The sequence below is a fragment of the Streptomyces sp. NPDC057963 genome, from assembly GCF_042887155.1.
GTDB lineage: Bacteria > Actinomycetota > Actinomycetes > Streptomycetales > Streptomycetaceae > Streptomyces.
Genome location: NZ_JBHVPX010000016.1, coordinates 1 through 56,684, shown reverse-complemented (window position 1 = coordinate 56,684; position 56,684 = coordinate 1). Strand labels below are relative to the sequence as shown.

Sequence of the window (56,684 nt, the reverse complement as noted above, 5' to 3'; positions counted from 1 at the left end):
CAGCCGGACGGTCGCACCGGACGCCTCGACGACATCGGCCTTCTTGACGTCGGTGACGGCCACGGCGAGTTTGCCCGTGGCCGGTTCGAACCATGAGCCGGCGTATGAAGGCCCGGCGGCCTGTCGCGCCTTGCCCTGTACCGAGGCTGCCGACTTCTCCGCGGCGAGACGGGCCCTGGCCTGGCTTTCCGTCAGGCCGAGATCCCTCCGCATGGCGGAGAGCAGACCGGACGAAGCCGGAGCTTCGGCGGAATCGGCGCGGGAGGCAATGGACGGCGAGTCCACGGCGGGCACGGAGGCGGAGGCCGAGGCGAGGCCTGCGGTCGCCCACGCTCCGACGACCAGGGCGGCTGCCAGGCTCGCGCGTAAGGCTGTCATGCGTCTCAAGGGAACGGCCTTTCTGTTGTTCCGACATCGTGGGGAGGAACAGCAGGCATCCGAGAGGTCTCACCTGAGAGCGCTCTCAGAGTGTGCCGCAACGGACTGTAGCCCAGCATGTCGGTCAGGTCCATGCCAATGAAGTCGGGAGCGCTGTCCAGGAGTACGGACCCGACCTGAGGCGGCCTCGAAGCCGACGTGGCCGCGCGGAAACCGTCCTCTCGTCAAGTTTTCGCGTATGAGCCCGACGCTCCGACTGCCTCCGCGGCGCAGATGGAAATGCAGCTCTCCCTCAGGAGCCTCACCCATGACGGCTCCCGCCGACAGCTCTCCTTCGTGGCCCGGACTGTGCCACGGCTTTCCGAGAACCCCGCACACGCGCCCCTCGGCAACGAGACGTGGCGCAGGTCCCCCTTTTCCGGAACGATGCCGCCCGGCAGGAACCACCCGGTGGCCTTCGAGCCCACCCTGGAGCAGTTCGCCAACGCCTGTCGGGGGCAAGCCCGGATTCGACGACGAGGACGAAGCAGTGGTCCGGGCCTGGCACCGGGCGCGGCGCGCCGCGCTGGGGGCCCGCGCTCGCTGCCGTCGCGAACGGCCGGTGGAGCGGACATCCGGTCTTACGCGGCAGTGCGCTGACGATCACGTGGTTCGGGTAAGCAGCTCGTGATCGGCGATCCGGGCTTCCTCGTCACGCCTCAAGGCCGAGGCGTGGAAGGCCCCGGACGACAGGGCTCTTCGGCTCGATCGCGCGGAGCACCGCGGCCGTCGTCGGCGCCTCCCTCCGGATCGGCGCGGACACAATGGAGACGGAGGGCATCTGGACGTACGGCCGGGTTCCCGGGCGCCGCTTGTTGCCGCCCTGGACGGCTCGGGCGTGCTCGGCAGCACCGTACAACTCCAAGTCGGATGACGGCACGTACAGCGTGTTGCCCGGCGGCCGGAGCCACTGGTGGAGTCCGGGCGTTCGGCGGTCACCGGACGCGATACTGCTGCCCTCCGACATCTGCACGCGGCCCCCGGGACCCCAGGTCCTTCCGCCCGGCTCAGGCCTTGCGCCCGGCGCAGCGGCCCGGTTCAGCCCGCCTGACCGATCGCGCTGCGGAGCATGGCGACCGTCGTTGCCGCTGCCGCGCGCTCAGCGCCGTCCTCCGTGGCACGCACCCGCTCCTCCAGGAGCACTGCGGCGGCCTGGAGAACTCCCACCCGGACCGGAACGCTCTGCATCGCCGTCAGCACGGCCGCCGCCTGTTCAGCCGGGGTTGCGGTGCTGGCCTGCGGAATGAGCGTGGTGATTCCGCGCCCGAGCGCACGGTCACGAGGCGGCTGAGCCGCGGCTGTGGTCACCCGAGAAGTCTGCCGCACCGGACTCGGGTAGTCACTCAGCGACCTGGCCTCGGCTCTGCGGGCTCCTCCCGGACGTGGGCGTGGACGCGCTTCAACAGCGCAGCCAGCTGCGCCCGCTCGGTGCGGGACAGAGGGGCGAGCAGCTCCGTCTGCACGGCCAGCGCCTCGCGCTGCAGCTCCGTCAGCATCGCGCGGCCCGCCGAGGTGGGCGTGACAGTCACCCGCCTGCGGTCCGTCATGTCGCGGGCACGGTCCACGAGGCCGGCCGCCGCGAGATCGTCCAGGATCTTGACCAGGTCGCTCCGGTCGATCCCCAGCCGTGACGCCAGCTCCCGCTGCACATGCGGGCCGAAATCGACCAGCGCCGACAGCACCGCCATGTGCCAGAGCTTCAGATCGCGCTCGGCCAGGCGCGCCGCCAGGCGGCTGCGCGCAGCCTTGCCGGTCTTGGACAGCAGATAGGTCGTGAGTCCCAGGAGGCTGGGCGGGGTCTCGCTCATCGACGATATCTTAGGCTGCAACCAATAATGGGTGTTCACCTACTAATCCGATCGGAGCACGTCATGGATGCCCTGCACCCCCGCCTGCTGGTCGACAGATTCGCCGAATGCTTCCGTTTCTACGACGCGGTGCTGCCCGCTCTGATCGGGGCCACCCGGGCCAGTGGCAGCGAGTCCGGCCCGTACGCCCACTGGGACGTGGATGGCCACGGGGTACTGGTGCTCTTCGACCGCGATGCGATGGCGACCGTCATCGGGACGGCAGACCTGCCCGTCGAGGCGCCACCCGCCCAGGATCGTTCGATGTTCGTCTGCCGGGTCCCCGATGTCGACTCCGGGCTGGCGCACTGCCTCCGGCACGGCGCTTCAGCCGTCGCCGGCGCGCGCGACCGGCCGGAGTGGGGCCCCACGCTCCGCACCGCCCATGTGCGCGACCCCGAGGGCCACCTCATCGAGTTGCAGTCGTACTGAGCGAAGGGTGCGGGACCTGCCCGTGCCCGGCACGGGGCACGGGGCACGGGCACGGCTCCCACGAGCCACGAACAGGCGCCTCGGCCCTCCGCAGCACGTGCCGTTCAGCGCATGTCGAAGACCAGACGGCCCGGCACCTTGCCCTTCAGCACCTCGCCGATGGACGCGTTGATGTCGTCAAGGTCCCTGCTCTCACGGATCACGCGTGTACGGCCGAGCCGGTGCAGGCGGAACACCTCGGCGAGATCCTCACGGGTGCCGACGATGGAGCCGACGATCTTCGTGCCGTTCAGCACCGTGTCGAAGACGGGCAGTTCCAGCTTGCCCTCGGCCGGCAGCGCCACCAGAACGAGCGTGCCGCCCCGGCGCAGCGCGCCATAAGCGGCGCTGAACGACTCGTTGCTCACGGCCAGTGAGACGGCCGCGTCCGCTCCGCCGAGCCGATGCGTCTCTTCGGCCACGTCCTGGACCCGGGCGTCGATGACATGGTCGGCCCCCAACTCACGGGCAAGCGCCAGCTTCTCGTCGGTGACGTCGACGGCGATCGTCTCGGCACCGAAGATCCGCGCGTACTGCAGGGCAAGGTGACCCAGGCCACCGATGCCGGAGACGAGCGCGCGCGTGCCCGGGCGGGCGCCGGAGAGCTTCACGGCCTTGTACGTGGTGACGCCCGCGCAGGTCAGCGGTGCCGCGTCCAGCGGGTCGATGCCGTCGGGGACCGGCACCACGTACGTTCCGTGCGCGAGCGCGTACTCGGCATGGCTGCCGTCCACCGAGTAGCCGCTGTTCTGCTGTTTCAGGCAGAGTGTCTCCCACCCGGAGACGCAGTGGTCGCACTGCCCGCATGCCTCTCCGAGCCAGGGGATGGCCACCCGGTCCCCCGCCGAGAGGTGGGTGACCTGCGCGCCGGCCGCTTCGACGATGCCGATGCCCTCGTGCCCCGGCACGAACGGCGGGGTGGGCTTGACCGGCCAGTCGCCCCGCGCGGCGTGGATGTCGGTGTGGCACAGCCCGGAAGTCTCCATCCGTACGAGGACCTGGTGTCCGGCCGGTCTCGGGACCGGCCTGTCCTCGACCACCAGCTGCTCGGTGAAGCTGCGCACAACAGCGGCCTTCATGGGTACTCCTCCGCTTCGATCGGGCACGTCCGGCTGATCGGCCACCGTGCGACAGCACAGGTGACAGAAGCCTCGGAACAGCCTATTTCGCATGGCCCGATTTCGCTTCTTCGTATGCCTGGAGCACTACCCGAAGTCCCCCGCGCCCCGCGCCCAGCGTCCCCCCGTGCCCTGTGCCCGATCGTCGGCCTCACAGCCCGCGCGTGCGGCTACCCGCCGGCCCAGTCACGCATGGCGGTCCGCGAGGAGAAAGCGGCCACGTCCTTGTCGAGCGGCTGGTCGGTGTACTGATGAATGCGCCAGGAAGCCTTGATCCTGGGCTTCCCCGCAGTCACGTAATCGGCTATCCACAAGCCGTCCCCGGCGTACGACGTGGTGTCGTAATGCAGCCAGAAGTACCGGTTGCAGTACAGCAGGACTCTGTGATGGGGCCTCAGGCGCTTGACCTCACGGATGAAGCGGTCCTTTTCGGCGTTGCTCGCCCGGGTGCCCTCGCCATTCTCCTCCCAGTCCACCGCGAGCAGATCGCCCGCCTTCTCCGGAGCCTTGCTCAGGAAGTACTCCGCCTGGGCCGCGATGTCGCCCGGCCAGAGAAAGTGGTAGAAGCCGACGACGCACTCCGCGTCCCTGGCACGTTTGACCTGCGAGGTCAGATGCGGATTGACGTAGGAACGGCCTTCGGTGGCCTTGATGAGGACGAAGTCCAATCCGTCCGTGTCGAAGGACGACTGATACGCGCTGACGTCGACGCCGTGCAGCATGAGCACCGCCTCCAAGTGGGCTGGGAAATTCCGGTTCTCTCCCTGTTCGTGCCCGCAGTCGCTGCGTCCCATCCTTCCGGTGAACGAGCGAATCGTTTTGCCATTTCCCGGAATAGGGAACGGCAGCGGGTAGTTGGTGAAGCGGCGAGACCACATCACGTACCGCAGGCACCATCGGAGGTCGGATCCATGAAGATCGGCATCATCGGAGCGGGCAATATCGGCGGTAACCTCACCCGGCGTCTCACCGCGCTGGGACACGACGTCTCCGTCGCCAACTCGCGCGGTCCGCAGACGCTCACCGCGCTCGCCGAGGAGACCGGAGCCACCCCGGTCGCGGCCTCCGAGGCCGCTCGGGGAGCCCAGGTCGTTGTCGTCACCGTCCCGCTCAAGGCCGTCCCCCAGCTGCCCTCCGGTTTCCTCGGCGGCGCTGTGGAGGGGGCCGTGGTCATCGACACGGGCAATTACTACCCGCAGCAGCGCGACGGCCGCATCGCCGCGATCGAGGACGGTCTGCCGGAGAGCCGGTGGACCGAGCAGCAGATCGGCCACCCCGTGATCAAGGCGTTCAACGGGACGTATGCGCAGGACATCCTCGACAACGGCCGCCCGACGGGCAGCCCCGCCCGTCAGGCGCTGCCGGTGGCCGGTGACGACCCGGCGGCCAAGCAGGTCGTGCGCGACCTGATCGACGAGTTGGGCTTCGACACTGTGGACGCCGGTGGCCTCGACGAATCCTGGCGCCAGCAGCCCGGCACGCCCGTCTACGGTCACCAGGGCGATGCCGACGCCGTCGCCAAGGCGCTCGCCGAGGCGTCCCCGGAGCGCACGGCGGAGTGGCGCGCCTGACGGGCCGGGGCGCCGACGACCGGCAGGTTGACCCTCGTGACGGTGGGCTTCGCAGGTAGGCACCGGACCGTCAGGAAGGCGCCCGGTCCGGTGCGTGTGTCCGTCGGCTCCGCGTGGCCGGCAATCCGGTGCGGGCAACTGATCGCCGGGTCCCGCCGCCCGCGAACCTCGTGCGCCGGGGTCGGTGCCGTGACGGACCGACTCCCATGCGAGTCTCTCGACGCGGGCGGCGTCGAGACGGGTGGGGATCGCGCCGGGCGCGCCGTTGCCGAGGGGCAGCCCGAGCGGCGTGTGTTCTCAGCGGCGAGGGCGGGGAAGGGCGCAGGGACCCCGGTCGGGTCGCCCTCCCGCCTGCCGTCCGAGCGGGGGCACCGGCCCGGACGGGGCCGGCCATCTCCTCATAAGCGGGGATCACAGCGGTCCGGCGGGGTGCCCCTCCCCCGGCGGCCGCGGCGCGCAGCGCGCCTACGCCCGGCCGGGCCCCGACTCTCGTGGGCGGTGCTGACCTATGTGGAACCGCTGCGCACCGTGCTCGCGCGGGGCACCGGGGCGTACAACGTCCTGGTGCGGGGCTTCACCCGGATCGTGCGCGAACCCGCTGCCGCCGCCCGTGCGGTGCCCGAAGACCGGTTCGGTGTCATTGATCGTCGTCCGGGCGGGCCGGAAGACTGTCCATGAACGAACTGACGGAGAAGACGGCCCGGCCCGGCCCGGGCGGGCCGTAGCCGGGGGGTGAGCTGAGCCCGTACTCCTCCATGGTCGCGCGGTAGGCGTCCAGCAGGCGGATGTGGTACTCCAGTGGCGCCCCGTCCGGGTTGGTCTTTCCGAGGGGAGTGGTGGGCTCCGGGCACCAGGTGGTGAAGCGCGGCGTGATGCCGTGCGACATGAAGAACCGCAGGCCTTCGGTGGTCGATTCGATGGCCTCGTTCACCGTGGTGAAGCCGAAGGGTTCGGCCATCTCGACGCCCGCGACGAAGTTGGGGATGACATTGCGGGGGCCGAAGACCTCGGCGGAGTCCAGAATGCGTCGGTGCCACTCGTCGCGGCCCACGTAGCGCTCCTTGCCGGGGCAGTAGAGCTCGAACAGCCGGCGGTCCCACACCTCGTAGTTGGGGTGGTAGATCTGGACACCGTAGTCGTGGAAGCGCTGCACATCGGCCTTGGGGAGGGCCTGGGCGACGACCTTGCCGATCCAGCGGCCGGGGAACCGTTCCTCAATGGCCTTCGCATACTGCCCGTAGAAGTCCGCCTCGTCGCGGCCGCCGATGTGGGACGTGATGGCGCCCCCGGTGAGTGTGTAGGCGGTGGACGTCTTCGCGGTGTCGTACTTGTCGATGATGGCCAGTGCCTCCAAGACCTCCTCGACCGGCTTCACACCGGTGTACGGACGTCCCGCCGCCTTGTGCTGGCGCCAGTTGTGGTTGATGTCGCAGTACTGGCACTCCTCCTTCGCCCCGAAGTACTGGCAGACCCGGAAGACCGTCAGATAGACGAGGTAGCCCCACTGGATGGTGGGCGCGACCTCCATCACGGACTTCCCGTTCTCAAGGGTGTGCCGGTAGTAGTCCGGCATCGGCGGCAGGCCGACGTCGGAGATCCGCCGACCGTCGAGGTACAGCCCGAGCACGCCGCCGTTGTCGGCCGCGACGCGGTACGGCGACGCCGGGTTGACCCGTACCGACACCACTGTCCTGCGCAGCTCGTACGGACCGCCGGTGAGCACGATCTCCTCCGGCGGGCGGCGCAGCGCGGCCGCGCCGAGCTCGGGGAGGGTTCCGTGGTCGAACGAGAAGATGAAGTACGACTTCGGTTTGACATCGCCGCCCTCGTTGTCGCTGAGGGCGGACTCGTCGAACGCCACGCCGCCGCGCAGGAGGTCTTCCTTGATGACGGCTTCCCGGGGCACGTGCGGGAATTGCTCCATGAGCCGCTCGATCAGGCGGGTGCGGCTCCCGTCGGCACCACTTCGATCGGTGCGGCTGCGGTCGGTACTGCTCGGCATGTGCGCGACTCCTCGGTCCGGTCGTCGAAGGCGTTCCGGGTACGCCACACTGTGCAACGAACCACGGGCGTCCGCGGTGCCCGGCCGCGAGGGCCGAGTCACCGGGTGCGGTACGGGTGCCCTCCGAGCCGCCAGTGGCATGGTCCGAGCGGCGAATTCACCGGTCCCAGTGAGCGGGGCGGCTGAGCGAGGGCGGGAGTTTCGTCGCCGCGTCGCCCCTCGCCGCGTTGAGCTGTGCCTGGGTGACGAAGAGACTTCCGGTGAGGTCGGCGCCGGACAGTTCGGCGTCACGGAAGTCGGCGCCGATCAGATCGGCCAGCCGCAGATCGGCACCCGTGAGGTCCGCCGCGATGAGGTAGGCGCCTCGCAGGTCGGCACCTCGCAGATCAGCGCCCTTGAGCCTGGCCCCGATGAGGTCGGCGCCTCGGTGGTCGCGCTTCTTCCTGCGGGGCACCGTCGCGCGTACGACTTCGCTGGTGCGGAGCAGGAGGGCGGCGACGTCGCCGCGGTGGGCGGCCACGTCCAGGTCCGTGAACGCGTCCGCCGGGAGGTGGGTGAGGCGTTCCGTCTCGTCGAGGGCGCTGCGTATCTCGCCCTGGAGGGAGCGCGCCGCCTCCAGGGACAGCGCTTCCGTGAGGTACCAGAGGAGTTCGTGGAGCTGCCTCACGACCGGGAACACCTGGAACATCTGCTGGGCGGTCTGCGGGGCCCGGCGCCAGTCCTGCCCGCCGAAGGTATCGCGGGAGACCTTCTGGCCGGCCCCGAAGCAGTCGTAGACGGTGCAGCCGGGGAAGCCCTGGGTCCGCAATTCGGTGTGGATGCCGCAGCGGAAGTCCTCCTGCAGATTGCGGCAGGGCTTCCCGGCGTCCTTGTCGATCGCGAAGTCCGCGGACCGGGTCAGCGTCAGGGCCACACAGCACAGCCCGAAACAGCTGGCGCAGTCGGCGCGCAGGGCGGCACGGTCGGTGCCGGGGCGTGGGGCGTTGTCGGGCACAGTGCGTGGATCCTCTGGGATATGGAGCTTTCGGACGGTCGACCCTATCGGGATCCGCCGTCCATGCACACAGATTTGATGATCATCATGGAATGGCTATCGCCCCGGAGTCCCTTTCGGTCGAGGACATGGACCGGATCATTCGCATCGACACCGCGGAGCGGCCGGCCGTCCTCCAGCCGGGTGTCGTCAACGACGATCTGCGGGCGGCCTGCGCGGAGCACGGGCTCCGGTACCCGCCGGATCCGGCGAGCTCGCCCTGGTCGACGATCGGTGGGAACGTCGCGACCGACGCGGGTGGGATGTGCTGCGTCAAGTACGGCGTGACACGCGACTACGTGCTCGGTCTGGAGGTGGTCAACATCGCCCATGCCGGGGACGGCAACCTGCATCCGCCGATCATCACCCCGCCCGGTGACGAAGCCGCGCCTGCGCGTTCCCGGTCGGCGTTCGAGGACATCCTCGACAGCGCCCTCGCGCTCGGGGGGACCGTGACGGGCGAGCACGAGGTCGGGCCGCTGAAGATGCGCGGCATGAACAAGGAGCCGGGTTCCGCGGTACTGAGCATGCATCACGCGGAGGAGGCTGCACTAAACCCGTACGGCATTCTCAATCCGGGCAAGGTGCTCGGCGGGACCGGTGCACCGTCGACCGACGAGAAGGGCGCCCCGCCCGCGTAGCGGAGCCGACGGCTGCGGTGTCGGCGGCGTCGGCTTGCGGGGGCCCACGCCCCGCGCCGGAGCCGTTGTCAGTGGGGCGACGCACACTGGCAGTACGCCAAGGGTCAAGGGGCAGGAGGGACGCTGATGGGCATCGAGCACGAGACCGGTTTCGAACCCGCCACCGGGGACGGCCCGCCGGCACCGGACGGGGACCGGGCCGCTTCGGTACGGACGGCGTTCGAGGGCATGATGCAGATCCGGCGGCTGACGAACACCGGGCACACGGCCCCGGAGGGCGTACCCGCGCAGTGGGAGACGCTCCGGCCGATACGGGCCGTCGCTCTGGCCCTGGAGGCATCGGGCCTGGCCGCCTCGGCCGTTGACGGGTCGGGCGTGCGTACGGCGACCGGGTATCGCCTGGTGCGCGGCGAGGCTCCGGGCAGCGTGAGGGTCGAGTGGCTTGGTCCGCCGGGCAGTGGAGCCGCGCATGCAGAGGAGGCCGAACTGGGCCGGTGCGCCGCCGCGCTGCGGGAGTTGGGCTGGACGGCGTTGCTGTACCGCGGGCCGCGGCGCCGAAGATTCCTGGAGGTCGAACCGCCACCCGGTGTCCGACGGCCGAACGGCGGCTAGCCGGCGGCCCCGGGCCGCCGCGGGAGGCCATTGTCAGACCCATGGGGGATGCTGGTGGGTCCGATACCTCTGACCGGGAGATGCTGAGATGCGCAATGACGAACTCGCCGCGGCCCAGGCGTATGTCCGACTGCTGGAGGCCACTCGGGCCGCACTGGCGGAGCCTGACGAAGGCCCCTTGTATGTGCCCTTGCTCGCCTCTCCGATCGCGGAGGCGGATGTGGCGCTGGAGCGCGCGGGGCTCTGCGGCAATGAGTCCCGGTTCTTCGATCTCGTGTGCTCGCTTCAGCCGAGCATGTCCGGCAGCGGTCGCTGACCGGATCCGTTGAACGGCACCGTACGGTCGCTCGAACAGACCGCCGAAGAGGGCCGTGCGGTCGCCGAACGGGTTCGGCAGACGGCACTGCGGCCGTTGAACGGCACCGCGCGTCCGCGGCGCGCTCCATCCCCGGGCGGACGGGGCGCGCCCGTCAGGCCGTGGAGCCGCGCCGTCGGTCCACGGGCAGGCGGCTTGACAGGCGTTGCCGTCTCACGCCGCCGCTCTTCACCTCGCCGCCCCGATGCGCCACCAAGCTCTCCACGAATCGGGGGCCCGGGGCCTGCCCCGAGGCCACTCGCCGCCTGTCCGTCCGCACTGAATCGCCTGTACCGCGTCGCCCTCCCCTCTCTGACGTGCCCTCCCCACCACGGTGAATTGATTCAAACGGAAAGGGAACCCAGCTCGTCGCTTGACTGGGAGCTTGTGGCAAATCTAGCGTGAGACTTGGATGAATCGATTCACAATCCATCCGAACGGTCACCGGTCGCCGGATGACTCCGCTTGTGAGGTGTTCATGTCTGATGTGTCGGCCGTCAAGGCAGCCCTGAAGTCCCAGGTGATCGAGACACCGTCGTGGGGGTACGGGAACTCGGGGACTCGGTTCAAAGTGTTCGCGCAGTCGGGTGTCCCGCGCGACCCGTTCGAAAAGCTGGAGGACGCGGCCCAGGTGAACGCCTTCACGGGTGTGGCGCCGAAGGTGTCGTTGCACATCCCGTGGGACAAGGTCGAGGACTACTCCGTGCTCACCCGGCATGCCACGGATCTCGGGCTGCGGATCGGCGCGATCAACTCCAATGTCTTCCAGGACGACGACTTCAAGCTGGGGTCGGTCACCCATCCCGACCCGAAGGTGCGCCGCAAGGCGACCGACCACCTGCTGGAGTGCGTCGACATCATGGACCGAACGGGGTCCTCCGATCTCAAGCTCTGGTTCTCGGACGGCACGAACTACCCCGGGCAGGACGACATCGCGGCCCGCCAGGAGCGACTCGCCGAGGCGCTGGCCGAGGTGTACGGGCGCCTGGGTGACGACCAGCGGATGCTGCTGGAGTACAAGCTGTTCGAGCCCGCCTTCTACACGACGGATGTGCCGGACTGGGGCACGGCGTACGCGCACTGCCTCAACCTCGGCCCGAAGGCCCAGGTGGTCGTGGACACCGGGCACCACGCGCCGGGCACCAACATCGAGTTCATCGTGGCGTTTCTGCTGCGTGCCGGAAGGCTGGGCGCGTTCGACTTCAACTCCCGGTTCTACGCCGACGACGACCTGATGGTCGGTGCCGCCGATCCGTTCCAGCTGTTCCGAATCATGCACGAAGTGGTCAAGAACGGTGGTCTGAAGTCCGAGACGAACGTCAACTTCATGCTCGACCAGTGCCACAACATCGAGGCGAAGATCCCCGCAGTGATCCGGTCGGTCGCCAATGTGCAGGAAGCGACCGCCAAGGCGCTGCTGATCGACACGGCTGCGCTGGGCGCCGCGCAGCAGACCGGCGATGTGCTCGCCGCGAACGGTGTCCTGATGGACGCGTACAACACCGACGTCCGTCCGCTGCTCGCCGAGGTGCGTGAGGAACTCGGCCTGGCCAAGGATCCGTTCGCCGCATATCTGGCCTCGGGCAATCAGGAGCGGATCGCCGCCGCCCGGGTCGGCGGCGAGCAGGCCGGCTGGGGCGCCTGAATCTCCCCCTGCCTCGCTCACCCATACACCCGTCCGACCGTTTCGGCCCGGCCCCGCCCCGACCCCGAAGGAATCTCATGACGTCCGCGACGCACGCCGAAGTCGCCGCTCTCCTGGAGCGCTCCCACCGGATCGGCTCCGACGCCCGCAACACCAACTACGCAGGTGGCAACACATCGGTGAAGGCCACCGGCACCGACCCGGTCACGGGTGCCGGGACCGAGCTGCTGTGGGTCAAGGGGTCCGGTGGTGATCTGGGCACCCTGACCGAGGCCGGACTCGCGGTGCTGCGCCTGGACCGGGTACGCGCGCTCAAGAACGTGTACCCCGGGGCGGAACGTGAGGACGAGATGGTGCCCGCGTTCGACTACTGCCTGCACGGCAAGGGCGGCGCCGCCCCCTCCATCGACACGGCCATGCACGCACTGGTCGAGGCCGCGCACGTCGATCATCTGCACCCGGACTCGGGGATCGCGCTGGCCTGCTCCGACGACGGGGAGAAGCTCACGGCGGAGTGTTTCGGCGACAAGGTGGCCTGGGTTGGCTGGCGCCGGCCCGGGTTCCAGCTCGGTCTGGACATCGCCGCGGTCAAGGAGGCAAACCCGCAGGCTGTCGGTGTGATCCTCGGCGGTCACGGCATCACGGCATGGGGCCAGACGTCCGGGGAGTGCGAGGACAACGCACTCTGGATGATCCGCACGGCCGAGGCGTTTCTCCAGGAGCGGGGCAAGGCAGAGCCGTTCGGCCCCGTGTGGGCGGGCCGCGAGGCCCTTGCCGAGGACCGGCGCCTGGAGCGCGCCGCCGCGCTCGCCCCGGTGATCCGCGGCCTGGCCTCCACCGACCGCCCGCAGGTGGGTCACTTCACCGGCACGGAGCCCGTGCTGGACTTCCTCGCCCGTGCCGAGCATCCGCGGCTCGCCTCGCTCGGCACCTCGTGCCCGGACCACTTCCTCCGTACGAAGGTCAGGCCGCTGGTCCTCGACCTGCCCGCAGACGCGCCGCTGGACGAGGCCCAGGCCCGTCTGAAGGAGCTGCACGAGGAGTACCGGGAGGCATATCGCGCGTACTACGAGCGTCACGCCACGCCCGACTCCCCCGCGATGCGCGGCGCGGATCCCGCGATCGTGCTGGTGCCCGGGGTCGGCATGTTCTCCTTCGGCAAGGACAAGCAGACCGCCCGGGTCGCCGGGGAGTTCTACCTCAACGCCGTCAATGTGATGCGTGGCGCCGAGGCGGTCTCCTCGTACGCGCCGATCGAGGAGTCCGAGAAGTTCCGGATCGAGTACTGGGAGCTGGAGGAGGCCAAGCTGCGCCGGATGCCGAAGCCCAAGCCGCTGGCCACCCGGGTGGCGCTGGTCACGGGCGCGGGGTCCGGTATCGGCAAGGCCATCGCGCACCGGCTGGTCGCCGAGGGGGCGTGTGTCGCCGTCGCGGACCTGGACGCGGAGAGCGCCGCCGCGGTGGCGCGCGATCTCGGCGGGCCCGACAAGGCTGTCGCGGTGACGGTCGATGTGACCAGCGAGGAGCAGATCGCCGGAGCGTTCAAGGCCGCCGTGCTGGCGTTCGGCGGTGTGGACCTCGTCGTGAACAATGCGGGGATCTCGATCTCCAAACCGCTTCTCGAAACCACGGCCGGGGACTGGGACCTCCAGCACGACATCATGGCGCGCGGCTCGTTCCTGGTCTCGCGTGAGGCCGCGCGGGTGATGCGGGCGCAGAACCTCGGCGGCGACATCGTCTACATCACGTCGAAGAACGCCGTGTTCGCCGGCCCGAACAATATCGCCTACTCCGCGACCAAGGCCGATCAGGCTCACCAGGTGCGGCTGTTGGCGGCGGAGTTGGGCGAGTACGGGATCCGGGTGAACGGCATCAATCCCGACGGCGTGGTGCGGGGTTCGGGCATCTTCGCAGCCGGCTGGGGTGCCCAGCGTGCGGCGACGTACGGCATCGAGGAGGAGAAGCTCGGTGAGTTCTACGCCCAGCGGACGCTTCTGAAGCGCGAGGTGCTCCCGGAGCACGTCGCGAACGCCGTCTTCGCGCTGACCGGCGGGGATCTGACGCACACAACCGGACTTCACATTCCCGTCGACGCCGGTGTGGCGGCGGCGTTCCTTCGATGACCACCGTCCCGGCGGTGGTCCGCGTACCGGCGATGGTCCGCATGCGTGCGCCGCGCCGCGTCCCCACGACGCCCGGCGTCCCCGCGACGAACCGGATGGGACGTCCATGTCTGTGACAGCACACAACGAGGCGGTCTTCGCGGCCGTGGACCTCGGTGCCACCAGCGGTCGGGTGATCACCGGTCGGGCCGGACCGGGGAAGCTGGTGCTGACCGAGGCACACCGTTTCCCCAACACCCCGGTCCGGCTGCCGGACGGGCTGCGGTGGAACGTGCCGGCCCTCTACCAGGGGATGCTGGACGGTCTGCGGACGGCTGCGCGCAGCGGCCCGGTCGCCTCGATCGGCGTCGACACCTGGGCGGTCGACTACGGCCTGCTCGATGCCGACGGGGCGCTGCTCGGGCTGCCGTTCCACTACCGCGACGGCCGCAACGGCAAGGCGGCCGAGGAGGTGCTGGCCGCATGCGGGGCGAAGGAGCTGTACGCGGTCGGCGGATTGCAGCACCTGGCGTTCAACACGGTGTTCCAGCTTGCCGCACACCGTGCGAGTGCCCAGTGGGGGACGGCACGAACGATGCTGCTGATCCCTGATCTGCTGGTGCACTGGCTGACCGGCACGGTGGGTGCGGAGATCACCAATGCTTCGACGACCGGCCTCTTCGACGCGTCTGCCGGTACCTGGTCCGACACGCTGATCGGCCGGCTGGGGCTGGAGCGTTCCTGGTTCCCGCCGTTGCGTGAGCCGGGCGACCCGGCGGGGACGCTGTTGCCGCATGTGGCCGAGTACACCGGCCTCGCGGCCGGTACACGGGTGACGACCGTCGCCTCGCACGACACGGCGTCGGCGGTCGCCGCGGTCCCCGCAACCGAGCCCGGATTCGCCTATGTGTCCTGTGGCACCTGGTCATTGGCGGGGCTGGAATTGGCGGCTCCGGTGCTGACGGAGGAGTCCCGGGCGGCAAACTTCAGCAATGAGCGCGGGGTGGACGGGACCGTCCGCTTTCTGCGCAACATCATGGGGTTGTGGCTTCTGGAGGAGTGCCGCCGTGCCTGGGATCGCGACAGTACGGCTCCGAATCTGCCCGGACTGCTCGCGGAGGCGGCCAGGGCCCGGCCGTTCACCGCGGTGATCGACCCCGACGACGAGGCGTTCCTCGCACCGGGTGACATGCCCTCACGCATCGACGCCCACCTCGTACGGACCGGACAGGCGCCTCCCGGGAGTCCCGGCGGGTATGTGCGGTGTGTGCTGGAGAGTCTGACGCTGGCGCATCGCAGAACGCTGCGACAGGCCGCCCGGCTGGCGGGGCGGGAACCGGCCCGGATCCATCTCGTCGGCGGCGGTTCGCGCAACGAGCTGTTGTGCCAGTGGACCGCGGATGCCACCGGGCTGCCTGTCACAGCCGGTCCGGCCGAGGCGACCGCGCTCGGCAACGTCCTGCTGCAGGCACGCGCCCATGGCCTGGTGGGCGATCTCCTGGACATGCGACGACTCGTCGCGCGGACTCAGGAACTGCGCCAGTACACCCCGCAGGGAGATCAACGTGCCTGGGACCGGGCCGCCGCGAGGCTGGGGACGGACTGAAACCTGGGCGCCTCGGCACGGAGGCCGGTCCCCGTCCGGGGCTCGGCCCTCCGATGGATGACGAAGGAAGGAAGCTCATGACTGATGTCTCTCCTGCCGTGCTCGACGGCGTGCTCGCCCGCACGACACGCCGCCGTACCCGCGTCGGCCTGGTCTCCGGTGGACTGGGAGCGTACTGGCCGCAGTTCCCCGGGCTCCTCGACCAACTGCGGGAATCGGCGCGCTTCGTGATCGGACGGTTCGAGGAGCTGGACTGCGAGGTCGTCGACGCCGGCTTCATCTCCGACCCTCAGGAGGCAGCAAGGGCCGCGGAACAGCTGCGCAGGGCCGACTGCGACATCGTCGTCACGTTCCTGACGACGTATCTCACGGCGTCGATGGTCCTGCCGATCGCCCAGCGAACCCACACCCCGGTGCTGGTCATCGACCTCCAGCCGACCGAGGCGATGGACCATCCGAACACCGGAACGGGCCAGTGGCTGGCGTACTGCGGACAGTGCCCGCTGCCGGAGGTCGCCAATGTGTTCCGGCGCTGCGGCGTCCCCTTCCGCTCCGTCACCGGCCATCTGCACGACGAGAACGCCTGGAACCGGATCCGCCGGTGGCTCTCCGCCGCCCGGGTACGCGGGGCGCTGCGGCACGGCCGGCACGGACTGATGGGCCACCTCTACCCAGGGATGCTCGACGTCTCCACCGACATGACCCTGGTCTCCGGCCAGTTCGGCGGACACGTCGAGGTTCTCGAATTCGACGATCTGCGAGTCCGGGTCGCCGCCGTGACCGGCGAGGAGGCGGCCGAGCGCGTCACGCTCGCGCGCAGGGTCTTCACCCTCGACGACTCCGTGGCCGAGGACGATCTCCGCTGGGCCGCCCGGGTGTCGGTCGGCCTCGACCGGCTCGTGGAGGACTTCGCGCTCGACAGCCTCGCCTACTACCATCGCGGGCTGGAGGGCGAGATCCACGAGCGGCTCGGCGCGGGCATGATCCTCGGCGCGTCGCTGCTGACCGCCCGGGGCATCCCGATGGCCGGGGAGTACGAGCTGCGCACCAGCCTCGCCATGCTGATCGCCGACACCATCGGCGCAGGTGGCTCCTTCACCGAGCTCCAGGCCCTCAACTTCCGCGACCGGGTCGTCGAGATGGGGCACGACGGTCCGGCCCATCTCGCGATCAGCGCCAAGGATCCGCTGCTGCGCGGGCTGGGCGTCTATCACGGCAAACGCGGCTGGGGCGTCAGTGTCGAGTTCGACGTCGAGCACGGTCCTGTCACCACGTTCGGTGTCGGTCAGGAGGCGGACGGCACCTTCACGTTCATCGCCTCCGAGGGCGAAGTCGTCCCGGGACCTGTGCTGGAGATCGGCAACACCACCTCACGCGTCGACTTCGGCTTCGACCCCGGTGAATGGACCGATGCCTGGTCCGCAACCGGCATCGGTCACCACTGGGCCCTCTGCACAGGCCACCGTGCCAAGGACTTCAAGGCCGCGGCCGATCTCCTCGGCGTGCCGTTCCACACCGTCACCGGCCCCGATGACCTATGACAGTTCCGCGGTTCCGGTGCGTCCCCGCGCCGTCCCGCCCGGCCCAACGCCTCCCGGCTCAGTCCGTCGTCCCGGAAGCGGCATCCGGACCGGGATGCAGGCCGAGCTCGCGGTCGCCCAGCGGCGCGAAGAAGAGTGCCACGTCGGCGTCGGTGACCTCGGCCAGGTCCGCCGGCCTCCACCGCGGATCGCGGTCCTTGTCGATGATCTGGGCACGCACGCCCTCCAGCAGATCGTGCCTGGTGAAGGCGGTGCACGAGGTCCTGTATTCCTGGTCGAGCACCGCCTCCAGGCTGTCGAGCCCGCGGGCTCTGCGCAGCGCGGAGAGGGTCACCTTGAGCGCCGTGGGCGACTTGGCCAGGATCGTTTCGGCGGCCTGCTCGGCGGCGGGGACATCACAGGCGCCGAGCCGGTCGAGGATCTCCTCGACGGAATCGGCCCCGTAGCAGAAGTCGATCCACTCGCGGTGCTCCGCCAGTTCGCCGCCCGGCGCGGGCGAGGCGTGCCGTCGTATCGTCTCCTGGATCCCGGCGGCCGTCCCGGAGGCGGCGAGGGCCGTGACGAACTGGGCAAGGCGGTGCGCCGGTACGAAGTGGTCGGCGAGCCCGCACAGCAGCGCGTCGGCCGCGCCGACCGCGTCCGCGGTGAGCGCGAGATGGGTGCCGAGCTCACCGGGCGCGGAGCTGAGCAGCCATGTCCCGCCCACATCGGGGACGAAGCCGATGCCCGTCTCGGGCATGGCGACGCGTGAGCGTTCGGTGACGATACGGACGTCGCCGTGCGCCGAGACACCGACGCCGCCGCCCATCACGATGCCGTCCATGATCGCGACGTAGGGCTTGGGGAAGCGGGCGATACGGGCGTTGAGCCGGTATTCGTCGCGCCAGAAGTCCATCGAGGTGCCGCCGCCGGAGCGGGCGTCGCCATGGATGGAACGGATGTCGCCGCCCGCGCAGAGGCCGCGGTCCCCTGCTCCGGTGATCAGGACCGCGGTGACGGCGTCGTCGGCCTCGGCTTCGGCGAGTGCTTCGTCGATGCGCAGCACCATGGCGTGATTCAGCGCATTGAGGGCGCGCGGGCGGTTGAGGGTGATGTGCCGGATGCGCCCCTCGGTGTGCAGCAGAACGGGATCGTCGTGATTCATCAATGCGCTCCGGTCAGCCCCTGTGCCGTATCGCCCGCCGAACGCGGACGATCTTCCGCTGCCATTCTGCGGGGCACGCCCAGGGCTCGGGCAGGCAGGGTACGGGGCCCGGGGCCTGCCCTCGAACCGGGACTTGCCCTCGGGACCGGGCCGGCCTTCGGACCGGGCCTCCCTTCGGACCGGGGCCTGCCGGATGTCCGCTGTGGCAACCCGCCGGAACCGGTTCGACAATTGAGTCACGCCGTACGGGCCGCGCCGTACGGCATCCCCGCCGGACGGTCTCCGGAGCAGGAATGACCGATCACGACCGGCAGCCGCGTTCCTCCGTCCCGCCCCGCCCGCCGATCGAGAAGACGCCCAACGGCGAGACCGCCACGGCGCAGTGGCTTGCCATGAACCGGACGGGCAGTTTCGAGTGGGATCCCACAGCCCGGATGCTGGACGTCGACGACGCGGAGACCCGACTCGACCTGGTGCCGGGCGACAGCCTTGTCCTGTACACCGAGGGACTGGTGGAAGAGCCGGGGGGCGATGTCGAAACCGGTGTGCAGGCCCTGATCCACGAGGTGAGCAAGGGACCCGCGGGCGCCCGGGCCTTGGCCGACCACCTGTCGGACCGGCTCTGGGAGCGCTGGGGGTCCGGGGACGATGTCGCCCTGCTGGTGCTGCGGCGCAGTCCGGACCCGGGGTCGCCGCGGGCCCCACGGTTGCACCAGTACATCCACCAGGCGGACCCGGAGGGCCTGTCCGACGCCCGTACGATCGTGCGGCAGGCCCTGAACGACTGGGGCATGTCCGAACTGGCCGACGACCCGAGCCGGTGACCGGGGAGCTGCTGGTGAATGTGCTTGTGCACACGGGAGGCGGCGCGGTGCTCACTCTGGAGGTACTGCCGGAACCCGTCCGGCGGGTACGGCTGTCGGTGCAGGACCGTTCGAGCGTCTGGCCGAGACGTCGCAGTCCGGGCGAGACCGTGACTTCGGGGCGGGGCCTGCTGCTCCTGGATGCCGTCGCCGCCCATGGGGGCATCGAGTCCCGCGGCGAGGGAAAGGCGGTCTGGTGTGAGATCGGGTCCTCCGCTCCCCACAGGGCGGGAGTGACGGGGCGCCGAAGAGCGAGAGCGCAGAGAGGTGTGGCGTCCGCGCGGGAGGGCGCACCCCTCGACCGGTGATCCCGGCACAATTCCTGTGCCGGGACCACCTTTTTACGTCAGTGCTGTGCGGTACGACGCTTGCGCACGGACCACATGATGCCGCCACCGGCCAGCAGGACGGCCACAGCCGCTCCGCCGATGATCGGAGTGGCGGACGAGGAACCCGTCTCGGCCAGGTCCGGCGAGCTGGGGCTCGGGGAAGCCGCGGCGGGGGCGGACTCCGAAGGCGCCTCGCTGGGCGTGGCGCCTTCGGTGGGCTTGGCACTCTCCGTGGGCGCCTCCGAGGAGGGCGACTGCGACGGCGTGGCCTCGGACGGCTCGGGGGACGGTGTGGTGCCCTCGCACACCGGTGCCTGCTTGGTCTCGTCGCGCGAGAAGTTGTTGCCGTCGCCGGCCTTGACGACGAGACGGACCGTCAGTTCCTTGTCGTGCTTGGGCAGCTCGAGCTTCTTGTGGAACTCCCTGCCGAAAGTCTCGGTGGGCAGGAGGTCCTTGCCGTCGACAGTGACGGTCACCTGGTTGGTGACGTTGCTGTTGTAGGCAGTCAGGTCAAGGCTCACGTCGGTGCAGGTCACGGCCCAGGTGGGGGTGTGAGCTGCGGCCGGGCCGGCGGAGAGGACCGTGCCGGTCAGGCCGACCACCGCCGCGGCCGCGAGTGTCCCCGCCGCACGCAACGATCTCCTGGGTATGGTCATGAATTCTTCCTCCGCATATGTTTGAACGCCCGAATGGCGGTGGGGCGCACAGTACTGCCCCAGATATCCAGGCGTGCGTCCGCCCCATGAAGCATCCGCGGTCACAACTGACCCCACATCATCACCGGCTGGGACATGACGGACACGGTGCACAGAGCGTGGCAGAGGCTTTTGAGGGGAGCTCCTTCCGGGGCGCCGCCGAAGAGGCGGTTGGAGCCGATGCAGCATGGCCTTCGGGAACGGCATGTGCGTCAGAGGCGGCGGTACATGATATGAAGCCCGACGAATCCCCGCTTCGGATGGTCGAACCCCTCGGGCAGAGTTCCGAGGATTTCGAAGCCGAGCGAGTGGTAGAGCCGGACGGCGTGGGTGTTCGTCTCCACCACCGCGTTGAACTGCATGGCCCGGAACCCCGCCGAACGGGCCCAGTCCAGCGTGTACGCGCAGAGGGCCCGGCCCACTCCCTGCCCTGAATGCCCGGGGTCGACCATGTAACTGGCGCTTGCGATGTGCGCGCCGTTGCCCATGTGGTTGTTGTTCATCTTCGCGGTGCCCAGGACCGTCCCGTCGTCATCGACCGCGACGACCGTGCGGCTCGGCGACTCGAGGAGCCACCAGGAGCTCGCCTCCTTCTCGGCGAGGTCGAGCGGATAGGTGAATGTCTCGCCCGCTGCGACGATTTCATGGAAGAACGGCCAGATGGCGGCCCAGTCCCCGGATGTGGCTTCCCTGATCAGCATGTGGGCCAGGATCCCGGGGGCCGTTCACTCCGCGCGAGGTATTTTTCAGCGGGGACGCCGGGATGGGCGCCTCCACAGGCCGAGCCGGGCGAGCAGCCCGGGTGCGGGTTCCGGCACGGTTGTCGGTGGATGTCCGGGGGCGGGGTTCTGATCATCCGTCCGATCGGAACGGCGTACGGGAACGAGAGTGAGTGCGGGTTCGGGCGCCGGGCCGAGGCCGGACGCCGGGGCGAATTCGGGGACCGAAACAAGGCCCGATCCCGGCTCCGCACCGGGTTCCGCCCCACCGCCGCGTTCAAGCCCGGCCCCCGGGCCTGGCTCGCAGGCGAGATCGATCCCGCTGCCGGGATCGGGTTCGGGATCCCGTCCGCGCTCGTTCTCCGCCTCAGGTCCGGGATCGCGACCGGGGCCGGGACGGGGTCGCCACCCGTCGCCCGGCCGCGGAGCCTGACGGGCCTCCCGGGCGTTGTCCAGCTCCAGGATCAGACCGACCCGCCGCCACAGCATCTCGTCCGGTTCGTCGGCCTGCATCAGGCGCGCCATCGTCTCCCGCGCGGCAGGCGACACCGTTGGTCCGTAGACCGTTTCGGACCGGATCCTGGCGAGGTAGGCGCGCTCGTACGGATCCTCGACCACCTCCGCGAACTGCACCGGGTCCAGTGTGTCCGCGAGCACGGCCGCACGGGCCCATGGTTCCTCCGTGAGGCTCAACAGCCGTTCGATCCGGCGTGAGCGCCACTCACGCGCCCGGCAGTCCACGCCTCCCTCCAGCCGGCTGCGCACCCAGACCGGGCTCCTTCCCACCAGGAGGCGCGGTTCCCTGGCGGCGAACCCTGCGAGCTCCTCGGCGAGGTAGAGCCATACCACCGCCCGGTACCGGTTGAGATAGAAGGTGATCGGCGTGAGGCATCCCGCACGGGCCAGCCTGGTGAACCGGTCCGGGCTGATCCCGAGCAGCCGCGCTCCTTCCGCCGTCCCCACCGTGCGCACCTGCTCCCGCAGGGTCTCCGGGAACCCGGCCTGCGCCCGCAGCCGGTCGACTTCCTCCCTGCGGACCCTCGCCCTTCCCCCACCACCTTGCTGCACCAGCACCCGGACCAGCCCCATATGCACGGCGATGGCGAACTCGCCGCGCTTCAGCTGGAGTTCCTGCGCGGCCGTACCCGCGGCCATCGTGCTCGCCGCCTTCGCACACCCGGTTTCGATGACAGTCATGACGTTCTCCCCCCGCGACCCTCAATTACTCTCTGTGAGCAGAGTAGTCCGGGGGAGCCACCGTTCGTACGGCCTGTGGACAACTCCCGCAACAAGGTCAGGGCTGGTTGCCCTCTTCGCTCCCCTCCTGTCGCGCGGCGACCCCGAGGTGCTCTCCGACCCTGTTCACGAGCAGGGTCATCTCGTACGCGACCTGGCCGACGTCAGCCTCGGCCTCGCTTAGTACGCACAGGCAGCTGCCCTCACCCGCGGCTGTCACGAAGAGCAGCGCCTCGTCGAATTCCACCATCGTCTGCCGGGCCTTCCCGGCCCGGAAGTGGCGTCCCGATCCACGGGCAAGGCTGTGCAGCCCGGACGAGACCGCGGCGAGATGCTCGGCGTCCTCACGAGCCAGGCCCGTGCTCGCCCCCGTCACCAGTCCGTCGTTCGACAGCACCAACGCGTGCCGTATGTGCTCGACCCTGCTGGTCAGATCGTCAAGGAGCCAGTCAAGTCCCCTGTCCAGCGCCATTTCCCCGCTCCTCCCCGCTCATACGTTCCCCGTGCCCCACGTTTCGCGTAAGCCTTGCGCACTGGTCACGTACGGGCAAGCGCTCCTCCGTCATGTGGCCGGGTCCGGGCCCCGGACCACGCAGCGGACGAGCGCCGGGAGAGTCGGCTCACCGAGTCGAGGAGCCGGGGGCGTGCGCGTCAGCCGCCGCGGTCGGGGGCGCGGGCCCGCGCACGAAGGCATGGGCCCGGTGACCGCAATCGTCCGGCGCCTACACTGGGCTTTTCGGGTGCGAGGGACAGCCCACGCGGACAGGGAGAGCAAGAGTGTCGACAGCTGCCGACGGCGGTTTCGAGGATCCGCCCGCGGAGGTACTGGTGGAGGCGGCCGCCGCCTTCGGCCTGCTGGCGACGCCTGCGCGGCTGCACATCGTGTGGGCCCTGTCCCAGGGCGAAAGCGACGTCACCGGCCTCGCGGACCGGGTGGGCGGCACCCTGCCCTCGGTGAGCCAGCATCTGACGAAGCTGAAGCTGGCCGGTCTCGTACGGTCACGGCGCGAAGGCCGCCGGCAGGTGTACCTGGTCGACGACCCCGATGTGGTGACGGTCGTACGATTGATGGTCGGCCAGCTCGCCGCACGCGCCGGACACCCGCCCGAGCAGCCCGTACACCTCCGTGGGCTCGGTGCCTGAGAGCAGTGCCGCCGCGAGTCCCGGCAGCACCGATCCCGATGATCCGTCCGCCGTCGTCGTGCCGATGCCGGGCACGGCGGCCGGCCAGTGCGATGCCCCTGAGGCCGCACCGCCCGCGTCGCCGGGTGCCGCACCGACCTCCTTGCAGGTGCTCCGTTCGCTGGACAGCGGTCCGCGGGGGCTGCTGGAGACGCAGGCGGAGGAACGGCTGGCGCGGTTCGGTGAGAACACTCTGCCGGCCTGGCGTCCGGTCTCCTGGCCCCGCCGTTTCCTGCGCAGCCTGCGGGATCCGTTCACCTCGGTGCTTCTCTGCCTGGGCCTGGTCTCGGCGGCGGTGGCCTCGTGGGGCACGGCGTCGGTGACACTGGTGCTCGTGGTCGTCAGCTGCCTGCTGCGCTCCGCGGAGGAGCATCGGGCCGACCGCTCGACGGCCGCCCTGCGTGAGCTGGTGGCGACCACCGCGACCGTACTGCGCCGCACCGGCCCGGACGCCGCGCCACAGACGCGTGAGCTGCCGGTCGGCGAGCTGGTGCCGGGCGATGTGATCAGGCTCGGGCCTGGGGATCTCGTGCCCGCCGATGTGCGGCTGCTGCGCGCGAGCGGCCTGACCGTGCATCAGTCGGCCCTGACCGGTGAATCGGCGCCGGTGGCCAAACAGCCCGTCGACACGCCGGACCGGTACGTCACGGCCGCTGCCGGGCCCGCCGTCGAGGGCGGGCTGTTCGGGCGGCCCGAGCTGTGTTTCCAGGGCAGCAGCGTGGCCTCGGGCAGTGGTACCGCGGTGGTGACGGCCACGGGTGCGGACACCAGGTTCGCCGCCGCGTACGACGGTTCGGCGCGCCGCCGGGGCACGAGCGCCTTCGACCGTTCGGTGCAGGGGATCTCCTGGACGCTGATCCGGTTCATGCTCCTCACCCCGCCCCTGGTGCTGATGGCCAACGCGGCTCTGCGCGGCCGCGGTCTGGAGACGCTGCCGTTCGCCGTCGCGGTGGCCGTCGGTCTGACTCCGGAGATGCTGCCGGTCATCGTCACGACGGCGCTGGCCAGGGGCGCTTCGCTGCTCGCCCGGAACCACGGGGTGATCGTCAAACGGCTGCCCGCCCTGCACGACCTCGGGGCGATCGACGTGCTGTGTCTGGACAAGACCGGGACCCTCACCCAGGACCGGCCGGTCGTCGAACGGTCGCTGAACGGGTCGGACCGTTCCGACTCCGAGGTACTGCACTGGGCCGGGGTCAACGCGCTCTGGACGCTGCAACTCGCCGATCTGCCCGCACCCGACGCACTGGACGAGGCGGTACTGGACGCGGCCGAGGAGCAGGAGGAGGCGCTGTCCGCGTACGACGGCGTGGCCGCGCTGCCGTTCGATCCGGTACGGCGCCTCGCCACCGCGGTCGTCCGCAGCCCGGGGAAGCTCGGTACGCACACCCTCGTCACGAAGGGGGCGGTGGAAGCAGTGCTCGGCCGTTGCGCCCTGGAGGACGACGAACGGGAGCGGCTGAGGGCCCTGGCCGCCCGTGGGGCCGCGAACGGTCTGCGGCTGCTCGCGGTGGCCCGTACCGAGCGGCCCGCCCGGCTCGGCGCGTACACGACGGCCGACGAACGGGGGCTGGCTTTCCTCGGCTTCGTCGCCCTGCGGGACGCGCTCACACCGAGCGCCGCAGAAGCGCTGGAGGGGCTGGGTCACCGGGGCATCGCCGTGAAGGTCCTCACCGGCGATGATCCGGGGACGGTCGCCCGGGCCTGCCGCGACCTGGGCCTCGACCCGGGCGAGGTGGTCTCCGCGGAACGGATCGACGCGATGTCGGACGGCCGGCTCGCGGAGGCCGCCGACCGGGCCACGGTCTTCGCCCGCTGCACACCCGAGCACAAGGCCCGGATCGTCTCCGCGCTGCGTGGCTCCGGGCACACCACCGGATTCCTCGGCGACGGCGTCAACGATCTGCCCGCAATGCACGCGGCCGATGTCGGTATCTGCCCGCGCAACGCGGTCGACGTGGCGCGGGAGACCGCCGATGTGGTGCTCGCCGAGAAAGATCTCGCCGCCATCGATCACGCGGTCACGGCGGGCCGGCACTGCAGCGGGAACATCGCCACGTATCTGCGCATCACGCTCTCGTCGAATCTCGGCAATGTCATCGCGATGCTCGCCGCAGGGCTGATGCTGCCGTTCCTGCCGATGCTTCCGGCACAGGTCCTGGTGCAGAACCTGTGCTTCGACGTGGCGCAGCTCGCCTTCGCGTTCGACCGGCCCGCACCCGCGGTACTGCGGCGGCCCACGGTCCTGCGTCCGCGCGACTTCCTCCGCTTCATCACGGGTTTCGGTCTGCTGAACGCCACCGCCGACCTGGCCACTTTCGCCGTGCTGGCCTACGCGTTGCACGGTTCGGCGACATCGGTGGGGCAGGAGGCCTTCCACTCCGGGTGGTTCACCGAGAACCTGCTCACCCAGGCTCTGGTGATGCTGCTGCTGCGCACCGGGCGCCGCACCGCCGAGGATCGCAGTGGCGGACCGCTGCGCGCTGCCGCGTCGGGTCTCGCGGTGGTCGGGCTGCTGCTGCCGCTCACCCCGCTCGGTCCATTGCTGGGCATGATCGCGCTGCCACCGCTCTATTACCTGCTGCTCGCAACGGTGCTGGCCCTGTACGCATACGGGCTGTGGGCCGCCCGTGCCCGCTACGAGCGGAAGAGGAGAAACCCATGACCCCGTCACACGCCGCCCACCCGGACTCCGGCTCCCGTGCGGGCTCCGGCGGTGGGCACGTGGCGTGTGCTCGACGCGCCACGCTCGACGACATGCCCGCGCCGGAACGGCTGCGGGGCTGACGCTGGGCGAGATGGGGATGGACATCGGTGGCGCCGACGCCCCGTGGCGGGCGGCTTCGGCACAGTGGTTCACCGAGCGGCTGCGTCACTCTGCCACGTTCGCCGCGTTCCTGGTCGACGATCCCGCACTCGGCACCGTCGCCAGTGCGGTGGGAGCGTGCGACGCGCATGCCCCCGGCCCGGCGGACCCGAGCGGTCTGCACGGGCACGTCGCCCGCGTCAGCACCGATCCCCGCCGGCGCCGCCGTGGGCGTGCCCGGGTCTGCCTCGACGCCCTGCTCGCACGGTTCCGCGAGGAGGCCCGTGTCACCGTGGTCGATCTGAACGCCACGGCGGACGGCGCCGCTCTGTACGAGTCGTACGGCTTCGAGGCTCCCCGTCACCCCGCGCTCCGGCTTCGGACGGCCCGCGCACCGCGCTGAACGCCGAGTTCCCGGTTCCGGGAGCATGCGCTCAGCCGTACGAAAGGTCCGTGCACGGGTCGTCGTCGGCCGATCGGACCCCGCCGGCGACGGCGGGCGCCACGGCGGAGTGGGCCGGTGCCCCGGGGGCGACCGATGGGTTCCGGGCGAAGGAACTGCCGAGGATCACCTGGATACCGGCGGTGCCTGACGGCGTCGTCCGGGCTCCCGCGAAGAGCCGTGCGGTGGTCTCCGCCTCGTCCCGCAGGCCCGGTGCGTACTCGATGACGGTCGAGGTGTGGTCCTGGCTGCCCGCCGTGGCCGTGGTGGTGACGGTGAAACCCCGGGAGCGCAGGAGTCCGGCGGCGCGGGCCGCGAGTCCCCTGACGGTGGTGCCGTTGTAGACGGCGATGCTGATGCCCGCGCCGGAGACCGGGCCGGTGGCCGCGTCCGAGGCCGGGCCGTGCTTCTCCCCCTCGGTCCCGGCCGGTCCCCTGCCGCCGGCGTCCTGGCCGTCGACCGTACGGTCGGACTTCAGCAGGGCCCAGAGCACGTCGGCATCCGGTTCGACGATCGCTACGCGTGCACCCTCGTAGCGCCAGGGGACGGTGACGAACTTGGTGTTGTGCAGATCGACGCTCTTCATCGACATGGCGAACGAAAGGAGCCGGTCGGCCGAACCGAGGCCCGGGTCGACGGTCAGCGCGTCGGTGGCCGCGTCGGCGAGGGGCAGCAGGGTCGTCGGGTTCAGCCCGCGCGACCTGACCTTCTTGATGAGGGAGGCCACGAATGCCTGCTGCCGCTTGATCCGACCCAGGTCCGAACCGTCGCCGATACCGTGCCGGAGCCGGACGTAGTCGAGTGCCCGCTGTCCGGAGACGGTCTGCGGACCCTTCGTGAAGATCCGGGCTCCTCGGGTGGACCGCTTCGGGTCGAGATCGCGCTGGTGGATCTCCTGGGGCAGACACACGGGTACGCCCCCGACGGCCGTGGTCAGCGCGGAGAACCCGGCAAAATCGACGACGACGGTGTGGTCGACGCGCAGGCCGGTGAGCTGTTCGACGGTGTTCTGGGTGCAGGCCGGGTTGCCCTCTGCCGTCTCCCCCACCGAGAACGCCCCGTTGAACATCACGTCGTGCCGCGGCACGGTCCACCTGCCTCCTGGCACCTTGCAGGCCGGGATGTCGACCAGTGCGTCACGGGGAATGGACACCGCGACGGCGTGTCTGCGGTCGGCGTACACATGGAGAAGGAACGCGGTGTCGGAACGCCCCACCGCGCCCGTGCCGCCGCCCAGCCCGCTGTTGTCGCCCGAGCGCGAGTCCGACCCGATGACCAGGACGTTCTGTCCCTTCGACGAGCCGGGTGGCCGGTCGCCGGAGATCCCGTCCGCACTGAACGTGTCGATGCCACCGTTCAGTTCGAGGTAGATCCATCCGACGCCCGCGACGAGAAGGACGAGGCAGGACAGCCAGGACGTCGCCGTCCGCCGCGGGCTGCTGTCCCTTCGCCTGTCCGCCGCCGTGCGGCTTCCTGTCATCGGCCATCCCGTCCATCCGGATTCCCTGGGGGGAGACACGCCCCGCCGCCTCACGGTTGTACAGTTGCGCAATGTAGCAAGTATCGTTGGGTGGATCACCGGCTCTGCCCACAGCCAGCCTGGCGCACGGCCCGCGGACGCCGCGCGAAAACACCGAAAGGAAGGGCGGGACGTACATGTTGCGCAACGGCCTCGAACCCTGGCACCTGTTGATCGTGGCGATTGTGGTGATCGTGCTGTTCGGCTCGAAGAAGCTGCCGGACACGGCCCGTGCCCTGGGCAAATCCATGCGGATCCTGAAGAGTGAGGCGAAGGCCATGAAGGAGACCGACGCGAGTCCCGGCACCGACCCACGCACATGAGGCTCCGGCCCGCCGACGTGAAGCAGCCCTCGCAACTCATTACTTCAGGTATTGCGCAAGCAAGGGAACCACGGGCGCGACGCCGTCGTTGACCCGGGTGACAGCGAAGAAACGCTGATCACCGAATCGCTGGACCACTGGACCAACAGATCAATGGAGGAAGTTCATGGGTGTGACCCTGGCCAAGGGCGGCAACGTCTCCTTGTCGAAGGAAGCGCCCGGCCTGACCGCAGTGACGGTCGGCCTGGGCTGGGACGTACGGACGACGACGGGCGCGGACCACGACCTGGACGCGAGTGCCCTGCTGTGCTCGGACGCCGGAAAGGTCCTCTCCGACCTGCACTTCGTCTTCTACAACAACCTGACGAGCCCGGACGGTTCGGTCCAGCACACCGGTGACAACCTGACCGGTGAGGGCGAGGGCGACGACGAGTCCGTCAATGTCGACCTGGCGGCCGTCCCGGCCGATGTCGCCAAGATAGTCTTCCCGGTCTCCATTCATGACGCGCAGAGCCGCGGGCAGAGCTTCGGCCAGGTCCGCAACGCGTTCATCCGCGTGGTGAACCGGGCGAACGGCGTCGAGCTGGCCCGCTACGACCTCAGCGAGGACGCGTCGACCGAGACAGCCATGGTCTTCGGCGAGCTGTACCGGCACGGCGCGGAGTGGAAGTTCCGTGCCGTCGGCCAGGGTTACGCCTCGGGCCTGGCCGGTATCGCGTCCGACTACGGCGTCAACGTCTGACCGGAGGAACGCCACGGGCGTTGAGCACGGGCCGCTCCCCTCTTCCCCGCACCGGGGCGAGGAGAGCGGCCCGTCCGCTCTGTGTACTGCCGTCCGGTCGTCTCGTACGGGAACGGGTTCTGGTCGGCGCCGCCTCACCGGCACCGGCATGACTCCCGACGGCTGACCGCGCGGAAGGCCGTCATCCGGGCTTCGCGTTCAACCGAGTGGGTTGTCGGCGTTCTGCGCCTGAAACACGAGAGAACTCCACCGGACACGGTCGCGACCGTGAAGATCGGGACGCTCGCTGCGATGGACCGTCGGCAGGCCATGTGCAGCACCCAGCTCGGATGTCTCGGCGAGGGACACGTCGAACATGTGGCGACCGGCGGGCACGGGGCCGTGGCGGAGGTTGACGAAGAACCGGCCGCCAGGCACCAGCAATGTGGCGATCCTGGCCATCGCACGCCCGCGTTCCTCGGCATCCAGATGCATCCACACCGCAGTGGCGAAGACCGCGTCGAACCGCCCTGCGTGCCGGCTCAGCGTCAGGTTCGGGAGTACATCGTCGACCCAGTCGATCCCGCTGTCCGCATGGATTCGCTGTCCGTGCGCCCGCAGCTCCGCGGTCGGCTCGACGGCCACGACGCTGTGTCCGAGGGCCGCCAATGCGGCAGCATCACGCCCGGTGCCCGCCCCCACGTCGAGGATGCGTCCGGGCTCGGCAGGGACCAGCTGCAGCACGTCGCGGTGGACTTCGCCGAAGGTGACTTCCTCGTACTGGACCGCCAGCGTGTCCGCCGCCTCGGCATATCCGGCCGTACCCCTGGCCAGGCAGATGCCGTCCCCATTGGAGGTCAATTGATCACTCATGACGGCAGGCTACCGGCCTGCGGATGCCCAGCATCACCCTGTCCTGCAGCGGCGGCAGCTGGAGTGGCCCGTCAGGCAGACCGCCCCGACCTCACCGGTTCGAGTTCCGTCGTTGCGATGGAGGCGCGCCCGGGGCGCATTTCAGAACCTGCGGAATTACGCCGGTTCCTCGCCCTCTCCGTACGGACGCCCCGACCGGCGAGCGCTCGGCCGTCCCGATCACTTCCCGCCCGGGCGGTGTCCGTCCCGCCGCTCGCCCGGCTCCTCACTCGGCCGGAGCTCCGGGGCGCCTGTCGTGCGGAACCGGACAGCCGGAAATGCCCCGACCGGGGAACGTACCGAGCCCGGACACCTCGTAGCCGCCCGGGTAGCCCTTGATCTCGGGGTTCTGCCGGGCGTAGTGCGGGGTGGAGCGCGGCGGCAGCAGTCGCACCGCCCGTGCCCGCAGTCGCAGGGCGCCACGGGTGAGGTTGCGGGCCGCGGAGGTCGGGCGTTCGTACCGGAATGCCCGCACCAGCGAATCGTCGAGAAGTGCGAGGGCCGCCTTCCGCGCGACGGGCGCGAAGGGACGTGGATACCAGGAGCTCATCAGGTCCAGCGTGGCGTCGGAGACACGGCGTCCCCCTTCGTCCCAGCCGAAGTTCTCGGCCTCGTAGCTGTCGAGGATGCGCTCGAAACCCTCGTACGTCTCCGGCAGGTCCTTGATGCCCATATGGGCACCCAGGGTCCGGTAGTAGACGGCGCACGCCCGCAGTTCGTGGTCGGACAGCCGACGCCAGCCGTAGTGGTCGAGCCACCGCTTCGGGGTGACGACGAAGGTGCACAGCACGTAGCGCATGTCGTCGTTGCTGATGTCGTAGCTGCGGTGCATCTGATTGATCCGGCGGATGGCCGTGCGTCCCGGGGCGCTCTCGAAGCCGTGCTCGACGACCGCGTCCAGAAGGAGTGCGGTGTCGTCGTAGCGCTTCTGTGGACGGTCCGTCAGTTCGGCCGTCTCGGCGAGGAGCCGTCCGATGGCGGGAACGGCATAGGTGCGATACAGGGCCAGTTCGAGGGCGCGGGCGAGGTCCCAGGGGAATTCGCAGGTGGCCGTGATCCGGTAGATCCGGAGGAAGTCCCGCTCCGGATCGAGGCGCTGAATCTCCTTCAGCCGGTCGTACCGCCGCATCGCGCTGCCCCCTTGCCTCGGTCGGAGGTCCAACTCTATGTCGGCGGGGAACACCATAGGTGGTAGTTGTATGCGCAAGTGCCGGACGTGCGGATGTCGTTCGAGCACGTCATGCATGCACAGATCCTCGGAAAGGCGGTCTCCATGATCGACATAATCGGCAGTCTGCGGAAGGTCGTGTCCCCGGACCGGAAGGGCGAGCGGCCCGCCGCCCCTCTCGACGAGGGCCGGCGCAAACAGCACAACCTGTTCGAGGCGGCCGCCACCTATGTCTCGGCATCCGTCGAGGAGGATCAGGCGCGGATCGACGAGGCGAGCGGCTGGGTGTCGCCCGAGGCGCTCTCCTTCGGTATCAGCGAGCTGGCCTGCCGGGCCGTCATCGCGCTGGCCCGCGAGCGAGACGAGTCACCGCAGACAGTGGCCCGCACGCTGCTCGGTCTGCCCACCGACTGAGGAGCGCCGTCCGCCGGGCCGCAGGCCCGGCGTCTCTCCCTCTTTGTCAGGGCCTCGACGAGTGGGTTACCGACTCGTTAAGGTGCGCCGACGGAAAGCCACGACGGACGAGGAGGGTGCCGTGGCCGGCACGAGCGACGCGGTCGCCGACGACGACGCACTGTATGTGCTGACCGCGGTGCTGCTGACACCGGCGCAGTTCCCTGGCGTGCTCGGTGACGACTACCCCGCCGCGTGTGCGGCGCTCGCCCTCGAACCGTACATCGAGGGGTACGGGCTGGTCCTCGGCCAGGACAGCGGTGGGGCACGGTGGACCGTCGTCGTCGACGACGTATCGCTGGTCGCGGTCGCCATCGCGGCCTGGGACTGCGGAATGGAGTACGACCTCTCCCCCGACGACCGTTCGGTGGTCTGCGCCCTGCCCGGCTGGCCGCTCGCGGTGGGGGTCGCCGCTCCAGGTGTGCCCGCCCCGCACGATCCGGGGCCGGACCCGGGTGCCGAGGGTACCGATCCCGCACCGCTGGCGCCCCCCGACACGGAGTCGTGGGGTCCGGCCCAGCGGCGCATGGGAGCGGACGAGATAGCGCACCAGTGGGCGGCCTGGCGTGAGCAGCTCGACGACGGGACGGCCTTCGCCGCCCCGGGCAGTGACGCGGGCGAGGCCGGGGGCCGGGCCGACGGCCGCACCGCACCCGCCGCGGGTCCCGCTCAGAAGGACGGTGCCGCCGTCGAAGCGGCGAGTGAGGGCTGGGGCGAGCACCCGGCGGAGCCCGAAGGTGCGGGCGAGACCGGGGCCGAGGTGCGAGCCGGGGCCTCGGTCGTCGGCAGGGGCGATACCGGAACCGGAGACGAAGCCGACGCCGAGATCGAGCCCGGAGCCGAGAACCGGCCCCGGACCGACAGGGCCCCTACCACCGCCCGCGACCCCGCGCAGGACGCTCCTTCCCACGCGCACCCCGGTGTGTGCCGGGCCCTCGCGGAGGCCCATGCCTATGTGGACGCCCCGCCGCCGCCGGGCCGCGTCCGCTCCTCCTTCGCCACGAATGACGCCCGCATGCTGCGTGCCGACGGGCCCGGCTGGTCGCTCGTCGCCAGGACCGACGACATCGCGTTCATCCTGCTGGACGAGGAACCGGGCGAGGTGCTGCCGATCGGGCGTGGCACGGAACTGCCCGGCTTACTGAAGGCCCTGGACGCCCTGGCGGTACGGCCGGCCTGAGAAGACTCCCGGTGCGCGGCGAAAAGCCGGACGCCGTTTCCTGCCCGACGCCCCGGTGCCCACCGCACGGAACCTGCATGCTCCGGTTACACGCGCTCCAGCGCCCGATGCGGCCCGGCCGGCAGCTCGACCCCGACCGGGTCACCGGGCCGGACCACACCACCGACGGCGACGACGCCCATGATCCCGGCCTTGCGCACGATCCGGCCCGCCGCGTCCCGGCCGACCACCTGCTTGAGGAGCCCGTCCTGGAAGGTGTCGATCTGCAGACATGGGTTGCGCAGGCCGGTGACCTCGACGACCGCCTCGTCGCCGAGGTGCAGCAGAGCGCCGGCGGGGAGGGCGAGGAGGTCGACCCCACGGGTGGTGACGTTCTCCCCGAGATCGCCCGGGGCGACCTCGAAACCGGCCGCTCGCAATGCTTCGAACAGCTCCGCGTGGATGAGGTGAACCTGGCGCAGATTCGGCTGGGTGGGATCCCGCGCGACCCGGGAGCGGTGCTTGACCGTTACCCCCGCGTGCACATCGCCTTCCACTCCGAGCCCGGCCAGCAGGGTGACGCTCTTCCGGTTCGGCTTGGTGAACGAATAGGTCGCGCTCCTGCTCACCGCCGTCACTGTCCCACTCACCGCGGAGCCCCCATGGTGGTCGGCTTGCTGTCGGCGACTTGCTGTCAGCGGCCTATTTCCTTGCGGGTGATCCTGCGGAGCCTGCGCCGCTGACTCGGGTCCAGCAGCAGGTAGGCGACCGCCGGGACTCCGATCAGGACCAGCAGTGACAGCCAGAACCCGATGAACGGCATCAGGATGACTGCCGCGACGACTCCCCCGATGGCAATCTTTGCGCTGTTCGACATCGTCCATGCCTCCTTCGCGGCCCGAAGCCGCTCCTGCTGTGAGAACGCCTGTGCGCGCCCATCGGTTCCAGCCGGCCGCGGAGTCCTCAGCGCAGGGGTTCGCCGACCTCGTGCATGTGCTGGAGTGCCTGCCGGTAGGACTCGATCAGCCCGGTCTCCGTGTACGGCATGCCGAGCGCCTTGCAGTGGGCGCGGACCATGGGCTGCGCCAGGCGCAGATGCGGGCGGGGCATGCTCGGGAAGAGGTGGTGCTCGATCTGGTAGTTCAGCCCGCCGAGGAACCAGTCGGTGAGGATGCCGCCGCGTACGTTGCGCGAGGTGAGGACCTGCCGCTGGAGGTGGCCCCAGCGGTCGCCGTCGGGGTCGGGCATCTCCATGCCCTTGTGGTTCGGCGCGAAGGCCATGCCGAGATGGAGCCCGAACAGCGCGTGGTGGACGAGCGCGAAGACGACGGCCTTCCCCGGGGACATGACGGTGAGCAGCAGTGCCGCGTAGAGACCGAGGTGCGTGACCAGGAGCAGTGCGGAGAGGGCCCGTTCCCGGGCGGGCTGCTGCCGCAGGTACTGGAAGCCGGAGATCTTGAGCGCGATGCCTTCGAGGAGCAGCATCGGGAAGAACAGCCGGGCCTGGTTGCGGGTGAGCCAGCGGGCGAAGCCTTCGCGCTGGGCCGCCTGCTTCTGGGTCCAGACCAGGGCGCCGACGCCGACGTCCGGGTCCTTGTCGATGTGGTTGGGGTTGGCGTGGTGGCGTACGTGCTTGTCGTTCCACCACGCCTCGTTCATGCCGAGCAGCAGATTGGCGTGTACGAGGCCGATGGCCCGGCCGGTCTTGCGGTCGCCGGATATCTGCGCGTGTCCGGCGTCGTGTCCGACGAACGCGGTGCGGGACCAGAAGATCGCCAGCGGCAGTGCGAGCAGCAGGTTCCACCAGGTGTTGCCGAGGAGGAACATGCCGGTGAGCACGGCGCCCAGCGCGACCAGATTGGTGGCGATTCCCGCCGTGTACCACCCGGTGCGCCGATCGAGGAGTCCCTGCCCCTTCACCGCCCGCAGGAGGGGTGCGAAGTCGCTCCCCTGGCTCGGGGCGGGTGTGGCACCGTCGGCACCCACGGCAGTTCCCGAACTGTCACGGGCGCCTTCCACAACGGTGGGTACGGCCTGGGGCATGATGTCTCCGGTCTCTGAAAGGCTGCGCTGACCTGTAGAAACGTAGGGGCACCGGGGGTGTGGCAACCATGGCGCCACCACCCGGGGCTTCCGGGGGCCAGCCCCCTCCCCCCGGAGGGGGGCTGGCTGCACCCCGAGGCGTGGCACGCGGTCGCGCGGGGCTGCCGGGCCGCCCGGAAGTGGGATGGATCACTGCGATTCCGCCCGCCGGAAGGCGCAGCGGTGGAGTACCCTCGGCGACCCGTACTCCAACTAGTCAAATTTGAGGAATTCGGCATCGCTGTGCACAGGCTCCCTGCGGCAACGCTCTCCGAGATCTCCGCACTCTCCGGCTGCTCCGTGGTCTTCCTGCCCGCGGACCCGTCCCGTACGGGGCGCATCGCCTTCTGGCATCCGGACGGCAGCAGTCCGCCCGACGCTCCCGGTTCCGTCGAGGAGCTCCCCGTCGTCGGCGCCGACGCCCGGGTGTACGTCGTACCGGCGCGGCTGCTTCCGGTCCGCGACGCGCTGCCCGTACTCACGCGCGCACGAGGCTCGGCGCACGCCTCCGGCGCGGCCGCGTTCTGGGGCGCCGCCGCCCTCCTCGCCCTGCAACTCGCCGCCCGGGGCTTGCTGTTGCCCGGGCTGACCGCCACCGATCACGACGCCTGGCGGACCGGTCCGCTGACTGCCGACGATCAGTCGCGGATCCGTACGCTCGCCGCCTCGATGCCGCCCCTGGCCCATGCGGTACCGCTCGACGGGACCGCGCAGCCCGTGCTGCTGCCCGAACCGGAGCGGCTGCTGCGCGCGTTCCTCGACGCGGTGGCGGACACGCTGCCGCGCACCCCCGCCGCGGCCTTCGCCGCCGGCGGCCCGGCTTTCGCCGTCGACGCGCCGCAGCATCTGCCCGGCCAACGGGCCTGGGCCACCGATGTGGCCGCCGGGCACGACGCGGGCGTCCGGCTCTCGCTGCGGGTCGAGGTGTCGGGGCCGACCATGCCGGACCAGGACCGCGAGCAGCCCGCCGGGCCTTCCTTCCGCGCTGTCCTGCAGATCCACAGCGTCAGCGATCCGGCGGTGCTCGCCGATGCCTCCGAGGTCTGGGCCGGCTCGGCGCCGGCCGCCGCCTTCGGCCCCCGGGTCCGGATGGACGCCCTGCTGGCGCTGCGCCGGGCCGCCCGTGCCTGGCCCGCGCTCGCTCCGCTGCTGTCGGCCACGGTGCCCGACTCCGTGGAGCCCGCCGACGAAGAGCTCGCCGAACTCCTCGGCCCCGCCGGACGGGCACTCGCCGCGACCGGCGTACAGGTGCACTGGCCCAAGGAACTGGCCCGCAAGCTCACCTCACGCGCCGTCGTCGGCCCGCCCGGCGACGGAACGGACCAGGAGCACGCGGGTTTCGCCCGCACCGGGTCGGACGCCCCGCCGCTGCTGTCGTCCGACGCGCTGCTGACGTTCAACTGGTGGTTCGCCCTGGGCGACCAGCAGCTCAGCCGCGCCGAGCTCGACCGCCTCGCCGAGGCCAACCGGCCGGTGGTGCGGCTGCGCGACCAGTGGGTGCTGATCGACCCCGAAGAGGCACGGCGTGCCCGCGAGACCCAGGACCGCAAGGTCACTCCGATCGACGCGCTCGGAGCCGTGCTGACCGGTTCCACCGAGGTCGACGGCCGCCGGGTCGACGTCCTGGCCACCGGCTGGCTGGAGCAGCTGCGCCGCCGGGTGGCCGAGCCGGAGTCCGGCGGGCAGCAGACGATCGGTCAGCCCCCGGCTCTCGCCGCCACTCTGCGCGACTACCAGCTGCGCGGACTGAACTGGCTGCACACCATGACATCGCTCGGTCTGGGCGGCTGTCTCGCCGACGACATGGGGCTCGGCAAGACCATCACGCTGATCGCTCTGCATCTGCACCGCCAGAGCATCGAATCGGCCTCCGGGCCGACGCTGGTGGTCTGCCCGACCTCGCTCATGGGCAACTGGCAGCGGGAGATCGAGAAGTTCGCGCCCGATACGCCGGTGCGCCGCTTCCACGGTGGATCGCGCAGCCTCACGGGTCTGGCGGACGGCGAATTCGTCCTGACCACGTACGGCACGATGCGGCTCGACGCGGCGAAGCTCGCCGGCATCGGCTGGGGCATGGTGGTCGCCGACGAGGCGCAGCACGTCAAGAATCCGTACTCGGCAACGGCCAAGCAGCTACGGACGATCGGGGCACGGGCACGGGTGGCGCTCACCGGCACCCCCGTGGAGAACAACCTGTCCGAGCTGTGGGCGATCCTCGACTGGACGACGCCCGGTCTGCTGGGCCGGCTCGGCACCTTCCGCACCCGCTACGCGCGGACCGCGGAGGGCGGCGATCCGGCGGCGGCCGAGCGGCTGGCCGCACTGGTGCGGCCGTTCCTGCTGCGCCGGCGCAAATCGGATCCCGGCATCGCGCCCGAGCTGCCGCCGAAGACCGAGACGGACCGGACGGTGTCGCTGACGGCGGAACAGGCGGGGCTGTACGAAGCGGTGGTACGGGAGACGCTGGCCGCGATCTCCGGCGCCGACGGCTTCGCCCGCCGGGGCCTCGTCATCAAGCTGCTGACGGCTCTGAAGCAGATCTGCAACCACCCGGCGCAGTATCTCAAGGAGAAGGATCCCCGGATCGAGGAACGCTCGGGAAAGGTGGAGCTGCTGGACGAACTGCTCGACACGATCCTGGCGGAGGACGCGAGTGTGCTCGTGTTCACCCAGTACGTGCAGATGGCCCGGCTGCTCGAACGGCACCTGGCGGCGCGTGGGGTGCGCACGCAGTTCCTGCACGGCGGCACACCGGTCGCGGAGCGGGAGGCCATGGTGAACCGTTTCCAGGCGGGCGGGGCTCCGGTCTTCCTGCTGTCGCTGAAGGCGGCCGGCACCGGACTCAACCTCACCCGGGCGGGCCATGTCGTGCACTTCGACCGGTGGTGGAACCCGGCGGTCGAGGCGCAGGCCACCGACCGCGCGTACCGGATCGGGCAGACGCAGCCGGTGCAGGTGCACCGGCTGATCGCCGAGGGCACCGTCGAGGACCGGATCGCCGCCATGCTGGCCCGCAAGCAGGGGCTGGCGGACGCGGTGCTCGGTTCCGGGGAGGCGGCACTGACCGAACTGACGGACGCGGAACTGGCCGATCTGGTGGAGCTGCGAGGGGGCACGCGATGAGTGGCGCATTCGACGGTGACGGGGACGAATCCATGACCGGCGACGGGCGGGACACCCCGGTGCAGGAACGTACCTTCGCCGCGCTGCCGCCCGCGCGCGGCCGCGGCTTCGCGGAGACATGGTGGGGCCGGGCGTGGCTGAAGGCCCTGGAGGACACCGCGCTGGACGGCCAACAGCTCAAGCAGGGGCGCAGGTTCGCCCGTGAGGGCCGGGTCGGTGCGCTTTCCGTACGGCCCGGCCGGATCACCGCGCTCGTCCGGGACCGGGACTCGTCGGCATACCGCAGTGATGTGCTCCTCCAGGAGCTGAGCGAGGCGGACTGGGAACGGTTCCTGGACATGGCCGCCGCCCGAGCCGGGTACATCGCTGCGCTCCTCGACCACGAAATGCCGCCGCACCTGGTGGAGGACGCGGCGGCGGCCGGTATGGAACTCCTCCCGGGGATCGGCGATCTGGACCCGGAGTGCGCCTGCGGGACGTGGGACCACTGCCCGCACACCGCCGCCCTCTGCTACCAGGTGGCGCGACTGCTGGACGAGGATCCGTTCGTCCTGCTGCTCGTGCGCGGGCGCGGCGAGCGCCGGCTCCTGGACGAGCTCCAGGAACGCGTCGCGGCCCGCGCCGAGGGGCGGGCGCCGTCCGGATCGGCCGTCTCCTGCGACGGGCCCGGTGCCTCGGCTGAGAAGGCGAAGGACCGGGGCGTACGGGCGGACGAGGCGTTCGCCGCACGAGACATCCTGCCGCCGCTGCCCGCTCCTCCGCCGCTGCCGGCGGAACCGGGCCCCGCGCCGTCGCTGGACACGGAGACGGAACCGGAACCCGGCGTCGATCCGTCGGTCCTGGAGTTGCTGGCGAGGGACGGTGCGGCACGCGCCCACCGGATGCTGGCGGACGCTCTCTCCCCCGGCCATGAACAGCAGCCGCCACCGCCCGGGTTGACGCCGCAGCAGGACGCCGTACGGCTGGTCGCGGATGCCCGGCCCGAGCCCTGGATCGCGACACGACTGGCCGTCGGATCGGGGCGGTCGCGTGCCGGACTCGACGCGGCGGTGCGTGCGTGGCAGTACGGCGGGGCGGCCGCGCTCGCCGTACTCGACGAGGAGTGGACGCCGGATCCGCAGACCCTGGCCAGGGCCCGGGCCGGCCTCGCCGCGGCCTGGGAGGAAGGCGAACAGCCCCGGCTCCGGTCCGCGGGCAACCGCTGGACCGCGGTGGACGGCAGCGTGCAGCTCAGGTACGGGCGGGACGGGCGTTGGTGGCCGTACCGCAAGGAGAGCGGACGCTGGGTTCCGGCGGGCCCGGCGGACGACGATCCGGCGGCGGCCCTGGGAGGTCCGAGCGGATCGGACGACTGACGCCGCCGTTCATGAGGCCGGCTCAGCGGTGAAACGGCGGGACCGGGCAGGACGTCCGGCCCCGCCCCCGTCTGTCGTCCGGTTCTGCTCAGGAGTTCACTTCCACGTCACCGCGCGTTGATGCTCAGGGCGGAACCTGACGGCCGTCCAAACCGTTTGCGCCCCAGGAGGCCCCATGTCCGCGCGTGTTGTCCGTCGTTCCCTTTCCGTCGGGCTGCCGCTCGCCCTGCTCGGGACGGTGTGTGTCGCCGGTACGGCGACGGGCGCGCAGGACCGGCACGGGCGTCCGGAGCGCACCGCGCGGGTCACCGGGAGCGCCGTGCTCGGTGACGTTCCCCTGGCCGGTTTCAGCAACGGGCTGCTCCCGGGGACGGTCGCCGACGACCGCGGTGTCATGCTCGGCGGTATCGGCAGCGACATCTACCCGGCCGACCGCAAGGGCGAGTTCTGGACGGTGACGGACCGCGGCCCCAACGGCCAGATCAAGATCGACGGGAAGAAGCGGCGCACCTTCCCGGTCCCCGGTTTCGACCCGGCGATCGTCAAGGTACGAATCAACGGCGAGCGCGTCCAGGTGCTGGGGGCCATTCCCCTGACCACGCGCTCCGGCGCCGCCGTCACCGGTCTGCCGAACCAGCGGGTCCGCGACGAGGCCCCGTACACGTACGACGCGAAGACGCCGCTCGCGTACGACCCGAACGGCCTCGACACCGAAGGCATCGTCCGTGCCGCCGACGGCACGTTCTGGCTCGTGGACGAGTACGGCCCCTCGCTGGTGCACGTCTCCGCCCGGGGCCGGGTGCTGACCCGCTATGTCCCGCAGGGGCTCGGGCTCACCGGTGCCGACTACCCGGTGGTGGAGGCACTGCCCGGCGTGCTGCTGCACCGCAAGGTCAACCGGGGGTTCGAGGGGCTGGCCCAGCTGCCGGGTGGCGATCTGGTGCTGGCGGTGCAGAGCCCGCTCTCGCTGCCCGACCAGGACGCGGGCGATTCCTCGCGCAATGCGCGGCTGCTGCGCTTCTCGACGAAGAAGCGCGCGGTCACGGCGGAGTACGCCTACCGGTTCGACGCGGTGGACGTCGTGGACCCGGGTGAGGACGACACCTCCGAGCTGAAGATCTCCTCGGTCGTCGCGATCGGACGGGACCGTCTCCTGGTCGAGGAGCGCACGGACAAGGCGGCCCGGTTGCACCGGGTGACGCTCCCGCACGGCTCCGGCATCCTGGGCTCCGCGTGGGACGACCCGGCGGTGTCGCCCTCGTACGAGGAGCTCACCGACCCGGCGGCGGCGGGCGTACCGGTGCTCCGGAAGAGTCTGGTCGTCGACCTGGGCAAGGTCGCGGGCATCCCCGGGAAGGTCGAGGGCGTGGCGGTGACGGGCCGGGACACGCTCGCTCTCATCAACGACAACGACTTCGGGATGACCGACGGCGCCGAGGCGTTCGACGCGAACGGCCGGCTGGTCGACAGCGGCATCGAGACGTCGGTGACGCTGCTGAAGCTGCCCCGCCCGCTGCGGGGCTGACGCCGTGGCTGCCTCCGGGAGGTCCGCCGGCTCCGGCCCTTGACAGGCGAACCCTCCCGGAGGCTGTAGTCGGCGACGCCCGCCGCCGCCCCGTGGTCCGGGAAGCCGCCGTCGAGGAGCCGCAAGGGGCCGGCGGCGTCCGCGAGCACGCGGTCGGGGCCCCGTCCACCGTCCGCCGTCTCCGCACCCGCGTCTACTCTCCGCAGCCCCGGCCCCGTGCCGGGGCTGTCCACCTTCGTGATCCGCCGCGCTCCTTCGTCCACGCACACGATTCGGGCTGCCGTCTTCCGCAGCCCGCGCGACGCCCGTACGGTAGGGCGCGCGAAACGCGGGGCCATACATCGGACAACGCCTTCCCGTCGTCGGACAGAGGAGCCACGGGGTGTCGGGGGATTCGGGCAGCGGACTGTTACGTGATGCCGTCGGGCTGCGCGAAGTCCTCTTCCAGAGCGTCACGGCGATGGCGCCCGCCGCCGCCATCGCCGCGTCCATTCCGTCCGGAGCCGCGTTCGCGGGCGGGAGTCTCCCGCTGTCCGTGGTGGTGGCGCTGATCGCCTGTCTGTTCACCGCCTCGTGCGTCGCGGAGCTGGCCCGCCATCTGCCGGCCGCCGGTTCGGTCGCCACCTACTGCGCGCAAGGGCTGCATCCGGCCATCGGCTTTCTCGTCGGCTGGGGCTATGTCTTCGTGGAGGCGCTGGTCCCCGCGCTGCTGCTGCTCCAGCTCGGTTTCACGACAGCGGGCACCCTGCACCAGGAGTGGTCGTCCTACCCCGCGGCCCTGTGGTGGCCGTGGTCTCTGCTGGGCGCGGTGATCATCGCGTTCGCCGGGTTCTTCGGTGTACGGGCCTCCGCCCGGTTCGGAACCGTGCTCGGCGTCTTCGAGGTGCTTGTCTTCGTCGCCTTCGCCGTGCTGCTCATCGGGCAGGCGGGCTCGGACAACACCCTTTCGGTCTTCGGTACTTCGCACACCGCTCACGGCTACGACGGGATCAGCGGGATCTTCGCCGGCTCGGTCTACACCGTGCTGGCCTTCTCCGGCTTCGAGGCAGCGGCACCGCTCGCCGAGGAGACGAAGGACCCGCGGCGCACGATGCGGCGTGCGGTGCTCGGCGCGGCGCTCTCCATCGGCCTGGTGTACGTCCTCACCACCTATGCGATGTCCGTGTACTTCGGGCCCGACCGGTTCGCCGGATTCGGCTCTTCGGGGACGGCGTCGTGGGAGGGCGTGGCCCGCGCCTCGTTCGGGCTGTTCTGGGTGCTGCTCTTCCTCGCCGTGGTCAACTCGACCGTCGCCAACGCCAATGCGTGTGCGAACGTGTCGACCCGGACGGCGTTCGCCCTCGGCCGCATCGGGGTGTTCCCGCGGGCCTTCGCGCGTCTCCATCCGCGCCGCCGCTCCCCCGTCACCGGCGTGGCCGCGCAGTTCGTGATCGCGGTCGGCGCGGCTCTCGGGCTCGGATTCGCCTACGACCCGGTGACCGCGTTCGTACTGCTGGCCACCGTGATCGTCACCGTGATCACCGGGGTGTACATCGTCGTGAATCTGGCCTGCGCCGGGTACTTCCTGCGCCGACGGCGCGACGCGTTCAACCCCGTACTCCATCTTCTCTTCCCGGTGCTGGGCATCGCGGCGTTCGTGCCCGCGCTGCTGACGGCCGCCGGGATTCCGGTCTTCGACTTCGTCTCGGAGCTCAGTGCGCCGGTCTCCTATGCGGGTCCGGTCGTCGGTGTCTGGATGGTGATCGGGATCGTTGTCCTGGCGGTGCTGCTGCGCAGGCATCCGCAGCGGGTGGCCCAGACCGGACGGATCCATCTCGACGAAACCCCGGGGCAGCCCGGGGAGTCCAGGACAGGAGCAGTGCAGCGATGAGCGATCCCCGTATTCTGACCGTCCGCCCCAAGGAGGGCGAGTACGCCTGGACCTTCGGCGGAGCGGCGCCGGTCGCCCGTATCGAGCCGGGGACGTTCCTCGACGTGTATACGGAGGACTGCTTCGCCGGCCGGGTGCGCTCCGAGAAGGACCTGGTCTCCGAGGTCTGCGAGTTTCCCTTCCTCAACCCGCAGACCGGCCCTTTCCATGTGGTGGGGGCCGAGATCGGCGATACCGTCGCGGTGCACTTCGTGTCCATCGAACCGGCCAGGGACTGGGCCGCCTCGACGACCGTCCCTCTCTTCGGCGCGCTCACCTCCACGCACGCCACCGCGTCACTGCAGGCTCCGCTGCCGGAGGTGGTGTGGATGTGGCAGCTCGACCGGGCGCGCCGCACCTGCCTGTTCAGCGCCCGGGACAGTGACATCCGGGTGGAGCTGCCGATGGATCCGATGCACGGCACGGTCGGCGTGGCGCCGGCCAATCTGGAAGTACGGTCCGCGCTGGTGCCCGACGCGCACGGCGGAAACATGGACACACCCGAGATGAGGGCCGGCGTCACCTGCTATCTGGGGGTCAACGTCGAGGGTGCGCTGCTGAGCCTCGGGGACGGTCATGCCCGTCAGGGCGAGGGCGAGACCTGCGGGGTGGCCGTGGAGTGCGCGATGAACACGGTGGTGCTGGTCGAGCTGCTGAAGGGCGTCACGACTCCGTGGCCTCGCATCGAGTCCGACACCCATCTGATGTCGACCGGTTCCGCCCGGCCGCTCGAAGACGCCTTCCGGATCTCGCAGTTGGACCTGGTGCAATGGCTCGCGCGCGACTACGGGCTGTCCGAACTCGATGCCTACCAGCTGGTCAGCCAGGCCGGCGAGGCTCCGTTGGCCAATGTGTGCGACACCAACTACACCTGTGTGGCGAAGATCCGTAAGGAGTGGCTCCCCGCAGGTGATCCCCATCGCGGACTCCACCGCCATCTGCGGGAGACCGCGACGCCGCTGTCCACCCCCTGACCCCGTTCTCCTCCCTTCCCTCTCTCCCCCACGCACAGGAGTGTTCATGCACCGCAGAAGGATTCTTCAGGGCGCCGCGGCGACGGCGGCCGCAGCTCTGCTCCCCGCGTCGGCCCGCGCTGCGGCTTCCACGACAGCTGGCGAAACGGACTATCCGCTCGCCCACTGGACACCCGCCTCCACGTCCAACTACACGGAGTCGACCCGGCCTTCGGCCTATCCGATCCAATACGTGATCATCCATGTCACCCAGGAGACGTTCTCGAACACGATCGGGATCTTCCAGAATCCGGCGAAGCAGGTCTCCGCGCACTACGTGGTGCGCTCGGCGGACGGCTACGTGGCCCAGTGCGTCCGGGAGCAGAACATCGCCTGGCATGCCGGCAACTGGGACTACAACACCCGCAGCGTCGGTATCGAGCACGAGGGCTGGGTGGACCAGCCGGCGTACTTCACCAACACCATGTACGAGAAGTCGGCGCTGCTGACGGCCTCGGTCTGCGACCGCCACGGCATCCCCAAGGACCGTGCGCACATCCTCGGCCACGCCCAGGTCCCGGGCACCGACCACACCGATCCCGGACCGAACTGGGACTGGGTGCGCTACATCCGTCTCGTCAATCTCTACTCGGCCGGCTGACACGCCTCCACCACCGCGCCCGCTCACTCTCCGCATCCAGGTTGTCACAGACGTCGGCGGCGGCCACGATGGGGCATGTACGACGGCCCTGGACGGGAGGGTGAGTTGACGGACCCCTGGGTGGCCCTCGCGGCCGATGCGGACCCCGGCGAACGGCTGGGCCAACTGCGGCGTGCTCACGAGGTGTTCACCACGGCTGGCCGGCTGGAGCGGCCGGTACGTCCGGTGGTCGGCGAGTCGTGGCGGCGCTCGGCTCGGGCCCGGGTCAACCCGGACGGCGCACCGCTGGTGGAACTGGGTGCGGACGAGATCGGGCCGTACCGGGACGGGCATCCCCTGGCCCCGGCCATGCCGGTGATCCGCGAGCTGATGAGCTCGTACGCGACGGACGGCGAACACCTTCTCGCGGTGTGCGACGCGCTCGGCAGGCTGCTGTGGGTCGAAGGACACCCGAGGACCCTGCGGGCCGCGGCCCGGATGAATTTCGTGGAGGGCGCCCGCTGGGCCGAGTCCGTGGCCGGCACGAACGCGCCGGGTACGGCCATCGCCGTGGACCGGCCGGTGCAGGTCTTCGCCGCCGAGCACTTCCTGCGGCCGGTCCAGCAGTGGACCTGCGCGGCGGCACCGCTCCACGACCCGCACACGGGTCGGGCCCTGGGCGCCGTGGACATCACCGGCGGGGACCGGCTCGCGCATCCGCACAGCCTGGCGTTCGTGCAGGCGGTGGCGCGCGCCGCCGAGTCACAGCTGGCACTGCTCTCGCCCACGCCTGCCGGGGAGACCGTGCGGCTCAGTGCGCTGGGCCGGGACGAGGCACTGCTCGTCGCGGGAGGCCGCAAGATCCGGCTGAGCAGGCGGCACAGCGAGATCCTGGTGACGCTGGCCCGCCGCCCCGAGGGCCTCTGCGGCGACGAACTCCTCGTCGAACTGTACGAGGACGAGTCGGTGACCCCGGTGACGTTGCGGGCCGAACTCTCCCGGCTGCGCCGCCTGCTCGGCCCCGGGCTCCTCCGCTCGCGCCCCTATCGTCTCTCCGCGCCGGTCGACGCCGACTTCGACACGGTCGCGCGGAGGCTGGCGTCCGGTGCGGTGGCAGCGGCGCTCAGCGCCTACGCGGGTCCGCTGCTGCCGGGCTCGCAGGCGCCGTCCGTCATCCGGCTGCGGCAACGGCTCGACGAGCAGTTGCGGGCGGCACTGATCGCGCGCGCCGACCCGGGCCTGCTGGCCGACTGGGCGTACAGCCCGTGGGGCGAGGACGACCTCCCGGTCTGGCGGGCGCTCGCGGCGGCCGCACCCACGGGACAGCGCCCCGCGCTGCTGGCCAGGGCGCGCTCGCTGGACACCGAGCAGGGACAGCCCCTTTCGTCTGCAACGGGGTCGCAACGTGGCGCTGTCTACCTTCGCGGCGAGGGCCGTCCAACGGCGGGCGGCACCGGATCCGGGAGGCCACAGAGATGACCCGTTACGCTGCGCCGGGCACCGAGGGATCAATCGTCTCGTACGAGTCCCGCTACGACCACTGGATCGGCGGCGCGTACGTCCCGCCCGCCCGTGGCCAGTACTTCGAGAACCCCAGCCCCGTCAACGGCCGCCCCTTCACCGAGATCGCCCGCGGCACTGCCGAGGACGTCGAGCGGGCGCTGGACGCGGCACACGCCGCGGCCCCCGCGTGGGGAGCGACCGCGGCGGGCGAGCGCGCCTCCGTGCTCAACAGGATCGCCGACCGGATGGAGGCGCACCTGGAGGAGCTGGCGGTCGCCGAGAGCTGGGACAACGGCAAGCCGGTACGGGAGACCCTGGCCGCCGACATGCCCCTGGCCATCGACCACTTCCGCTACTTCGCCGGTGCGTTGCGCGCCCAGGAGGGCTCCCTCGGCGAGATCGACGACGACACGGTCGCGTACCACTTCCACGAGCCGCTGGGTGTCGTCGCGCAGATCATCCCGTGGAACTTCCCCATCCTGATGGCAACGTGGAAGCTGGCTCCGGCGCTCGCGGCGGGCAACGCGGTGGTCCTCAAACCGGCCGAACAGACCCCGGCCTCCATCCACGTATGGCTGAAGCTGGTGGCCGACCTCCTTCCGCCCGGTGTCGTCAACATCGTCAACGGCTTCGGCGCCGAGGCGGGCAAGCCCCTCGCCTCCAGTCCCCGCGTCGCGAAGATCGCCTTCACCGGTGAGACCACGACGGGGCGGCTGATCATGCAGTACGCCTCCGAGAACATCAAGCCGGTGACGCTGGAGCTGGGCGGCAAGTCGCCGAACATCTTCTTCGACGACGTATGGAACGCGGACGACGACTTCCGTGACAAGGCCCTCGAAGGGTTCACCATGTTCGCCCTCAACCAGGGCGAGGTCTGCACCTGTCCCTCACGCGCACTGATCCAGCGCGGGCACTACGGCGAGTTCCTTGAGGCGGGCATCGCCCGCACCGAGAAGATCGTGCCGGGACACCCGCTGGACACGGACACGATGATCGGCGCCCAGGCCTCCAACGACCAGTTGCAGAAGATCCTTTCGTACCTGGACATCGGCCAGCAGGAGGGCGCGAAGGTCCTCACGGGTGGCCAGCGGATCGAGTACGACGGGGAGCTGGCGGGCGGCTACTACGTGCAGCCGACCGTCTTCGAGGGCGACAACCGGATGCGGGTCTTCCAGGAGGAGATCTTCGGGCCGGTCGTGGCGGTCACGTCCTTCGCGGACTTCGACGACGCGATCAAGACGGCCAACGACACGCTGTACGGCCTCGGCGCGGGCGTATGGACCCGCGACATCAACACCGCATACCGGGCGGGTCGCGCCATCCAGGCCGGCCGGGTCTGGACGAACTGCTACCACGCGTACCCGGCCCACGCCGCCTTCGGCGGGTACAAGCAGTCGGGGATCGGCCGCGAGAACCACAAGATGATGCTGGAGCACTACCAGCAGACGAAGAACCTACTCGTCTCATACTCGGCGAAGAAGCTGGGCTTCTTCTAGACACCAAAAAAGGGCGCCTGACCAGGCAAGATGCCCGTCAGGCGCCCTCCGCAGCGCACGGCTGAGCGGTAAGTCGGGATACGCCCTCACTCCGGATATCTCCCACTGGTATCCCAGCTCTGACCAGGTCGGCAACCGACGTCGAAAGGGCAGCGCCGTCGGCCGCCGCCCCGCCTTCGACCGGGAGGCTTTCAAGCACCGAAACGTTGTGGAACGCCGCCTCAACCGGCTCAAACAGTTCCGGGCTGTCGCCACACGGTTCGACAAGCTCGCCCACCCGCTGCCAGGCGGGACTGCAGCTGAGTTCGCTCATCTTGTGGCTACGCGATCTGGTGCCGTGACCACCGGGCGAACAGACTTCGCCGCCTGGGAGGTTGAGTCGTGAACGCCGTTTGCGGGACACCCAGCACATCGAGCCGTGACATGAGCCGAACCTCCTGCTCTGATGTGACAGCGATCCACAGGGCCGTGCCCGTGTCGCTGGCGCTGAAGATCTCTCGACCCTGTCGCCACGCCTCGGCATGAATCGTGTAGGGCGCCAAGGCCAGAAGCACGTCGAACTGCGTGTCGTCGCGGACATCGACGTCAATCCCCATGCCAGGGTCACCTTTCGCAGACCGGACGCCCTCGGCCACTTCGTTGGCGGCCATCGACAGCACCTGCTCGTACGCGGGCGCCACTTCCCGTGGCCATGCGATATCACTGTAGGCATCGACGTGAGCCGTCTCGATGCTGTCTCGCAGGACACGAAGCGCCTCACGATGAACACGTACCACGTCTGCTGCCTCCAGGCCGTCTCGGAGGAACAGGTCTCGACGTGGTTCATCGGCTTCACTGGTCATGCGGCTCAGCCTTTCACGCGCCGATGTCGTCCGGTTTACGGGCCTGACCTACGCTCGCATCCGGCGATCTCCCGCACCCTGACGCGTCCGTGATGGGCATGGCCCTGGTCCGGGTGGACACCTCCGCCGATTGCGTGGACCCCACCCTTCCTGCCTTTGCCGCAGGTCGTCCCGATTGGCGTACTGCTCTGCTGCTGCAATCAGGCAAGCGACCTGCCCGATGGACACCACGCCCGCGCCCTCGGTCTACGCCTCGCGGTCGTCGCCACCGCAGGCGCTGGCAACCGGATCAACGCCGATCCAACTCACCTGAAACATGAACTGATGTACGCACAGAGGTTGTTGGGACGTAGGTTGTGCCTTGACAGTTCACGCCTCGGTTGAAAGACGGACGGTACCCATGGCCGACCACGCGACATCGCCCGGACCGGCGGTGCATCAGAAGATCGATTCGTCGGTGCCGCACTCCGCCCGGATCTGGAACTACTGGCTGGGCGGGAAAGACAACTACCCCGTTGACGAGGAAGCCGGCGACGCCTACAGCGCTGCCTTCCCCGGCATCGTCACCATCGCCCGCAGCAGCCGTGCCTTCCTGCGCCGCACCCTCACGTACCTGGTCACCGAGGAGCGCATCCGGCAGTTCCTGGACGTCGGGACCGGCCTGCCGACCGTGAACAACACCCACGAGGTCGCCCAGCGGCTCGCCCCCGAGACCAGGATCGTCTACGTCGACCACGACCCGTTGGTCCTCGCGCACGCCCGTGCCCTGCTCACCTCCACCCCCCAGGGGGCGACCGCCTACGTCGACGCCGACCTGTCCGACCCCGATCGCATCCTGGCGGCCGCCGCCGAGACGCTGGACCTCACCCGTCCCACCGCCCTGATTCTCAGCAATATCCTGGGCCACGTCGCTGACTACGACCAGGCACACGCCACCGTCGCCCGTCTGATGGACGGACTGCCGTCCGGCAGCTACCTCTCCATCAACGATGGTTCACGAGGCACCGACGCCGACTACGAACAGGCCCAGGACGCGTACAACGAGACCGGCGCCGTACCGTACTTCCTGCGCCCCGTAGACGAAATCGCGGCGTTCTTCGACGGCCTGGAACTGTTGGACCCCGGGGTCGTCTCGGTCCCCTTCTGGCGCCCGGACCCCACTTCCCCCACCCCGGAACCGATCGGCGAGCACGGCGGCCTCGCCCGCAAGCCGTGACACCCTGACGCACCAGGCCCCACGTACGACTGGACAGACCGCCGCCTCGTGCGAGACGGCGGTCTTGGCACACTCACACGTGGCAGACGCCGCAACCTGCAACGAACGCCGCCCTCATGGCTGGCGCTGCTCAGGCCCGCGACCTTGGCCGAGGACTCCGTCGCTCCTGATGACCCCAGCAGCATTGCTGTCAACGAGATTGATCACGGCCCCGGGCTTAGCCTATGGGCCGTCCCATAGTCCCTGGCGGGCGTGCGACGACGGCTGCGGCATCTCGCCGCGTCGCCGGAACGCCCGGGTGCAGCCAGTGGTTCGGGCGTCCCCCCGTCTTGCGATGCACCGCATGCGACGCCGCACGCCGATCCACCAGGGACTATGGGACGGCCCTTGGCCGAGCGCCGGAGCCGGAACGCGTGTCCGGAGCCCGGGGTGGCGGCTCGGCACATCATGGACCGGGCGGACGGGACATTCGCGGACATCACGGGTCCAGGCGTCGTCCGGTGCCTCGCTGACGAGCTGATCGATGCACCAGATCCGGCGAACGACTTGACCTGCTGCGACTTCGGCACTGCCAGTAGGTGACCGACGCCCGCTTCCTCCGGCATCCGGCGGAATCCCCACTTCTTACCGGCGGCGACAGCACCAACGGACAGGTGAGCATCCTGTTGCAACACCTTCGGCATCCGAGCACAGGCCGAGCTGATCCGCCGGACCAGTTCGGCCTTCTCCGCCTTCGGCCGGGCGACGATGGCCGGGCACTTCCCCTCCTTCCGGGCCCGCAGCTGAGCCGGCTGCTGCCGACAGGAGCGGCGGAGGGCCGCCGCGGCGTGAAGCCGCCGGCAACTCTCGCCTGCCCGCCCTCGCCGATCAACGAGCCCGAAGCTCATCAGCTTCGGCTCAACGGTTGACCCAAAATTACTTGTCGATCATATTACGATCCCTCCATGAAGCCTAGATCAAGGGTGCGTTACGAGAAGAATGGTCACCTTGCCCGAATAACGCTCGACAGGCCCGAGGTCCTCAATGCAATGGACTTACGCATGCATGAGGAACTCGCCGAGATATGGGACGACTTTGAAACCGACGACAATCTATGGGTGGCCGTTCTCTCCGGCGCTGGAACCCGCGCTTTCTCCGTCGGTCAGGACTTGAAGGAAGCCGCCGACCGGGTCCGCGAGGGAACCGCAAGCACGGCCACATTCGGCAGCCGCGGAAAGGCGGGCTGGCCACGATTGACGGAGCGGTTCGATCTGGCCAAGCCGGTCGTCGCCAAGGTGCAGGGGTACGCCATGGGTGGCGGCTTCGAACTTGCTCTCGCCTGCGACATCGTCATTGCCTCCGTCGGCGCGACCTTTGCACTGCCTGAAGCCAAACTCGGTCTGATGGCGGGGGCGGGCGGAGTCTTCCGGCTCACCCGGCAGTTGCCGTGGAAGACGGCGATGGGGCATCTTCTGACCGGTCGTCCGATGGACGCACAGCGCGCCTTCGAACTCGGCCTCGTCAACGAGGTGGTCCCCGTCGAGGATCTCGACGACTGCGTCGACGGCTGGGTGGCCGACATCTTGCGCTGCGCACCGCTCTCCGTCCGGGCCATGAAGGAAGCGGCCACGAAGTCCGCGACCATGCCGCTGGAGTCGGCATTCGCGACCCGCTACCCCTGGGAAGAACGGCGCATGCACAGCCAGGACGCGATCGAAGGCCCGCTTGCCTTCGCCGAGAAGCGCGAGCCTCGTTGGGGGGCTCGTTGAGCACCCGCTGACAGCCGGGCGGTGAGCGTCCGTCCCTGACGTGCACCGACCGGCCGGGCCGGTCCACGGCCTCGATGGCCCATACCTCACTCCTGGACATTACGTGCCTCGTTCAGGATGAACTATGAATTAAGCGGAGTGATAATCGGCAGTCCCCGTCCGGTGGCCCAGGCAGAGGCATCCACTGATCGGTCACTTCTGGAAGTATCCATTCGCATTTGAATACTCTGCCAGCCGCCCGTCTCCTTTGAGGCGGCAGCCGCGGAGAATCTTCCAGGTCTTCGTGCGGGCGAAGGCGTGCTCTACGCGCGCACGAACCTGTTTGTGCCAGTGGTTGTGCTGCTGCTTCCACCCGGGGAATTCCTCGCCGGGCCGGCGGCAGTGCGGCATCACGAGTCCGGTGCCAGGGGTCTGCCCCGTAATCCCTGGTGGATCGGCTAATCCCTGGTGGATCGGCGTGCGGCGTCGAATGCGGTGCATCGCACGGCGGAGGAACGCCCGAATGGTGGGTTTGTTCGGTCGTTTTCGACAACGCGGCGAGGGGTCGTAGCTGTCGTCGCACGCCCGCCAGAGGGTACGGGACAGCCTTCGGGTAGCCGCCGTCGGCGATCGTCATGGTCTTGCCGACGGCGGCCTTGGCCCCGGATTCCTCCCATGCCTTGCGGTCGTTGCGGTTGCCTGGAAGGGGGCGGCAGACCAGAACGAGCTGGTCGATGATGCGGTCTGCGGCCGACTTCGGCCACCCTCAAGGGCTGGCGTCTCCGCCGAAAGCTCCGCTGCGGCGCCAACCTCATTGCCGACATCGTGACGGCCTTCCTCGTCCGTCACCACGCCTCAACCCAAGGTGGGAAAAGGGTCACTGATCCGCCCGGTCCACGGTCGCTCCCTTCCCTCGGGCCCAGGCGGAACGGCCGGGTACTCCCGGGTCCATGGATCACCTTGTCCCGGCACTCGCGTCGCCGGCCTCGTTGTACCGTCCCCGAAGTCGCTGCGCTGGGCTCACTTCGCCACCGCGCCCGCTGCGAACTTGCCGACCTTGCCGAGGACGTCCTCGCTGTAGAGGCGCAGTGCCTGCTGCAGCGCGAATTCCGCCATGTACGCGCGAAACGTGTCCGGCGGTTCCTCCGCCAGGTTCAGCATCCGGCGGTTGGTCACGACCGCGGTGTTGTCCAGCCGGTCGATTCCGTTCCGCAGCACCGAATCCAGCTCCACGGGATCGACCACCTCGTCGAACAGCAGCCCGCCGTCAGGCTCGTTGGCCCACACCTTGCGTCCCCACAGGACGATCTGACGGGACCCCCGGCTTCCGATCGCCCTGGCCAGCCGGAAATTCGACGCGCCCGGCACGATGCCCTCCTGGGCGGCGGGCAGGCTGAAGAATGCGTCCGCGCCGGCGACCACCCGGTCGAACACCAGAAGGAGTTGCGCCCCGCCACCGATCGCGAAGGTGTCGACTCCGGCCAGCCACGGTTTCTCGATGGCGGGGCTGCGCCAGGACGCATCGTGGGGCACGACGATGCCGCGCACCAACTTGTTGATGTAGCCCATCTCCCGGCGCATCAGAAAGTCGATGAACGAGATCTGGCCCGCGTGCAACCGCTTGAGGTTGATGCCCGCGCTGAACACCCGGCGACCCGCGTACCGGGGATGCGACATCGGCCCGCCACGGAACACGCCCACGCGCACCGCCGGGTCCAGCAGCGCCAGGTCGACCGCGGTCTCCACATCCTCGACCTGCTGGTTGTCCTCGGCGTTGAGACAATCGTCGCGGCAGAGGGTGAGCTCTGCCGCCGGGCCGGTTCGTTCCAGTCGGACGGAGTGCAGAGTGATGGAACCGGTGCTCTGGAATTCCGGTAGCAGGCGCAGCGCGCGCTCGGTCGGCCGAAGCATCGAGTCCATGAGGTGGGTCCCGGCGGAGACCGACCCCAGTACTTCCCGCAGGAACAGGCCCTGATCGATCTCCAGTCCCTCCTTGTGGGCCTGGATACGGTTCAGCTCCGCGGTCATCTGATCGGCACTCGGCAGCACACCGGGGAACCTGACTTCGGCGGCCCGCACCAGTTCATGCAGTCGGAGCCGAATCGCCCCGCCCTCGGTGAGGTCGTCGTACACGGAGTCGACGTGTCTGCGGAGGAAGGTGTGCCGGGCTTGTCGTACGGCGAGCTTGACGCGTGCGGCCCTCTCCTGTTCCTCCGGGTCGCGCTCAACGGGTTCCGGGAGCGATGCGAGCTGCTCCTCTGCACGGGCCGCGAGTCCGGTGAGAGCGCGAACGGCCGCGTCCAGGTCGCCTGCACCGGTCCGGGTACGGCCATCGAGGATGGTGTCCGGGGTCATGTCACAACCTTCCTGTCGGACGCGAATACTGGTTGTCCGGTCCGTTCCGGTCTCCCCGGTCAGCTCTCGGACGCATGGCCACTCCGACGCAGCACTCGGTCGCAGGCAGCGAGGTGCCGGCCGAGCGCCTCTTCGAACGTCGTGGTGGTCGCCTCCAGAAGCAGCTGTCGCCGGACGGCCACGTCCGCGCCTTGGCGCGGTGTGATCGCGAGCGCGATGGCGACAGCGGCCTCCCGGCCGTCCGCGATTTCGTCGAGCAGTCCCAGCTCCAGCGCGGTGGTGGTCTGCACCGGCGTGTCGAAAAGGGTGGCCCGCCTGATCCGGGCGACCCCGACCTGGTTCGCCAGCCGGTAGAGGGCCATGCCCGGCCACGCCGTGCCCGGGCCGGATCCCGACGGCAGTCGCAGAAGCACGTCGGGCGTGCCCAGCCTGCAGTCGGTGGTCAGCAGCATCTCCAGCGCGGTGCCGCCGCAGTCGCCGTGCACGACAGCAACGGTGGTCGCGGACAGCCGCTCGATCCGTCGCAGGGTGCGTTCCCATTTGTTGACGAGGGCTATATCCACATCGCCGACGGGCGCGGAGGCCGGTGTGCTACCGGTCAGGTGCAGCACGGCGATGCTGTCCGGCCCGCCTTCCTCGACCTGGTCGGCGAAGGCCTGCACGCGGGCGATCAGTTCACGCGACAGCGGCTGCGTCCCGTCGATCCGAAGCTGCGGACAGACACCGGTGATGTCGTCAGTGGTGGTCATGGTGATGTGCTCCTTCTGATCGGCGGTACTACCAGCGGATGAGGGCTGTCTCGATGGTGGAGCCTGGGCCCATCGTCATGAGGACTCCGTACTCACCGCGGCGTGCCAGCCCCTCGCCGCACAACCGGTCGTAGGAGAACAGAAAGGAACCGCTGGAGAGGTTCCCGTAGTCACGCAGCACGCCGGTGGTGTGCCGGACATCGTGCGGGGTCAGGCCGAGATTGATCCGCACGGAGTCGATGACCTTCTTGCCCCCCGAGTGGACCGTCCAGTGCGCGATGTCGCTGCGCCTCAGGCCCGTGCCGGACAACAGCCGGTCGACGACGAGTTCGGCGTGTGCACCGACCACGTAGGGGACATCCGGGTCGAGGAAGAAGCTGAACCGGCTCTGCTCGTCGTCCCAGTCGTAGCGCATCGCATCGATCGCTTCGGGGATGATGCAACTGGTGAACTTCAAGACCTCGGGTCCCGGGCGCTGTTCCGGGTCCTCGGCAATGACCGCGATCGCGCCCGCCCCGTCCCCGAACAAGCTGTTCACCACCGAGGTGCGCATGGTGCCGTCGAACACATAGGCCGCAGAACACGATTCCACGCACACCATGAGCGCGAGCTGACCCGGGTGCGCCCGAGCCCAGCCGGCTACAGCGTTCAGTCCGTTGAGACCGGCGTTGCACCCCATTCCCACCACGTCCAGCCGGCTGCAGTGCCCGTCGATATCCAGCTCGCGGATCAGCAGGGCGCTGAATCCCGGGGTGAGAAATCCCGTAGAGGTCACACAGCACAGGTAGCCGATGTCGGACAGGTCGGCATTCACGTTCTTGAGGCAGTCCTCGACGGCGCGCGCGCCCACCTCGATTCCCTGCTTCTTGTGCTTGGCCAGCAGGGCGCCCTGCTCCTCGAGCAGTCGCCCTCCGGTGGGGCTTTCCGGCGGCAGGGTGAGGAACCGGCGCTCGATGGCACTGCTCAGGAATACCGACCGCACACGTGGGTCATCGATCTCGAAGATGTCCAGCAGCTCGCGCTGGGAATAGGAGGTGGGCGGGACAGCGGTGCCGATGCCCACCAGCCGGGCACGGGGCCGGTCGGAGAGCGTGGTGTCCGGTGCGGAGCGCAGGACACCGGGGTGCGGCAATTGGGCCAGTGGGGTCATCGGTACATCCACCCCCAGGTGCGAAGCTTGCTTCTCGTCCGCCTGGTGAAGCGACTATGAGGCAACATCGTTGACCTTCCTGGAAATGAGGGACCCGATTTCCGGGCTCGCCTCCGACTTCATGATCTCTTGGTGGTCGAAGCCCACTTGGTGGCTCTCAAGGTCCTTCGCAAGGCCGTCACGCCACAAATGCGATGCGGGGGCAGCGCCTCCGGTCTCGGCGTCGAGGAACAGCACCGGGACCCGGGACGGTTGCGGTATGTGCTCGGCCATGGCGTGGTGGTTCGCCCTGGTGATCAGGACGAGGTTCTCGACGACCTGATCCGGAAGTGTCGAGAGTGGACTCTCGAGCTCTGTCAGAGCTCGCCGCAATTCATGACCGCCGGGGAGCTCGGCTGCGCTCGCCGACGGTAGTACCAGGCCGTCCAGGGCCGTGCGGACGAGTTCCGCCGCAGTTGGTTCGCCCGCCGGATCCGGACCGTGGTAGGAGTCGAGCAGCACGAGCAGCGATGGATCTTCTCCGCTCGCCTCCATCTCGACCGCCAACTGCTGGGCGACGGTGCCTCCGAATGACCAGCCCACCAGTACGCATGGGCCATCGCCCCGGATCTCCCTGATACGTGCGAGGTGGATGGCCGCGAGTTCCTTGACTTCCAGCGCTTCGACATCGTGGCTGGACAATCTCGGGTCCTGCAGACCATGCACCGGATGTCCGGCCGGGAGATGACGCACCAACGAGGACCAGCACCAGCTCAGCCCGTTCGCCGCGGGCAGCAGGAAGATCGGCGGCAGGTCGCCCTCGGCCCGGTAGGTGAGGACACCGAATATTTCGCCGTCAGCCTCTTGGAACAGCGCGTCGTGAAGGTCGGCGATGGTGGGGTGTTGGAAGAGCGTGTGGATGGTGGTGTGGGTGTTGAGGGTGGTGTTGATGCGGTTGGTGAGGCGTATGGCGAGGAGGGAGTGGCCGCCGAGGTCGAAGAAGTTGTCGTCGATGGTGATGGTGGTGAGGTTGAGGGTTTGGGTGAAGAGGGTGGCGAGGGTTTGTTCGTGGGGGGTGCGGGGTGGGCGGCCGGTGGTGGTGGGTTGGGGTGGGGGGAGTTGGGTGTGGTCGAGTTTTCCGTTGGTGGTGAGGGGCCAGGTGGTGAGGGGGATGAGGTGGGTGGGGATGAGGTAGTCGGGGAGGGTGGTGGTGAGGGTGGTGCGTAGGTGTGTGGGGGTGGTGGTTCCGGTGTAGTAGGCGGTGAGTTGTTTGTCGCCGTTGGGGGTGGTGTGGATGGTGGTGGTGGCTTGGGTGACGCCGGGTTGGTTGGTGAGGGCGGTTTCGATTTCGGTGGGTTCGATGCGGTAGCCGCGGATTTTGATTTGGTGGTCGGTGCGGCCGTGGAAGGTGAGGGTGCCGTTGTGTTCCCAGCGGGCGAGGTCGCCGG

At 69.7% G+C, this 56,684-nt stretch carries 50 protein-coding genes and 5 pseudogenes (1 of these 55 running past the window's edge); 29 read left to right on the top strand and 26 right to left on the bottom strand.

The features are described 5' to 3' along the window. From ACFVT1_RS30745 to ACFVT1_RS30730, 4 genes are all read right to left on the bottom strand, one after another. A protein-coding gene (locus ACFVT1_RS30745; RefSeq protein WP_389801175.1) for a S1 family peptidase crosses the window boundary here: on the bottom strand, positions 1–378 show its 5' end (the start). 792 nt of this gene lie to the left of the window's left edge; only the first 378 of its 1,170 coding nucleotides appear in the window; its start codon is at positions 376–378; its stop codon lies off the left edge, out of view. 691 nt (positions 379–1,069) lie between these two features. Further along, positions 1,070–1,297, bottom strand: coding sequence for a hypothetical protein (locus ACFVT1_RS30740; RefSeq protein WP_389801173.1), 228 nt, complete (start codon positions 1,295–1,297; stop codon positions 1,070–1,072). 158 nt (positions 1,298–1,455) lie between these two features. Next, on the bottom strand, positions 1,456–1,725 hold the full coding sequence (locus ACFVT1_RS30735) for a hypothetical protein (RefSeq protein ID WP_389801171.1): 270 nt from the start codon (positions 1,723–1,725) through the stop codon (positions 1,456–1,458). Between the two features lie 35 nt (positions 1,726–1,760). Beyond that, positions 1,761–2,225: a MarR family winged helix-turn-helix transcriptional regulator gene (locus ACFVT1_RS30730; RefSeq protein ID WP_389801169.1), complete on the bottom strand. Its 465-nt coding sequence runs from the start codon at positions 2,223–2,225 to the stop codon at positions 1,761–1,763. Between the two features lie 63 nt (positions 2,226–2,288). Here ACFVT1_RS30730 and ACFVT1_RS30725 point away from each other — a divergent pair, with 63 nt between their 5' ends. Then, the gene (locus ACFVT1_RS30725) at positions 2,289–2,696 is read left to right on the top strand and encodes a VOC family protein (protein ID WP_389801167.1); all 408 of its coding nucleotides are present in this window, start codon (positions 2,289–2,291) and stop codon (positions 2,694–2,696) included. Positions 2,697–2,800: 104 nt separating this feature from the next. Here ACFVT1_RS30725 and adhP read toward each other — a convergent pair whose 3' ends face one another. Further along, positions 2,801–3,814, bottom strand: a complete 1,014-nt coding sequence (adhP, locus tag ACFVT1_RS30720) for an alcohol dehydrogenase AdhP (RefSeq protein ID WP_389801165.1) — start codon at positions 3,812–3,814, stop codon at positions 2,801–2,803. Between the two features lie 209 nt (positions 3,815–4,023). Beyond that, on the bottom strand, positions 4,024–4,575 hold the full coding sequence (locus ACFVT1_RS30715; RefSeq protein ID WP_389801164.1) for a GH25 family lysozyme: 552 nt from the start codon (positions 4,573–4,575) through the stop codon (positions 4,024–4,026). Between ACFVT1_RS30715 and ACFVT1_RS30710 the strand changes: the two genes are divergently transcribed. After that, positions 4,468–5,424 (top strand): NADPH-dependent F420 reductase, encoded by a 957-nt coding sequence (locus ACFVT1_RS30710; RefSeq protein ID WP_389801162.1) that lies wholly within the window; start codon positions 4,468–4,470, stop codon positions 5,422–5,424. The genes ACFVT1_RS30715 and ACFVT1_RS30710 overlap by 108 nt on opposite strands. 637 nt (positions 5,425–6,061) lie before the next feature. Here the strand turns inward: ACFVT1_RS30710 and ACFVT1_RS30705 are convergent. Both ACFVT1_RS30705 and ACFVT1_RS30700 read right to left on the bottom strand, forming a co-directional pair. Then, on the bottom strand, positions 6,062–7,426 hold the full coding sequence (locus ACFVT1_RS30705; RefSeq protein WP_389801160.1) for a radical SAM protein: 1,365 nt from the start codon (positions 7,424–7,426) through the stop codon (positions 6,062–6,064). Positions 7,427–7,583: 157 nt separating this feature from the next. Then, positions 7,584–8,420, bottom strand: a complete 837-nt coding sequence (locus tag ACFVT1_RS30700) for a pentapeptide repeat-containing protein (protein WP_389801158.1) — start codon at positions 8,418–8,420, stop codon at positions 7,584–7,586. Positions 8,421–8,533: 113 nt separating this feature from the next. Between ACFVT1_RS30700 and ACFVT1_RS30695 the strand changes: the two are divergent. The 7 genes and pseudogenes from ACFVT1_RS30695 to ACFVT1_RS30665 form a co-directional block, all read left to right on the top strand. Further along, positions 8,534–9,100, top strand: a pseudogene (locus tag ACFVT1_RS30695) (FAD-binding protein); the annotation flags it as partial. A gap of 126 nt (positions 9,101–9,226) precedes the next feature. After that, the gene (locus tag ACFVT1_RS30690; protein WP_389801156.1) at positions 9,227–9,712 is read left to right on the top strand and encodes a hypothetical protein; all 486 of its coding nucleotides are present in this window, start codon (positions 9,227–9,229) and stop codon (positions 9,710–9,712) included. Positions 9,713–9,800: 88 nt separating this feature from the next. Beyond that, complete coding sequence (locus ACFVT1_RS30685) at positions 9,801–10,028, top strand: hypothetical protein (protein ID WP_389801154.1); 228 nt, start codon at positions 9,801–9,803, stop codon at positions 10,026–10,028. A gap of 517 nt (positions 10,029–10,545) precedes the next feature. Next, positions 10,546–11,712, top strand: a complete 1,167-nt coding sequence (rhaI, locus tag ACFVT1_RS30680) for an L-rhamnose isomerase (RefSeq protein WP_389801152.1) — start codon at positions 10,546–10,548, stop codon at positions 11,710–11,712. 77 nt (positions 11,713–11,789) lie between these two features. Continuing rightward, positions 11,790–13,835 (top strand): bifunctional aldolase/short-chain dehydrogenase, encoded by a 2,046-nt coding sequence (locus ACFVT1_RS30675; RefSeq protein ID WP_389801150.1) that lies wholly within the window; start codon positions 11,790–11,792, stop codon positions 13,833–13,835. Between the two features lie 106 nt (positions 13,836–13,941). After that, complete coding sequence (locus tag ACFVT1_RS30670; protein WP_389801148.1) at positions 13,942–15,420, top strand: rhamnulokinase family protein; 1,479 nt, start codon at positions 13,942–13,944, stop codon at positions 15,418–15,420. 77 nt (positions 15,421–15,497) lie between these two features. Beyond that, positions 15,498–16,961, top strand: coding sequence for an arabinose isomerase (locus ACFVT1_RS30665; RefSeq protein WP_389801146.1), 1,464 nt, complete (start codon positions 15,498–15,500; stop codon positions 16,959–16,961). A 58-nt stretch (positions 16,962–17,019) separates the two neighbouring features. Here ACFVT1_RS30665 and ACFVT1_RS30660 read toward each other — a convergent pair whose 3' ends face one another. Further along, positions 17,020–18,105, bottom strand: a complete 1,086-nt coding sequence (locus tag ACFVT1_RS30660; protein WP_389801144.1) for an enoyl-CoA hydratase/isomerase family protein — start codon at positions 18,103–18,105, stop codon at positions 17,020–17,022. 440 nt (positions 18,106–18,545) lie between these two features. Here ACFVT1_RS30660 and ACFVT1_RS30655 point away from each other — a divergent pair. Next, positions 18,546–19,276 (top strand): annotated as a pseudogene (locus ACFVT1_RS30655) (SpoIIE family protein phosphatase); the annotation flags it as partial. Positions 19,277–19,314: 38 nt separating this feature from the next. Here ACFVT1_RS30655 and ACFVT1_RS30650 read toward each other — a convergent pair. From ACFVT1_RS30650 to ACFVT1_RS30635, 4 genes are all read right to left on the bottom strand, one after another. Continuing rightward, positions 19,315–19,953: an LAETG motif-containing sortase-dependent surface protein gene (locus ACFVT1_RS30650; protein WP_389801142.1), complete on the bottom strand. Its 639-nt coding sequence runs from the start codon at positions 19,951–19,953 to the stop codon at positions 19,315–19,317. A gap of 251 nt (positions 19,954–20,204) precedes the next feature. Next, on the bottom strand, positions 20,205–20,693 hold the full coding sequence (locus ACFVT1_RS30645) for a GNAT family N-acetyltransferase (RefSeq protein WP_389801140.1): 489 nt from the start codon (positions 20,691–20,693) through the stop codon (positions 20,205–20,207). Between the two features lie 45 nt (positions 20,694–20,738). Next, positions 20,739–21,908, bottom strand: a complete 1,170-nt coding sequence (locus ACFVT1_RS30640; RefSeq protein WP_389801138.1) for a DUF6397 family protein — start codon at positions 21,906–21,908, stop codon at positions 20,739–20,741. A gap of 97 nt (positions 21,909–22,005) precedes the next feature. Beyond that, the gene (locus ACFVT1_RS30635; protein WP_389801136.1) at positions 22,006–22,419 is read right to left on the bottom strand and encodes a roadblock/LC7 domain-containing protein; all 414 of its coding nucleotides are present in this window, start codon (positions 22,417–22,419) and stop codon (positions 22,006–22,008) included. A 305-nt stretch (positions 22,420–22,724) separates the two neighbouring features. Here ACFVT1_RS30635 and ACFVT1_RS30630 point away from each other — a divergent pair, with 305 nt between their 5' ends. From ACFVT1_RS30630 to ACFVT1_RS30615, 4 genes are read left to right on the top strand one after another with little or no spacing between them, the layout of a single operon-like run. Next, on the top strand, positions 22,725–23,090 hold the full coding sequence (locus ACFVT1_RS30630) for an ArsR/SmtB family transcription factor (RefSeq protein ID WP_389801134.1): 366 nt from the start codon (positions 22,725–22,727) through the stop codon (positions 23,088–23,090). Next, positions 23,074–25,794, top strand: coding sequence for a magnesium-translocating P-type ATPase (mgtA, locus tag ACFVT1_RS30625; RefSeq protein WP_389801132.1), 2,721 nt, complete (start codon positions 23,074–23,076; stop codon positions 25,792–25,794). Before ACFVT1_RS30630 ends, mgtA begins: the two co-directional genes overlap by 17 nt. Beyond that, entirely contained in the window at positions 25,791–25,916 is a 126-nt protein-coding gene (locus ACFVT1_RS30620; protein WP_389801130.1) for a hypothetical protein, read from the top strand. The genes mgtA and ACFVT1_RS30620 overlap by 4 nt, the downstream gene beginning before the upstream one ends. 11 nt (positions 25,917–25,927) lie before the next feature. After that, complete coding sequence (locus tag ACFVT1_RS30615; RefSeq protein WP_389801128.1) at positions 25,928–26,338, top strand: GNAT family N-acetyltransferase; 411 nt, start codon at positions 25,928–25,930, stop codon at positions 26,336–26,338. A gap of 31 nt (positions 26,339–26,369) precedes the next feature. Here the strand turns inward: ACFVT1_RS30615 and ACFVT1_RS30610 are convergent, their stop codons facing one another. Then, positions 26,370–27,857: an LCP family protein gene (locus ACFVT1_RS30610; RefSeq protein WP_389801126.1), complete on the bottom strand. Its 1,488-nt coding sequence runs from the start codon at positions 27,855–27,857 to the stop codon at positions 26,370–26,372. Between the two features lie 176 nt (positions 27,858–28,033). Here ACFVT1_RS30610 and tatA point away from each other — a divergent pair, with 176 nt between their 5' ends. Continuing rightward, on the top strand, positions 28,034–28,219 hold the full coding sequence (gene tatA / locus ACFVT1_RS30605) for a Sec-independent protein translocase subunit TatA (protein WP_389801124.1): 186 nt from the start codon (positions 28,034–28,036) through the stop codon (positions 28,217–28,219). A 166-nt stretch (positions 28,220–28,385) separates the two neighbouring features. Beyond that, complete coding sequence (locus ACFVT1_RS30600) at positions 28,386–28,961, top strand: TerD family protein (protein ID WP_389801122.1); 576 nt, start codon at positions 28,386–28,388, stop codon at positions 28,959–28,961. A 198-nt stretch (positions 28,962–29,159) separates the two neighbouring features. Here the strand turns inward: ACFVT1_RS30600 and ACFVT1_RS30595 are convergent, their stop codons facing one another. Together ACFVT1_RS30595 and ACFVT1_RS30590 are read right to left on the bottom strand one after the other, a co-directional pair. Beyond that, positions 29,160–29,813 (bottom strand): class I SAM-dependent methyltransferase, encoded by a 654-nt coding sequence (locus ACFVT1_RS30595; RefSeq protein ID WP_389801120.1) that lies wholly within the window; start codon positions 29,811–29,813, stop codon positions 29,160–29,162. 265 nt (positions 29,814–30,078) lie between these two features. Continuing rightward, positions 30,079–30,981 carry an oxygenase MpaB family protein gene (locus ACFVT1_RS30590; protein ID WP_389801118.1) on the bottom strand — a complete coding sequence of 301 codons (903 nt, stop codon included), beginning with the start codon at positions 30,979–30,981 and terminating at the stop codon, positions 30,079–30,081. Positions 30,982–31,125: 144 nt separating this feature from the next. Between ACFVT1_RS30590 and ACFVT1_RS30585 the strand changes: the two genes are divergently transcribed. Next, positions 31,126–31,434 (top strand): hypothetical protein, encoded by a 309-nt coding sequence (locus ACFVT1_RS30585; RefSeq protein WP_362207168.1) that lies wholly within the window; start codon positions 31,126–31,128, stop codon positions 31,432–31,434. 121 nt (positions 31,435–31,555) lie between these two features. After that, a complete protein-coding gene (locus tag ACFVT1_RS30580) occupies positions 31,556–32,653 on the top strand; it encodes a hypothetical protein (protein ID WP_389801116.1) in 1,098 nt (365 codons plus the stop codon). 86 nt (positions 32,654–32,739) lie between these two features. On the opposite strand, the gene ACFVT1_RS30575 is transcribed toward ACFVT1_RS30580, so the two are convergent. The 3 genes from ACFVT1_RS30575 to ACFVT1_RS30565 all read right to left on the bottom strand — a co-directional run bounded on the left by ACFVT1_RS30575 (position 32,740) and on the right by ACFVT1_RS30565 (position 34,675). Continuing rightward, positions 32,740–33,270 carry an MOSC domain-containing protein gene (locus tag ACFVT1_RS30575; RefSeq protein WP_389801267.1) on the bottom strand — a complete coding sequence of 177 codons (531 nt, stop codon included), beginning with the start codon at positions 33,268–33,270 and terminating at the stop codon, positions 32,740–32,742. A 56-nt stretch (positions 33,271–33,326) separates the two neighbouring features. Next, a complete protein-coding gene (locus ACFVT1_RS30570; protein WP_114248565.1) occupies positions 33,327–33,509 on the bottom strand; it encodes a hypothetical protein in 183 nt (60 codons plus the stop codon). Between the two features lie 86 nt (positions 33,510–33,595). Continuing rightward, entirely contained in the window at positions 33,596–34,675 is a 1,080-nt protein-coding gene (locus ACFVT1_RS30565; RefSeq protein WP_389801114.1) for a fatty acid desaturase family protein, read from the bottom strand. A 282-nt stretch (positions 34,676–34,957) separates the two neighbouring features. Here ACFVT1_RS30565 and ACFVT1_RS30560 point away from each other — a divergent pair, with 282 nt between their 5' ends. The 9 genes and pseudogenes from ACFVT1_RS30560 to ACFVT1_RS30520 form a co-directional block, all read left to right on the top strand. Continuing rightward, complete coding sequence (locus ACFVT1_RS30560; protein WP_389801112.1) at positions 34,958–37,837, top strand: DEAD/DEAH box helicase; 2,880 nt, start codon at positions 34,958–34,960, stop codon at positions 37,835–37,837. Positions 37,838–37,869: 32 nt separating this feature from the next. Then, on the top strand, positions 37,870–39,192 hold the full coding sequence (locus tag ACFVT1_RS30555; protein WP_389801265.1) for an SWF or SNF family helicase: 1,323 nt from the start codon (positions 37,870–37,872) through the stop codon (positions 39,190–39,192). A gap of 175 nt (positions 39,193–39,367) precedes the next feature. Then, positions 39,368–40,717, top strand: coding sequence for an esterase-like activity of phytase family protein (locus ACFVT1_RS30550; protein WP_389801110.1), 1,350 nt, complete (start codon positions 39,368–39,370; stop codon positions 40,715–40,717). Positions 40,718–41,099: 382 nt separating this feature from the next. After that, positions 41,100–42,587, top strand: a complete 1,488-nt coding sequence (locus ACFVT1_RS30545; protein ID WP_389801108.1) for an APC family permease — start codon at positions 41,100–41,102, stop codon at positions 42,585–42,587. After that, complete coding sequence (locus ACFVT1_RS30540; protein WP_389801106.1) at positions 42,584–43,600, top strand: acetamidase/formamidase family protein; 1,017 nt, start codon at positions 42,584–42,586, stop codon at positions 43,598–43,600. Before ACFVT1_RS30545 ends, ACFVT1_RS30540 begins: the two co-directional genes overlap by 4 nt. Before the next feature lie 46 nt (positions 43,601–43,646). After that, positions 43,647–44,240, top strand: coding sequence for an N-acetylmuramoyl-L-alanine amidase (locus tag ACFVT1_RS30535; RefSeq protein ID WP_389801105.1), 594 nt, complete (start codon positions 43,647–43,649; stop codon positions 44,238–44,240). A 105-nt stretch (positions 44,241–44,345) separates the two neighbouring features. Further along, positions 44,346–45,698, top strand: coding sequence for a GAF domain-containing protein (locus tag ACFVT1_RS30530; RefSeq protein WP_389801103.1), 1,353 nt, complete (start codon positions 44,346–44,348; stop codon positions 45,696–45,698). Continuing rightward, entirely contained in the window at positions 45,695–47,218 is a 1,524-nt protein-coding gene (locus ACFVT1_RS30525; protein ID WP_389801102.1) for an aldehyde dehydrogenase family protein, read from the top strand. The genes ACFVT1_RS30530 and ACFVT1_RS30525 overlap by 4 nt, the downstream gene beginning before the upstream one ends. A 118-nt stretch (positions 47,219–47,336) precedes the next feature. Next, positions 47,337–47,559: pseudogene (locus tag ACFVT1_RS30520) on the top strand (IS5/IS1182 family transposase); the annotation flags it as partial. Here ACFVT1_RS30520 and ACFVT1_RS30515 read toward each other — a convergent pair. Beyond that, positions 47,539–48,060, bottom strand: coding sequence for a hypothetical protein (locus tag ACFVT1_RS30515; RefSeq protein ID WP_389801100.1), 522 nt, complete (start codon positions 48,058–48,060; stop codon positions 47,539–47,541). The pseudogene ACFVT1_RS30520 and the gene ACFVT1_RS30515 sit on opposite strands and share 21 nt — an antisense overlap. A 400-nt stretch (positions 48,061–48,460) precedes the next feature. Between ACFVT1_RS30515 and ACFVT1_RS30510 the strand changes: the two genes are divergently transcribed. Beyond that, positions 48,461–49,276, top strand: a complete 816-nt coding sequence (locus ACFVT1_RS30510; protein ID WP_389801098.1) for an SAM-dependent methyltransferase — start codon at positions 48,461–48,463, stop codon at positions 49,274–49,276. A gap of 944 nt (positions 49,277–50,220) precedes the next feature. Beyond that, entirely contained in the window at positions 50,221–51,024 is an 804-nt protein-coding gene (gene dpgD, locus ACFVT1_RS30505; protein WP_389801096.1) for an enoyl-CoA-hydratase DpgD, read from the top strand. Positions 51,025–51,216: 192 nt separating this feature from the next. Here dpgD and ACFVT1_RS30500 read toward each other — a convergent pair. The 6 genes and pseudogenes from ACFVT1_RS30500 to ACFVT1_RS30475 all read right to left on the bottom strand — a co-directional run. Continuing rightward, positions 51,217–51,432, bottom strand: a pseudogene (locus tag ACFVT1_RS30500) (transposase family protein); the annotation flags it as partial. A 184-nt stretch (positions 51,433–51,616) separates the two neighbouring features. Continuing rightward, positions 51,617–51,730, bottom strand: a pseudogene (locus ACFVT1_RS30495) (IS5/IS1182 family transposase); the annotation flags it as partial. A gap of 293 nt (positions 51,731–52,023) precedes the next feature. Beyond that, positions 52,024–53,358, bottom strand: a complete 1,335-nt coding sequence (gene dpgC / locus ACFVT1_RS30490) for a (3,5-dihydroxyphenyl)acetyl-CoA 1,2-dioxygenase DpgC (RefSeq protein WP_389801094.1) — start codon at positions 53,356–53,358, stop codon at positions 52,024–52,026. A gap of 59 nt (positions 53,359–53,417) precedes the next feature. After that, complete coding sequence (dpgB, locus tag ACFVT1_RS30485) at positions 53,418–54,107, bottom strand: enoyl-CoA-hydratase DpgB (protein ID WP_389801092.1); 690 nt, start codon at positions 54,105–54,107, stop codon at positions 53,418–53,420. 28 nt (positions 54,108–54,135) lie between these two features. Continuing rightward, the gene (dpgA, locus tag ACFVT1_RS30480; RefSeq protein ID WP_389801090.1) at positions 54,136–55,257 is read right to left on the bottom strand and encodes a 3,5-dihydroxyphenylacetyl-CoA synthase DpgA; all 1,122 of its coding nucleotides are present in this window, start codon (positions 55,255–55,257) and stop codon (positions 54,136–54,138) included. A gap of 54 nt (positions 55,258–55,311) precedes the next feature. Continuing rightward, positions 55,312–56,684: alpha/beta fold hydrolase (locus ACFVT1_RS30475; RefSeq protein ID WP_389801088.1), on the bottom strand; the 1,373-nt coding region annotated here is incomplete at its 5' end.

Coding starts and splice junctions, on each gene's coding strand:
- ACFVT1_RS30555 (WP_389801265.1), top strand. CDS start 37,870: ATGACCGGCGACGGGCGGGACACCCCGGTGCAGGAACGTACCTTCGCC.
- ACFVT1_RS30640 (WP_389801138.1), bottom strand. CDS start 21,908: ATGACTGTCATCGAAACCGGGTGTGCGAAGGCGGCGAGCACGATGGCC.
- ACFVT1_RS30570 (WP_114248565.1), bottom strand. CDS start 33,509: ATGTCGAACAGCGCAAAGATTGCCATCGGGGGAGTCGTCGCGGCAGTC.
- adhP (WP_389801165.1), bottom strand. CDS start 3,814: ATGAAGGCCGCTGTTGTGCGCAGCTTCACCGAGCAGCTGGTGGTCGAG.
- ACFVT1_RS30620 (WP_389801130.1), top strand. CDS start 25,791: ATGACCCCGTCACACGCCGCCCACCCGGACTCCGGCTCCCGTGCGGGC.
- ACFVT1_RS30725 (WP_389801167.1), top strand. CDS start 2,289: ATGGATGCCCTGCACCCCCGCCTGCTGGTCGACAGATTCGCCGAATGC.
- ACFVT1_RS30540 (WP_389801106.1), top strand. CDS start 42,584: ATGAGCGATCCCCGTATTCTGACCGTCCGCCCCAAGGAGGGCGAGTAC.
- ACFVT1_RS30585 (WP_362207168.1), top strand. CDS start 31,126: ATGATCGACATAATCGGCAGTCTGCGGAAGGTCGTGTCCCCGGACCGG.
- ACFVT1_RS30565 (WP_389801114.1), bottom strand. CDS start 34,675: ATGCCCCAGGCCGTACCCACCGTTGTGGAAGGCGCCCGTGACAGTTCG.
- ACFVT1_RS30610 (WP_389801126.1), bottom strand. CDS start 27,857: ATGACAGGAAGCCGCACGGCGGCGGACAGGCGAAGGGACAGCAGCCCG.
- dpgB (WP_389801092.1), bottom strand. CDS start 54,107: ATGACCACCACTGACGACATCACCGGTGTCTGTCCGCAGCTTCGGATC.
- ACFVT1_RS30515 (WP_389801100.1), bottom strand. CDS start 48,060: ATGACCAGTGAAGCCGATGAACCACGTCGAGACCTGTTCCTCCGAGAC.
- ACFVT1_RS30635 (WP_389801136.1), bottom strand. CDS start 22,419: ATGGCGCTGGACAGGGGACTTGACTGGCTCCTTGACGATCTGACCAGC.
- ACFVT1_RS30525 (WP_389801102.1), top strand. CDS start 45,695: ATGACCCGTTACGCTGCGCCGGGCACCGAGGGATCAATCGTCTCGTAC.
- ACFVT1_RS30675 (WP_389801150.1), top strand. CDS start 11,790: ATGACGTCCGCGACGCACGCCGAAGTCGCCGCTCTCCTGGAGCGCTCC.
- tatA (WP_389801124.1), top strand. CDS start 28,034: ATGTTGCGCAACGGCCTCGAACCCTGGCACCTGTTGATCGTGGCGATT.
- ACFVT1_RS30690 (WP_389801156.1), top strand. CDS start 9,227: ATGGGCATCGAGCACGAGACCGGTTTCGAACCCGCCACCGGGGACGGC.
- ACFVT1_RS30550 (WP_389801110.1), top strand. CDS start 39,368: ATGTCCGCGCGTGTTGTCCGTCGTTCCCTTTCCGTCGGGCTGCCGCTC.
- ACFVT1_RS30650 (WP_389801142.1), bottom strand. CDS start 19,953: ATGACCATACCCAGGAGATCGTTGCGTGCGGCGGGGACACTCGCGGCC.
- ACFVT1_RS30685 (WP_389801154.1), top strand. CDS start 9,801: ATGCGCAATGACGAACTCGCCGCGGCCCAGGCGTATGTCCGACTGCTG.
- ACFVT1_RS30710 (WP_389801162.1), top strand. CDS start 4,468: ATGCGGATTGACGTAGGAACGGCCTTCGGTGGCCTTGATGAGGACGAA.
- ACFVT1_RS30535 (WP_389801105.1), top strand. CDS start 43,647: ATGCACCGCAGAAGGATTCTTCAGGGCGCCGCGGCGACGGCGGCCGCA.
- ACFVT1_RS30600 (WP_389801122.1), top strand. CDS start 28,386: ATGGGTGTGACCCTGGCCAAGGGCGGCAACGTCTCCTTGTCGAAGGAA.
- ACFVT1_RS30730 (WP_389801169.1), bottom strand. CDS start 2,225: ATGAGCGAGACCCCGCCCAGCCTCCTGGGACTCACGACCTATCTGCTG.
- ACFVT1_RS30615 (WP_389801128.1), top strand. CDS start 25,928: ATGGGGATGGACATCGGTGGCGCCGACGCCCCGTGGCGGGCGGCTTCG.
- ACFVT1_RS30670 (WP_389801148.1), top strand. CDS start 13,942: ATGTCTGTGACAGCACACAACGAGGCGGTCTTCGCGGCCGTGGACCTC.
- ACFVT1_RS30665 (WP_389801146.1), top strand. CDS start 15,498: ATGACTGATGTCTCTCCTGCCGTGCTCGACGGCGTGCTCGCCCGCACG.
- dpgA (WP_389801090.1), bottom strand. CDS start 55,257: ATGACCCCACTGGCCCAATTGCCGCACCCCGGTGTCCTGCGCTCCGCA.
- dpgC (WP_389801094.1), bottom strand. CDS start 53,358: ATGACCCCGGACACCATCCTCGATGGCCGTACCCGGACCGGTGCAGGC.
- ACFVT1_RS30510 (WP_389801098.1), top strand. CDS start 48,461: ATGGCCGACCACGCGACATCGCCCGGACCGGCGGTGCATCAGAAGATC.
- rhaI (WP_389801152.1), top strand. CDS start 10,546: ATGTCTGATGTGTCGGCCGTCAAGGCAGCCCTGAAGTCCCAGGTGATC.
- ACFVT1_RS30660 (WP_389801144.1), bottom strand. CDS start 18,105: ATGAATCACGACGATCCCGTTCTGCTGCACACCGAGGGGCGCATCCGG.
- ACFVT1_RS30645 (WP_389801140.1), bottom strand. CDS start 20,693: ATGCTGATCAGGGAAGCCACATCCGGGGACTGGGCCGCCATCTGGCCG.
- ACFVT1_RS30590 (WP_389801118.1), bottom strand. CDS start 30,981: ATGCGGCGGTACGACCGGCTGAAGGAGATTCAGCGCCTCGATCCGGAG.
- ACFVT1_RS30595 (WP_389801120.1), bottom strand. CDS start 29,813: ATGAGTGATCAATTGACCTCCAATGGGGACGGCATCTGCCTGGCCAGG.
- ACFVT1_RS30705 (WP_389801160.1), bottom strand. CDS start 7,426: ATGCCGAGCAGTACCGACCGCAGCCGCACCGATCGAAGTGGTGCCGAC.
- ACFVT1_RS30715 (WP_389801164.1), bottom strand. CDS start 4,575: ATGCTGCACGGCGTCGACGTCAGCGCGTATCAGTCGTCCTTCGACACG.
- dpgD (WP_389801096.1), top strand. CDS start 50,221: ATGAAGCCTAGATCAAGGGTGCGTTACGAGAAGAATGGTCACCTTGCC.